We start from the raw sequence: 56449 nt of genomic DNA on the forward strand, positions 1-56449 counted from the left end.
AATTCAGCCATGCTGTTGGACGGCCACACGTGCACGTGCATGTGGTTGATCTCGTAACCGGCCACGATGAGTCCTGCCCGGGCTGCCCCGAATGTGTCCACCTGCACCGCGCCGATGCGCCGGGCCACTTCCATGACCCTTGCCAAAGTCTCGGGTGCAGCGTCCGTCCAGCGGTCCACTTCCTCGGTCGGGACCACCAGCGTGTGCCCGTCTGCAAGCGGCCCCATCGTCAGGAACGCCGAGACGTCCGGTTCGCGCCAGACAAACCGGCCAGGGATCTCCCCGTTGAGAATCTTGGTAAACAGCGTGCTCATGCGTCAGCCCTTTCCGACGGTTCCTGCAGAGTGGATGTATCCAGGACAAAACGGTACTTCACATCGCCTGCGACCATCCGGTCATAGGCGTCGTTAAGCTGCGCGGCACCAACCACTTCAATGTCCGAGACAACTCCGTGTTCGGCGCAGAAGTCGAGCATCTCCTGGGTTTCGGCGATGCCCCCGATCAGTGAACCGGAATAGGAAATACGCCTTCTGATCAGTGCCCCGGGGCTGACGGGCGGCATGGCTTCGGAGGGCAGCCCCAGCTGGAACAGGGCGCCGTCCCGGCGGAGGGTTCGGAAAAGCGGGTTGAGGTCGTGCGGGGCGGCGACGGTATCGATAATGACGTCGATGCTCCGGTTTTCAGCGGCCATCGCCTCCTCGTCGCGGGACAGCACTACAGCGTCTGCGCCCAGTTCCAGCGCCGCGGACACCTTGGATTCGGACGTCGTAAAGACCTTAACTTCGGCTCCCATCGCTTTGGCCAGTTTGACGGCCATGTGGCCCAGACCGCCAAGGCCGACGACGCCCACCACGTGGCCCTCCCGGACACCGAAGTGGCGCAGCGGTGAGAACGTGGTGACGCCCGCACAGAGCAGCGGGGCAGCCGCCGCCGGGTCCAGGCTTTCGGGCACGCGCAGGACATAGCGCCGGTCCACCACCACAGAGGAGGCGTAACCGCCCTGCGTTACTGCGTCCCCGTTCCTGGCATCCTTGGCACCGTACGTCCCGGTCAGGCCGCGTTCACAGTACTGTTCCAGCCCTTCGAGGCAGCTCTCGCATTCGCGACAGGAGTCCACCATGCAGCCCACCCCCACGCGGTCTCCCGGCTGAAAATCCAACACACCGGAACCGACGCGGCTGACCCTTCCCACGATCTCGTGACCCGGTACGAGCGGGTAGTTCTGCGAGCCCCACTCCCCCCGGGTGGCGTGAACGTCGGAGTGGCAGAGCCCGCAGAATTCGATCGCGATTTCGACGTCGTCGGCTTTGGGCGCCCGCCGGGCAACGGTCAGCTCAACCAGGCCGCTCGTGGCGGACGTTGCGCCGCGGGCGGCGGCAAGGCGTCCCGCGAGGGGTCCGACGGCGGTCTCCTCCAGCGGAATTCGCAGATTCAGGGGCGGGGGCACAGGACGTCCAGGAGTCATATGGCGACGCTACCGCGGCTCCCCGAGGAGTTCCAATCGCCAGGTTTCGACGCGCTCAACCACCGGGCGAGGCAGTCACTCTCCCGGATCGGCACCCGTGGTCACCGGGCGGGCGGCATCATTGGACCATTCGGAGAAGGAGCCGGGGAACAGCGCGGCGGTAAACCCTGCAATTTCCAGGGCCGCGATCTCGTGGGAGGCTGTCACGCCGCTGCCGCAGTAAACGGCAGTCGGCCTGGTTGCATCGACCCCAAGGCCGGCGAAGCGCTTCCGCAGCTCCTCCGCCGGCAGGAAGCGGCCGTCGTCGTCGAGGTTCGCCGTGGTGGGAGCGCTGATGGCACCGGGAATGTGGCCGGCCCGGGGATCGACCGGCTCCACTTCCCCGCGGTAGCGTTCTCCCGCCCGCGCATCCAGCAGCACGCCCGCGGCGGCCCAGCCGGCGGCCCCGTCGGCGTCGGTCACCGGCATGCCGCCGTCGGCGAACGTCACGTTGCCGGCGTCCGGCTCCACTGACCCGCCCTCCACGGGCAGCCCTGCCGCACGCCAGGCGGCCAGGCCGCCGTCGAGCAGGTAAACGGTGCGGACCCCTGCGTTCCGAAGCATCCACCACACCCGGGCAGCGGAGGTGTTCCCGGCGTCGTCGTAGGCCACCACAACGTCACCATCGCCAACGCCCCAGGACCGGGCCGCTTCCTGGAAACGGGCCCGCGAAGGCAGCGGGTGGCGGCCGCGGCCGGGATCTGCAGGGTCCGCCAGCTCGCTGGGGAGGTCCACGTACACAGCACCCGGGATGTGCTCTTTCAGGTAGTGGCTGCGGCCCTCCGGATCCCCAAGCGCCCAGCGGACATCCAGCACCACGGTGCGCTGGCCGGATGCCAGCCGGGCTTTCAGCCCGGCTACGTCAATGAGGGTGTCCATATGTCTCCTTGGGATCGTCTGAAGAGTGCCTGGGCCGCACGGGCGCAACTGCACCAACTCTAGCCGCGGGTGGCCGCGCCGGTAGGCTGATGCCGTGAGCAGGCGATTCAGTGAACGGGCATGGGCGGATGAGGCAGTCCGCAAGATCAACGCGGAAAACAACCGCTCGGCAGACACCCACCTGTATTCGGTGCCGCTCCCCGAGCACTGGGGCGTCCAGCTGTACCTCAAGGACGAGTCCACGCACCGCTCCGGAAGCCTGAAACACCGGCTGGCCCGCTCCCTGTTCCTTTTCGGGCTGGTTAACGGGTGGATCCGCGAGGGGACCACCATTGTGGAGGCATCAAGCGGCAGCACCGCGGTTTCCGAGGCGTACTTCGCGCAGCTCCTCGGCCTGCCCTTCATCGCCGTGATGACCCGCACCACCAGCCCCGAAAAAATCGCCCTGATCGAACAGTTCGGCGGTGCCTGCCTTTTGGTGGACCATGCGTCAGAGGTGTACGCCGCAGCCGCCGAGGTGGCCGCCACGAGCGGCGGCCACTACATGGACCAGTTCACCTACGCCGAGCGCGCCACGGACTGGCGGGGCAACAACAACATTGCCGAGTCCATTTTTGAGCAGCTGGCGCTCGAGGAGCACCCGGTCCCCCGCTGGATTGTGGTGGGGGCCGGGACGGGCGGGACCAGCGCAACGATCGGCCGCTACCTCCGCTACCACCGCCACGCCACGTCCCTGGCCGTGGTCGATCCGGAAAACTCCGCCTTCTACCCCGGCTGGCAAAGCGGCGCTGCGGACTTCAGCACCGGAATGCCTTCCCGGATCGAGGGGATCGGCCGCCCTCGCATGGAGCCGAGCTTCGTGCCCTCCGTCATCGACCACATGATCCAGGTTCCCGACGCCGCTTCGGTGGCAGCCATGCGGCACCTGCATTCGCTGGCGGGCCTCCACGCCGGGCCGTCCACGGGCACCAACCTCTGGGGAGTCTGGCAGCTCGTGGCGCAGATGTTAGCCGACGGCGAGCGGGGCAGCGTGGTGTCCCTGATGTGCGACGGCGGCGACCGGTACGCAGGCAGCTATTACAGCGCTGAATGGCTGACGGCCCAGGGACTGGATCCGCAGCCGTACGAGGACACGCTGAACGAGTTCTTCGAGACGGGTACCTGGCAGCCTTAAAGTTCGACGGACTCCCTGGCGGACAGGTGGGCGTACTCCGTTCCGTACTTCGCCCCGATCCGCTTGACGTGGCCCTCTATGAGTCCCAGGCCGGTCTCGTTCAGGAGGCCATCGTGGATGGGGAAAGCCCGCTCGGCCCGGACACCAATGACGAAATCCACGACTTCGCTGATCTTGTTCCACGGGGCGTGGACGGGGACCAGGAGCGTGCGCACGCTGATGCCGTCCGGGATGATGAACGAGTCACCCGGGTGGTACACGTTCTCGTCCACGAGGTACCCGACGTTGGCGACCACCGGAATCTGGGGATGGATCAGGGCGTGCTGGCCGCCGAAGCTGCGGACCGCAAACCCGGCCGCGTCAAAGGCCTTTCCCGGCTCCACGGCGTGCACCCGCCCAGCGGCGTCCGGCGCCTCCTTGCGCACATTCTCCGCCACACCTGCCGGCGCAAACAGCTCAAGCCCGCCGTTGTCTTTAAGAGCGGCGGTGACGGCGGGAACGTCGATGTGGTCGGCGTGCTCGTGCGTGATGAGGACAGCGTGTGCGCCTGCCAGCGCCTCGGCGGATTCGGAGAAGGTCCCCGGATCAAGGACCAGCACCTGGCCGTCCTTTTCGAGCCGGACACAGGCGTGCGTGAATTTAGTCAGCTTCATGGAGCCAGCCTAGGGACGGGCCCGATCAGTGTCCACGCGGCTCCGGCTGGTAACGTTAAAGCTTGCTGTTACCCGAAAGAAAAGCGAGTTTATCCAATGCCACAACGCGCCAGCGCTGACGGCAGGCCACAGGCGCCTTCGACGCCGGCCGGCGGGAAAGAGCAGCGCGTCACCAAGCAGCGGATCGCTGTCAGCGCCGCCCTGGATGAGCTCAATGACTTCGTGAGCACCCAGGAGCTCTACCGGATACTGCAGAACAAGGGTGTTTCGGTTTCCCTGGCCACCGCCTACCGGATCCTGCAGTCGCTGGCCGACGAGGAACTCGTGGATGTGCTGCGCAACGGTGACGGCGAGGCGGTCTACCGCCGCTGCGCCGTGACGGTGCACCACCACCACCTGCTGTGCCGCAACTGCGGCAAGGCGGTTGAGGTGGAGGCGCCCGCCGTCGAAACCTGGGCCGCGCGGACCGCCCAGGAGCACGGCTTCACGGAAGTGGCCCACACGGTGGAAATCTACGGCCTTTGCCCCGACTGCTCCGCCCGCAAGGCCGCCGCGCAGTAGTTTCTGGCACGCAGTAGTTTCCGGCACAGCGCAGTAGGCGAGCTTACGCGGTCCGCATGACCCGGCCGTTGAGTCCTCGCTTGGCGCGGACGCTGCCGATGACCCGGCACACCACATAGATCAGGAACGACAGCGTGGTGACGTAGGGGCTGATGGGGATGCGGCCGCCGAGGGCCAGCAGTATTCCCCCCACCGTTGCCGAAACGGCGAACACCACGCTGAGCAGGACCACGAGGCGCGGCGAGGACGTCACCCGCAGGGCCGCAGCCGCCGGAGTGATCAGCAGGGCAAGAACCAGCAGGGCGCCCACGATCTGGATGGACAGCGCCACGCTGATGCCCAGAAGCACCATGAAAACGAGGGCCAGCGACCGGACGGGAACGCCGCGGGCCTCGGCCAGCTCAGGGTCGACGCTGGCGAAGCTCAGCGGGCGCCAGATGATGCACAGCGCCGCCATCACCGCCACTGCAGTCCCTGCCAGGACCTGGAGCTGGACGGTATCCACGGACACAATCTGCCCGGTGAGCAGGCCGAACTTGTTGGCCGCCCTGCCTTCGTAGAGCGACAGGAAAAGAATGCCGAGGCCCAGGCCAAACGGCATGATCACACCGATGATGGAGTTCTTGTCCCGGGCCCGGACACCCATGAGCCCGAGCAGCAGCGCAGCCGCCACCGAACCCACCAGGGATCCGAACACCACGTCGGTTCCAATGAGGAGCGCAAAGGCGGCGCCGGCAAACGAGAGCTCGGAAATTCCGTGGACGGCAAACGCCAGGTCCCGCTTCATGACGAAGGTCCCGATCAGGCCGCCGAGGAGTCCAAGCACCGCGCCAGCCCATAACGAGTTCTGCACCAGCACCAGCAGCTCGCCATAGTTCTCGAAGTTGAACACCGTTTGCAGGAAGGATGCCAGATCCATCAGGAACCCTCCCCCGCAGCGGCGTGCGCGTCGTCATGGTGGTGCGTCGTGGCGTCGGGCAGACCGACGACGACGATCCGGCCGTTGGCATGGATCACTTCCACGTTGCTGTCGTAAAGGTCGGAAAGGACTTCGGTGGTCATAACCTCGTGCGGCGTTCCCACGCTGAACCGGCCGCCGGCCAGGTACAGGATCCGGTCCACATAGTCGATGATCGGATTGATCTCGTGGGTCACGAACACCACGGCACTCTTCCGGTCATGGCACTGTTTGTTGATGAGCGCACTGACGGCCTGCTGGTGGTGCAGGTCCAGCGACAGGAGCGGCTCGTCGCAGAGCAGCACCTTCGGGTCAGTGGCAAGTGCCTGGGCCACGCGGAGGCGCTGCTGCTCGCCGCCGGACAGCTGCCCGACGGGAACTTTGGCGTAGTCGCTGGCACCGACGAGGTCCAGCAGTTCGTCAATTTTGCGGTTTGCCTTGGCGGTACCCAGCCGGATTCCCCAGCGGTGCCCGTCGACGCCGAGGCCCACCAGGTCGCGGGCCCGCATGGGGGTGTCGGGCAGGAAGGGCTTCTGCTGCGGGATGTAGCCGATCATCCGGCTCCCCCGCTCCACGGGGTGCCCGCCGAGGCTCGCGTGGCCGGAGTGCAGCTCCTGCAGCCCCAGCAGGACCTTCAGGAAGCTTGTTTTTCCGCTGCCGTTGGGCCCCAGCACCGCGAAGAACTCCCCCGGATTGATGTCCAGGTTCAGGTCTTCCCAGAGCGCGCGCCGGCCGAACTTCAGCGACGCCTGCTTCAGGCTGATGACTGGGTTCAACGCTGCGCCTTCAGTGCGTTGCTGATGTTTTCCACGTTGTCCGCCATCCACTGCAGGTAGTTCTTGCCGTCAGGAAGAGTCTCAGTGAAGTTCACCACCGGCGTCCCGGCGGCACTGGCCGCATTCTTGACGGCCTGGGTCTGCGGGCCTTGGGTCTGCTCGTTGTAGGCGAGGAAACTGGTCTCCTTGGCGGCGACCGTCGCGGTGGCTGCCTTCAGGACTGCCGGCGGAACGTCGGCGCCTTCCTCGACGGCCGCGGTGTACTCGGCCGGGGTGCGGTTCTGCAGTCCGGCCGCTTCCAGCAGGTAGAGGGGGACCGGTTCGGTCACGGCAACGCCGGCGCCGCCGTGCGAGGTCTTCATTGCGGAAATCTTACTCTCAAGCTTCGCGATACCGGACTTGAACTCAGCGGCGTTGGCGGTGAACTGGGCGGCCGAGGCGGAGTCGAGCGCGCCGAGGCGGGCGGCCACGGCATCGGCGAGGTGCGTCATGGCATCAAGGCTGTACCAGACGTGCTCGTTGAAATCGCCATGGTCGTGGGAGTGCCCGTCCGAAGCATGGGCCGAGGCCGTGCCCGCTGCCTCGGGGGCAAGACCGGAAACCTCCACGGCACTGATGATGTTCTCGTGCGGCACATTGCTGTCGTCCGCCAATGTGTGGATGAAGTCGTCGTAACCGCCGCCGTTTTCCACCACCAGCTTGGCCTTCGACACCGCCAGCCGGTCCTGGGCATTGGCTTCGTAGGAGTGCGGGTCCTGGCTCGGACGGGAGATGATGGCAGAGACGTTGACTTTGTCCCCGCCGACGGCTTCAACGATGTCCCCGTACACGTTGGTGGACGTGACGACGGCGATGCGCCCGTTGCCCCCTGCGCCTGCGGTCCCTGCCGGGGCACCACAGCCGGTGAGAAGCAGACCGAAGCCGGCCACGGCGGCAGTCAGGAAAGTGCGGACGTTGCTGGGCACGGAAAGACCTCGGTTCTGGACGGATTGGGCTGCGGGGAGGAGCAACCTGCAGCCAGTGTATCGCTAAATAGGAATGATTCCTATTTAGGATCCTATTCGCCGTCGGGCGTTCCCAGCCTGCGGATGCCCTTTGCCTGGGTTGCGTCCCTGATCTCGCCCACGAGCTGCTCGATCACATCCTCCAGGAACAGCACGCCTTCGGTCTGCCCGTCCGGGCCGATGACGCGTGCCAGGTGCGAGCCGGACCGCTGCATCACGGACATGGCCTGTTCAATCTCATCGTCCCGCGAGAGATTGGCCAGGGAACGGATGCGGTTTTCCGCGATGGGCTGCCCGTAGCCGGCTTCCGGAATGGCAAGCACGTCCTTGATATGGAGGTAGCCGGCCAGCAGGCCGTCATCGTCCAGCATCGGGAACCGGGAAAAGCCGGTGCGGCTGACGGCCTTCTCAAATTCCAAGGGCGACGTTGAGGACTTCAGCATGACCAGCCGCTCCAGCGGAACCATGACACTTCCCGCCGTATACTCCGAAAATTCGAGGGCGCCGGTGATGAGTCCCGCGTCGTCATCCACCAGGCCATGCCGTGTGGACTCCTGCACGATGGACTGCACCTCTTCCAGCGTGAACGTGGAAGTGACCTCATCCTTGGGCTCAATCCGCATCACCTTCAGGATGTGGTTCGCGGACCAGTTCAGCGCGGCAATGACCGGGTTGACGATCCGTGCCACGAACATCAGCGGCGGAGCCAGGAGGAGTGCTGCCTTGTCCGCAACGGACACCGAAATGTTCTTGGGCACCATCTCCCCGAACGTCACGTGCAGGAACGTCACCAGCATCAGGGCGACAGCGAACGCTGAAACATCGGCAACTTCCGTCGGCACCCCCAGTCCGGCAAGGGGCGCCGCCAGCAGGTGGTGTATCGCCGGCTCCGCCACCAGCAGGATCAGCAGCGAGCACACCGTGATGCCGAGTTGGGCGCACGCCAGCATCAGCGAAACATTCTCCATGGCCCGAAGGGTTGTCTGCGCGCGCACGACGCCTTCGTCCGCGAGGGGCTCAATCTGGCTCCGGCGCGCGGACATGACGGCAAACTCCGCCGCCACGAAGAAGGCGTTGCCCAGGAGCAGCAGCACCAGCCAGAGCAGTCCCGCCCAATCGCTCATGACCGGCCGCCGTTCATTGTCTTGCCATTCCCGGCCTTGCCGTTCCCGGACCTGCCATGGTTGGCCGTCCCGCGCTTCGACGGGCCGTGGCCCCCGGACTGCTGTCCCGGAGCGGAAATGTCTGGCCGGCCAAGGCCGGGTTCGCGGTGGGGCCGGAAGCAGATCCGGTCGATCCGCCTGCCATCCATCCGGGTGACGCTGAGCGTCCCGCCGCCCACCTCCACCGTGTCCCCAACCTCGGGTATCCGTCCAAGCTCGCTCATGACATACCCGCCCACCGTCTCGTAGGCCGCCTCGTCGGGGACGGTGAGGCCGGGGATCTGTTCCGAGAGCTCGTCCGGCCGCATCAGGCCCGGAAAGTACCAGTCACCCGAAGCGCTCTGCAGCAGCCCGGGCCTGACCTTGTCGTGCTCGTCGGCCACTTCGCCCACGATCTCCTCGACCAGGTCCTCCAGCGTGGCGATACCGGCAGTTCCGCCATACTCATCCAGCACCACGGCCAGTTGCAGGTTGCCCTCCCTCAGCTCGGCAAGCAGGGCGTCGAGGTGGATGGTTTCGGGCACCCGGAGGACATCCGTCATGATGGCTCCTGCCTCGAGCTTTCGCCTGCGGTCGGGAGGAACGGCGATGGCTTTCTTGACGTGCACCAGCCCGCGGATGTCGTCCGCTGATTCACCGATGACGGGAAAGCGCGAATATCCGCTGCGGCGGGCCGCGTCGATGATGTCCGAGACCGGCTGGTCGGCGTCGATGGTTTCGACCCGGATGCGCGGGGTCATTACGTCAGCTGCGCTGCGGCCGGAGAAGTTCAGCGTGCGGGCAATGAAGTTCGCCGTCCCGGGATCGAGCGTGCCCATGGCCGCGGACCTGCGCACCAGGGAGGCCAGCTCCGCCGGCGTACGGGCGCCGGAAATCTCTTCCTTGGCCTCCAGCCCGAAGATATTCAGGACCTTGTTCGAGAAACCGTTCAGCACCACGATGGCGGGCTTGAAAATGGCGGTGAAGACCAGCTGGGGCGGCGCCAGGGAGCGGCCGATGCGGAATGCGAGGGCAATGGCCATGTTCTTGGGAACCAGCTCGCCCAGGAGCATTGACAGTCCCGTGGCTATCACCATCGCCACCACCAGGGACACGGAACCGGCCACCGGCTCCGGGATGCCGACGGCGGCTATGGGCACCTCGAGCAGCGCTCCGACGGACGGCTCCATGACATAGCCCGTCAGGAGTGTGGTCATGGTGATGCCCAGCTGGCAGCTGGACAGCTGCGTGGACAGGGATTTCAGGCACTTCAGCAGCGGCACTGCGGCAGCGTCGCCGTCGTCAACGGCACGCTGCACCGTGGGCTGGTCCAGTGCAATAAGGGAAAATTCGACGGCGACGAAGAAGCCGGTTCCCAGGATGAGCAGCAGGCCGGCGGCAACAAGGAGCCACTCCATCATGGGCCCCCGGGCCGGCACCCGGATTTACCGTCCATGGCACCTATATTCACTGTCCATAAGGATTGCAGTCTACAGGAGCAGCGTTCCGCCACAGAGGGCCGAAGCTGCTCATCCGGCCCGTCTGGAAGCAGCGTCGCCGGATGGCAAAAAGGTCACCGTTCCGGGCTCGTTTGGAGGGGCGTTTCGCCATAATCCGGATGGTGCATGATTTGGGTCACGGTTATTGGCAGTTAAGCCGGAACGGTCACTAGACTGGCAAAGGTCTGGGTTCATAGGACACAGAAACTGGTTCGATAGTTGTGCCGTGGCACCTTAGGCGACCAGAGGGAAATCAAACTCATGGAAGAGGCGTATTTCAAGTGCCAGAGCAGCCTAGCCACCGTCTGCCAGAGGAATTTGGTGGGAACGAGTGGCTCGTCGACGAACTGTACGAGCGTTACCAGCAGGACAAGAATACGGTCGATGCCAAGTGGTGGCCCCTGTTCGAATCATTCGACAGCGGCAGCGGTCCATCTTCCAACGGCACGCCGGCCGTGACGGCACCGGCGGCCAATCCGTCTACCCGCGAACTGCCCGTCGTCACTCCCCCGGCGCCCGCGCAGGCACCGGCATCCGCTACCCCCGCGGCACAGGCGCCTGCGGCAACTCCGGCACCGGCGCCGGCAGCAGCCCCCGCCCAGCCCGCACCCGCCAAGAAGGCTCCCGCTACGGTGGCCCGCGACGGCGCGAAGAAGACCGAGGCGGGCACCGGCGCCCAGCCCATCCCGGCCCAGCTGCCCAAGAACGTCAAGGCTCCGACCGCCCCCGAGGAAGACGTCGTTTCCGTCCTCCGCGGACCGGCCAAGGCCATTGCGTCGAACATGGTCACCAGCCTTGAGGTGCCGACGGCCACCAGCGTCCGCGCGGTTCCGGCCAAGCTCCTGATCGACAACCGCGTTGTCATCAACTCCAACCTGGCCCGCGCCCGCGGCGGCAAGGTCTCCTTCACCCACCTCATCGGCTACGCCGTGGTCCGGGCCCTCTCCCAGTTCCCGTCCATGAATGTGTACTACGACGAGATCGACGGCAAGCCCGTAGCGGTCCAGCCGGCGCATGTGAACTTCGGCATCGCCATCGACATGCCCAAGCCCGACGGCACCCGCCTCCTGATGGTTCCCAACATCAAGAAGGCCGAGACCATGAACTTCGCGGAGTTCTGGCACACCTATGAAGACCTGATCAAGCGCGCCCGCAACGGCAAGCTGACGGCAGACGACCACGCCGGCACCACCGTGTCGCTGACCAACCCGGGCGGCATCGGCACCGTACACTCCGTGCCCCGCCTCTCGAAGGGCCAGGCCGCCATCATCGGCGTCGGCGCCCTCGATTACCCGGCCGAGTGGCAGGGCGCGAGCGAGAAGATCATCGCCCAGAACGCCATCAGCAAGATCCTCACCCTGACCTCCACCTACGACCACCGCGTCATCCAGGGTGCAGGCAGCGGCGAATTCCTCAAGCTCGTCCACTCACTGCTCCTCGGCGCGCAGAACTTCTACGACGAGATCTTCGAAGCCCTCCGCATTCCTTACGAGCCCGTCCGCTGGAGCCCCGACCTGCAGGTCGACCCCGCCGACGAGATCAACAAGGTTGCCCGGATCCAGCAGCTGATCCACTCCTACCGCGTCCGCGGCCACCTCATGGCGGACACCGATCCGCTTGAGTACGTCCAGCGCAAGCACCCGGACCTCGACGTCCTGACCTACGGCCTGACCCTGTGGGACCTGGACCGCGAGTGGCCCACGGGCGGCTTCGGCGGCAAGCCGATGCTCAAGTTCCGCGACATCCTGGGCGTGCTCCGTGACGCCTACTGCCGCACCACCGGCATCGAGTACATGCACATTCAGGATCCGGCCGAGCGCAAGTGGTTCCAGGACCAGCTGGAGCACCCGTACTCCAAGCCCAGCCGCGACGAGCAGCTGCGCATCGTCTCCAAGCTGAACGCCGCAGAGGCCTTCGAGACCTTCCTGCAGACCAAGTTCGTGGGCCAGAAGCGGTTCTCGCTTGAGGGCGGCGAATCGCTGATTCCGCTGCTGGATGCGATCATCTCCGACGCTGCCGACGACGCACTGGACGAGGTTGCGATCGGCATGGCCCACCGCGGCCGCCTGAACGTGCTGACCAACATCGCCGGCAAGACCTACGCCCAGGTGTTCCGCGAATTCGAAGGGACCCAGGACCCGCGCTCCGTGCAGGGCTCCGGCGACGTCAAGTACCACCTCGGCACCGAGGGCACGTTCACGTCGGACAACGGCAAGGAGACCAAGGTCTACCTCGCCGCCAACCCGTCCCACCTCGAGGCCGTTGACTCGGTCCTGGAGGGCATCGTCCGCGCCAAGCAGGACCGCCTGGACCAGGGCCAGTCGTTCCCCGTGCTGCCCATCATGGTCCACGGTGACGCTGCCTTCGCCGGCCAGGGTGTTGTGGCGGAAACGCTCAACCTGTCCCAGCTGCGCGGCTACCGCACCGGCGGAACCATCCACATCGTGGTCAACAACCAGGTCGGCTTCACCACTGCGCCTTCGTCCTCGCGTTCGTCCACGTACTCCACGGACGTCGCCAAGATGATCCAGGCTCCGGTGTTCCATGTGAACGGCGACGACCCCGAGGCAGTTGTCCGCATCGGCCAGCTCGCCTACGAGTTCCGCCAGCGGTTCCACAAGGACGTTGTCATCGACATGGTCTGCTACCGCCGCCGTGGCCACAACGAGGGCGACGACCCCTCGATGACGCAGCCGCTGATGTACAACCTCATCGAGGCCAAGCGCTCCGTCCGCAAGCTCTACACCGAGTCCCTGATCGGCCGCGGTGACATCACCGAGGAAGAAGCCGAGCAGCTGCTCCGCGACTACCAGGAGCGCCTCGAGCGCGTCTTCGCCGAGACGCACGCGGCCCAGACCTCGCCCATTCCGATCATCACTGCCGACTCGGCAGCGGTATCGGACATCGAGCGTCCCCAGGCCCAGCAGTCGGACATCGGAACGAACGCCCCGGCGTCGACGGCCATCTCGGCCGACACCCTGGCCCGCATCGGCAAGGCGCACGTGGAGATCCCCGAGGGCTTCACCGTCCACGCCAAGCTCAAGCAGCTGCTGGAGAAGCGTGAACAGATGTCCCGTGAAGGCGGCATTGACTGGGGCTTCGGCGAAATCGCGGCCTTCGGTTCGCTGATCATGGAAGGCGTCCCGGTCCGCCTCGCCGGCCAGGACTCCCGGCGCGGCACGTTCGTGCAGCGCCACGCCGTGTTCCACGACCGCGCCAACGGCAACGAGTGGCTGCCGCTGGGCAACCTGTCGGACAACCAGGCCAAGCTCTGGATCTACGACTCCCTGCTGTCCGAGTACGCGGCCATGGGCTTCGAATACGGCTACTCCGTGGAGCGGCCCGACGCCCTGGTCCTGTGGGAGGCGCAGTTCGGTGACTTCGTCAACGGCGCGCAGACCATCATCGATGAGTTCATCTCGTCCGCCGAGCAGAAGTGGGGCCAGCGCTCGTCGCTCGTGCTGATGCTTCCGCACGGCTACGAAGGACAGGGCCCGGACCACTCCTCGGCCCGGATCGAACGCTTCCTGCAGCTGTGTGCCGAGGAAAACATCATCGTCGCCAACCCGACGACGGCGGCCTCGCACTTCCACCTGCTGCGCCGCCAGGCCTACAGCCGGCCCCGCAAGCCGCTCATCATCTTCACGCCGAAGCAGCTGCTGCGCCTCAAGGCCGCCGCTTCGTCCGTGGAGGACTTCACCACCGGCGGTTTCCGCCCGGTGATCGCCGAGCACGAGCTGCTGAGGGCGGAGGACGTCGAGCGCGTACTCCTGGTCTCCGGCCGCCTGTACTACGATCTGCTGTCCACGCGGCAGAAGACAGGCGACAAGTCGACGGCGATCATCCGCGTCGAGCAGCTGTACCCGCTGCCGCAGGAGGAGATCGAAGCCGAACTGGCCAAGTACCCGAACGCGGAAGTTGTGTGGGCGCAGGATGAGCCCGCCAACCAGGGTCCGTGGCCCTTCATGGGTCTGCACCTGCCCACCGCACTGGACCGGAAGGTGCGCCTGGTTTCCCGCCCGGCTTCGGCTTCCACCGCGGCCGGCTCCATGAAGCGCCACGCTGCGGAGCAGGACGCGCTCCTGAAGCAGGCTTTCGCCCGTAAGTAGCAGAACAGCTGCCCGGCCGGACGGTGACATACCGTTCCAGCCGGGCAGTTCTGTTTAATCGGCGTGAGTTAATAGACCTTTAGCGTTGGCACGTAAACGGTCCGTGTCCGGGACACGCCCTCCCAACAAGTGAAGAGGTAGTAGTGGAAGACAGGAAGCTGCGAATTGCAGCTGTTGGAGATGAACTGCTCGCCGGGCTCGGCGATCCCCGGGCGCTGGGGTGGCTGGGCCGGGTGCTCGCCCGCACTCCGCAGGACGGCATGACGGTGGAGAGCTTTTCCCTTCCGTGCCCGCAGGAAGGCACCGAGGGCCTGTCAGCCCGCTGGCTGGAGGAGGCCGGCCGCAGGTTCAGCGATCTGCACGAGAACCGCCTGGTCATCGGGCTTTCCGGCCGGGACATAGAGTTTGGGCTGTCCACCGCCCGGAGCAGGCTCAATCTCGCCAACATCCTGGATTCAGCCACCCAGAAGCGGCTTGAGGTCTTCGTCGTCGGCCCGCCGCCAACACTCGATCCCGTGCAGAACCGCCGCCTCGGAGAGCTGAACACCGCCTTCGCCGACGTGACCACCCGGCGCAAGCACCTCTACGTGGACACCTTTTCGCCGCTCCTGAATCATGAGCAGTGGCGCCAGGACCTTGCAGCCAACGGAGGCACCCCCGGCCAGGCCGGCTACGGCCTGATGGCGTGGCTGGTCCTGCACCGGGGCTGGTTCCAGTGGCTCGGCATGGAGGCGCCGGAGTAGGAAGGCCATTCACGATATATCTTGATCTTCGCGCGCCCTCGGCGTAGCGTGTCTTCCACAGTCACGATATATCGCAAGTGGAGGAACCATGGAAGAGAATTCCTGGACCGTCACCGGTCCGCAGACCATAGAGGTCGACGGCGTTTCGCACCTCAAGGTGGGCATCGTCCGGGGCAGGTTTGACGTCGTCACCCACGACGAGCCTGCCGTCCGGATCGAGGTGTCGGAGGTCCACGGCGACCCCCTGGCGGTCTCAGTCACCGGCGGCCGCCTGGAAGTGCGCCACCAGCTGCACGGACCCCAGGGCTGGTTCAAGAACCTGATGGGTTCAGTCAACAACAGCAGCAACAACTCCGCGCTCATCAGCATCGCCGTTCCTGCCGGCGTCGAGGTCGAGGCCGGCACCGTCAGCGGCGACGGACTGGTCTCCGGCATCCACGGCCGGACCCGGCTGAGCACCGTGACCGGTTCGCTCCTGGCCGACGGGACCTCCGGCGACCTGCATGTGAACACCGTCAGCGGCGAAGTGATCGCCCGCAACCACAGCGGCGTCCTCACGGCCAAGAGCGTCTCGGGCGAGGTCACGGCCTCCGGCCAGTTCAGCAACATCCGGGCCAATACCGTCAGCGGCGACATGAGCTTCGACCTGCACGGCTTCACCCACGACTTCGGCGCGAACTCGGTGTCCGGCGACCTCACAGTCCGCGTCCCGCATGACGTTGGCGTGGACATCGTGGCCCAGTCCGCCAGCGGGCCGGTGGTCATCGACGACCGGAAATACGGCCACCCCGGCGGCAAGGTTCAGACCATCTCGGGCCCGGACGCCAAACTCATGCTGGTCCGCACCAACTCGGTTTCCGGGAAGACGTCCATCTTCCACGGCCAGGCGCCGGCGGCCACGGAACCGACGCTCTGATGCCTCCCGTCTTTGCCCACGGCGCCCTGCGGCTGTATCTGCTGGCGCTGCTCGAATCGGGCCCCAAGCATGGATATGAACTCATCAAGGCCCTCAGCGACCGGTTCGGCGGCACCTACTCCCCCAGCGCCGGCACCATCTATCCGCGTCTGGGCAAGCTGGAGGAGGAAGGCCTGGTGGCCACGGAATCCCAGGGCCGCCGCACCAACTACCGCATTACCGCCGCGGGCCTGGCTGAACTGAACAGCCGGCGCGGGGAGGTGGAGACCGTGGAGAACGACATTGCGGCATCCGTCCGCCGGCTCGCCGACGACCTCCGCGCCGACATCCGCAGCAACATGCGCGGGCTGCGCGCGGACCTGGCGGCCACGGCGGAAGCGGCCCGCACGGCCGCCAGGTCGGCGGACGCGGCGGCCCAGGGCCGCTTCACGGCGGAGGGGCAGCGCATGCTCAAGGAGGCGGAGATGCTGCTGCAGGGGTTCCGTGACGACATGCGCGCGGAGCTGCGCCTGCAATCCAGTGCCCGGCCCATGACTCCAGTGGCCCTCGAAACGGTACGGACAGTCCTGGACCAGGCCCGAGTCGCGATCCGTAACTCGTTGTAGGCAGACCATCGCTGCCGCCAGTTCGCGGCCTGTCCGCCGATATGGGAGACTGGAGGGCAACTCTTTTGGGTAACGAGATTAAGGAGGCCAGCTATGAGCAAGCGTGCACGTAAGCGTCGTGACCGTAAGCGTGGCGGCGCGAACCACGGGAAGCGCCCCAACACCTAAGCCACGGCTTGAACCGAAGCTTAAACACGATGCCCCCGCTACCGGCAAGGTAGCGGGGGCATCGCGTTTAAGAGCGGCAATCCCGTCAGGCGTCCACCGGCCGAATCGCGTGGATCCGCTGGAGGATGGCGTTCTTCAGGTTTTCCGGAGCAGCCTCGGTACAGGAGCGCTTCACCACTTTCCGAATGACGCACTCCAGGTCGTACTGCTGGCTGCATTCGGGGCACTCGTCCAGGTGCTGCTTGATCTCCGCAAGGTCACTGCGGGTCAAGGCCCCGTCCAGATACTCGTAGATGCGCTGCATCCTGGTGTCATCGCAGTCGCCCAATCCCTGGCAGTCGCTCATTTCCCGCTCTCCTGATTGTTGCCTTCGGCTGCCGTCGAGACGTCCGCAGCAGCTTTGAATCCCCGGTCGGCGGCGTAGTCCGCCAGCATGTCCCGCAGCATCTTCCGGCCCCGGTGGAGCCGGGACATCACAGTGCCGATGGGGGTGTTCATGATGTCTGATATTTCCTTGTAAGCGAAACCCTCGACGTCCGCGAAGTACACGGCAAGCCGGAACTCCTCCGGAATGGCCTGCAGGGCCCGCTTGACGTCCGAGTCGGGCAGGTGGTCCAACGCCTCGGCCTCGGCAGACCGCAGACCGCTGGAGGTATGGGATTCGGCACGGGCAAGCTGCCAGTCCTCGATGGTGTCCGAATTGGACTGCAGGGGCTCCCGCTGGCGCTTCCTGTACAGGTTGATGTAGGTGTTCGTCAGGATCCTGTACAGCCAGGCCTTCAGGTTGGTGCCGGGCTTGTACTGATGGAACGCCGAGAACGCCTTGGTGTACGCCTCCTGCACGAGGTCCTCGGCATCGGCCGGGTTCCGCGCCATGCGCATGGCCGCCGAATACAGCTGGTCCACGTACTGCATGGCGTCACGCTCGAACCGGGCCCGGCGCGCTTCGGCGCTCTCCGAGCCGACGTCGATATCCTCTGCCGCTTCAGCGGCGGGTGACGTGCCATTCTCCGGGATGCCGTTGGCGGCGTCCTCCTGTGCGGCCTGTACGGCCGGATCCACGGTGCTCATTGCCTTCAAGTCTACTTTGATCGGCACCGGCCGCCCTTGACGGCGTGCCGTGCCATAGTCCTGCCCAACGAAGCCGTCCGGCCCGGGGAAGGAACGACCCGCCTCCAGTGCCTCGGCTTCGGGCACCACGAAAGGCCCCATTCTGGCGGGACTTCGCACCCCCACAGCTTCCTTCACCAAAGTCAATGCTCCATCTCCACTCCGCTTGCTAAGACCCTCTTGAAAACCCGCTGGAAGACCCGCGTCCGTACGGCGGTCCGCGCTCCTGCCGGTTCCGGCCATGCCCCAGCCGCCGCTGAACACCGGAAACCTCACACGTACGGTGTTTCCGGCCAAAGAGCACAACGACGCGCGGTGGGCAAATATTCCGCAAAGGTGCAAGACTAGAACCGACTCCGCCGCGGCCACCGCGGCTCGGCCATCCAGGAGGAAATTCATGTCCTTTGTCCGCTTTTTTGCCCGGCCGATGCTGGCCTCAAGTTTCATCCTCGCCGGCACGGACAAGCTCAGGAATGCGGACGACACCGCGCAGCAACTGTCGCCCCTCCTGCGCCGTGCCGCTCAAGCCCTGCCTTTCCAGACCGACGAGAAAGTCCTTGCCCGGATCATCGGAGGCACTCAGATCGGCGCCGGCGTCCTCTTCGCACTCGGCAAATCAGCCCGGCTGGCCGCCTCGGTCCTGGCGGTGATCTCCGCATTGAACGCCTTCGTTGAATGGCGCAGCGCCGACATCAGCAGCAAGGAGGGCCGGGAAGCACGCCGGAACCAGCTGCTCAAGAACATCACCCTCACCGGCGGAGTGCTGCTGGCCTCCGTGGACACGGCCGGCAAGCCCAGCCTGGCGTGGCGCGCCGAGCACCTGGCCGCCGACGCGCGGAAGACCGCCGGCCACCTCGCCGCCGACGCACGCAAGAGCACCGGCAAGACGCTCCACAGCGCCGACAAGGCAGTCCGCAAGGCCGACAAGGCAGTCCGCCGGGCCGTTGACCACGCGGTGGGGGCATAAGCGGGAATGACTGCATCACCCATGGGCACGTCCGCTGAAAACTCCGGCGCTGCTCCGCACTGGCCCGCGCCGTTCGCCGAGCAGCCGGTTGACGCCACCGTCCGCGTGCCGGGCTCAAAGTCGCTCACCAACAGGTACCTGGTGCTCGCCGCGCTGGCCGACGGCCCCTCCCGGCTCCGGGCACCGCTGCACTCCCGGGATTCCGCGCTCATGATCGCGGCACTGCGCCAGCTCGGCGCGGACATCCGGGAGGTCCCCGGCGACGGCGCCTTCGGCCCTGACTTGGAGGTGACGCCGATTCCGGCCAACACCGGCGGTGCGGACGTCGCCGTCGACTGTGGCCTGGCCGGGACCGTCATGCGGTTCGTGCCGCCGTTGGCGGCCCTGCGCAGCGGCGCCACTGTTTTCGACGGCGACCCCCATGCCCGGGAGCGGCCGATGGGGACCATCATCGACGCCCTCTCAGCCCTCGGGGTAGCCGTAACCGGCGACGACGGCGGGACGCCGGCCTCGCTGCCGTTCCGCGTCGAAGGTTCGGGCCAGGTCCGCGGCGGGCACCTGGTCATTGACGCCAGCGCATCCTCCCAGTTCGTCTCCGCCCTGCTGCTGGTGGGGGCACGGTTCGCGGACGGCCTCCACCTGGAGCATTCGGGCAGCACGGTTCCGAGCCTGGACCACATCAACATGACCATCGCGGTACTGCGCGGAGCGGGCGTGGCGGTGGATGACTCCACGCCCAACCACTGGATTGTCAGCCCCGGCCCCATCCGTGCCTTTGACCAGCGCATCGAACAGGACCTGTCCAATGCCGGTCCGTTCCTGGCTGCGGCGCTTGCCACCGGCGGTACCGTACGCATCCCGGACTGGCCCGAGCACACCACGCAGGTGGGCGACATGTGGCGCAGCATCCTTACCGACATGGGGGCCACGGTCACCCTGGCAGACGGCACCCTGACGGTGACCGGCGGCAGTGAGATCAAGGGCGCGGACTTCGCCGAAACCAGCGAGCTGGCGCCGACGGTCGCCGCGCTCTGCGCCCTGGCCTCCGGCCCTTCGCGGCTGAGCGGCATCGCCCACCTCCGCGGACATGAAACGGACCGGCTGGCCGCGCTCGTCACGGAGATCACCCGCCTCGGCGGTGATGCCGAGGAAACCGCCGACGGGCTCATCATCCGGCCCGCGGAACTGCACGCCGGCACCGTGCACAGCTACGCGGACCACCGGATGGCCACCGCCGGAGCCATCCTCGGGCTGGCGGTCAGGGGCGTGGAAGTGCAGGACATCGCCACTACGTCCAAAACCATGCCCGACTTCCCCAAACTGTGGACGGACATGCTCGGCCAGCGGAGCAGTGCCGTTACCAACACCGCGGGGACCACCGGTGGCACGCAGCACTGACTCCTGGGACGAATCCGACGTCCGGATCCGGCCGAACAAAAAGGGTTCCCGGCCCCGGACGAAGGACCGACCCAGCCACGAGGATGCCGTCACCGGACGGATCATCACCGTTGACCGCGGCCGCTACACGGCCGTCGTCGGCGAGGACTCCGGGCACGAGCGGACGGTCATTGCCGCCCGCGCCCGGGAGCTGCGACGTTCCCCCGTGGTGGCCGGCGACTTCGTCTCCCTGGTGGGCGATGTGTCCGGAGCCCCGGACACCCTCGCCCGGCTCGTGAAAATCCAGGACCGCAAGACACTGCTGCGCCGCAGCGCCGACGACACCGATCCCGTGGAACGCGCCGTGGTGGCCAACGCGGACCAGCTCGTGGTGGTTGTCGCCGCCGCCAACCCGGAACCCCGCACCGGCTTCATCGACCGCGCGCTGGTGGCCGCCTACGACGCCGGGATCGAGCCGATCCTGCTCGTCACCAAGGCGGACGTCAAGGACCCTACGGAGCTGCTGGGCAACTACCGCCACCTCGACTTTCCGGTGATCATCAGCCGCACCGCAGATTCCGAGGCGTCCGGCATCGACGCCCGGTCCGACGACGGCCTCTCCGCCCGGCTCGACGTTGCCGCCGTCTCCGACCTCCGGGCCCACCTGGACGGGAAGGTGACGGTGATGCTGGGCCATTCCGGCGTCGGAAAATCCACCATGGTCAATGCACTGACCGGCGCCGAACGAGCTACCGGCGGCGTGAACGCGGTGACGGGCCGCGGGCGGCACACGTCGTCGTCGGCCCTTGCCCTCAAGCTGGCCGACGCCCCGGTGGGGAGCTGGATCATCGACACTCCGGGCATCCGCTCGTTCGGGCTGGCGCACGTCGACCCCGACCGCATCCTGCACTCCTTCCCCGACCTTGAGCCGGGCACCGAGGCCTGCGAACGCGGCTGCAAACACGATTCCACCGCCGTTAACTGCGGCGTGGATGCCTGGGTCGAGGCCGGCCACGCCGGCCCTTCGGGAGCAGCCAGGCTCGCGTCCCTGCGCCGCCTGCTGGGCACTGACCCGCGCGCGGAGGCCCAGGAAACCAAGGAACTCGGCACCGTAGGCTAGCCTCCCCGGCGCCGCCCGGCCGTTGCCTCCCCGCCCCGCCGGGCCTTTGAGGGTAGTTTGGAACCATGACCCAACCCGCTTCAACGTACAACGATGACCTGCGTCTGGCCCATGTGCTGGCCGATTCCGTGGACGACCAGACCATGAGCCGGTTCAAGGCGCTGGACCTTCAGATCGAGACGAAGCCAGATCTGACGCCGGTCACCGATGCGGACAAGGCCGCCGAGGAGTCGATCCGCGGCCAGCTGTCCCGATCCCGTCCCCGCGACGCCGTCCTCGGTGAGGAGTTCGGCAGTTCCGGCCACGGTTCCCGCCGCTGGATCATCGACCCCATCGACGGCACCAAGAACTTTGTCCGCGGGGTGCCGGTGTGGGCCACGCTGATCGCCCTCGTCGACGAGGGCGAACCGGTGGTGGGCGTCGTCAGCGCCCCTGCGCTGGGCAAGCGCTGGTGGGCGGCCAAAGGCGCCGGCGCCTACTCGGGCCGCTCCCTCGCGGCCGCCACGCGGCTGAAGGTTTCCAATGTGTCCAGCCTTGCCGACGCCTCACTGTCCTACTCCAGCCTCGGCGGCTGGAAGGACCGCGGCAACCTTGACGAGTTCCTCCAGCTCACGGAGGATGTGTGGCGCACCCGCGCCTTCGGCGACTTCTGGTCCTACTGCATGGTGGCCGAAGGGGCAGTGGACATCGCCTGCGAACCGGAACTGAACCTGTACGACATGGCGGCGCTGGTGCCGATCGTGACGGAGGCAGGCGGGCGGTTCACCTCCCTCGAAGGCACCGACGGACCGTTCGGCGGCAACGCGCTGGCCACCAACTCGATCCTGCACTCGGAAGTCCTGAAGCGGCTGAACCCGCAGCTGGACGACCTGCTCTGACACTGAACATTACGACGGCGGCCGCCCACTTTAGGGGGCGGCCGCCGTCGTTTCTTCGGCAGAACGCCGAATATCCAGCCCGCGTAATAATCCGCTTAACATTTTGACCGGCTTTTTCATCGCCTGTCCGGATGTCCTAGTCTCGTAACAGGTCACGAGTGCCAGCGCTAAACCCCGGTTAGCTGGCCGGCAACCCTCCATTCGCGGTGGGGTGCCCCGGGTGACGACCAGGCCGATCCGGAACGGACCCGGCAAGCGCGGATCCCCGTCACACGGGGTCCTTTTCTCAGTGAGGTCCCATGACGACTGCCATCATTTCTTCCACCGACGCCGATGTGCTGGACGGCCGGTTTGTCGCCGCCGGCCGCCCCCTGGCCGCCGTCACGGGCGCAGAAATCCAGGCTCCGCTGATCCAGGGCGGCCACATCCGCTACGCCAACCTCGACTATGGCGCCTCCGCGCCTGCGCTGTCGGTCGTTTCCGCATACCTCAACGAGATCCTGCCGTACTACGCCAGCGTGCACCGCGGCGCCGGCTATGCCTCGCAGATCAGCACCTCCGTATACGAGAACTCACGGAACGTCGTGCGGGAGTTCGTGGGCGGCCGCGCCGATGACGCCGTCATCTTCACCCGGAACACCACCGACTCCCTGAACCTCCTGGCCGGCTGCCTGCCGGTGGAGGACCACCACCACACCGGCGAAGTGCTGTACCTGGACATAGAGCACCACGCCAACCTGCTGCCGTGGCAGGGCGTGCCGCACCGCAGCGTGGTGGCATCGGAAACGCTGGAGGCCACCATCGGCAGCCTGCGTGCCGAACTGCAGCACGGCGATATCAGCCTCCTCGCCGTCACCGGCGCCTCCAACGTCACCGGCGAAATCCTCCCGATCCGCCGCCTCGCCGCGCTGGCCCATGAATACGGCGCCCGGATCGTGGTGGACGCCGCCCAGCTCGCACCGCACCGCCGTGTTAACATCGCCGCGGACGACGTCGACTACCTCGCCTTCTCCGGCCACAAGCTCTACGCCCCCTTCGGGGCCGGCGTCCTCGTTGGCCGCCCCGACTGGCTCGACGCCGGCACCCCCCACCTCGCGGGCGGCGGCGCCGTGAGCGAGGCCAGGCTCGACGGCGTCAGCTGGGCCACCGGCCCCGCCCGCCACGAGGGGGGCTCACCGAACGTCCTCGGCGCAGCCACCCTTGCCCGCGCGACCCAGGTCATCGCTGCCCTCGACCCGCAGAGCTGGCACGCCCACGAAGCCGCCATCCGGTCCTTCCTCGTCGAGGGGCTGCGCCGGATCGACGGCGTCACCGTCCACCAGATCTTCGAGGACAGCAACCCGGATGACGCCATCGGCGTGGTCAACTTCTCCGTGGAGGGTTACGACGCCGGTTTGGTGGCCGCCTACCTGTCGGCCGAACACGGCGTGGGCCTGCGCGACGGCCGCTTCTGCGCGCACCCGCTGCTGAAGCGCCTCGGCCTGCCGTCCGGTTCGCTGCGCGCCAGCTTCGGCGTGGGATCACGGCTCGAGGACGCCCAGCGGCTGCTCGCCGGCATCGAGGAGCTCCGCCGCTCCGGCCTGGGCTGGGACTACGTGGTGGACGCCGGGCGCTGGGTTCCGGCGAACGACGCCCGCACCTACCCCGACTGGGCACCCAACACGCCCGGCACCGCCGGCGCCGCACCGTGTGTCCAGGACTGATCGGTACTCAGGACTAAGCACCTCTCGCTCTCCGTACGGTAAATTCGAAAGGTAATTTTCGACGTCGGCCTAAGGAGACTGTGCGTGGCACGGGGCGGTCCCAAACTTCATCACGGGCGGCGGCAGGAGCTGGGGCAAAGCTTCCAGGACGGCGGCGAGCACTACCACCGCGTCCGTCCCGGCTACCCGGACGACTCCGCGGACTGGCTCATTCCAGCCGGGGCCCGTACCGCGGCTGACGTCGGCGCGGGAACGGGCAAATTCACCGCCCTGCTGGTGGACCGGGGGCTCGCCGTCAGCGCCGTGGACCCTTCCCTGGACATGCTGGACCAGCTTAGCCGCATGTACCCCGGGGTCCATGCTCTGGCGGGCACCGCGGAGGAAACAGGACTTCCCGAGGCGGCGTTCGACGTCGTCAGCGTTGCCCAGGCGTGGCACTGGTGCGATCCGCTGCGGGCCAGCACCGAAATTTCCCGCATCCTCAAGCCCCATGGCGTGCTTGGCCTGATCTGGAACCAGTTGGACACATCCGTGCCCTGGGTGCACCGGCTGTCCCGCATCATGCATGCCGGGGACGTCCACAAACCGGACTTCCGCCCGAAGATCGGCCCGGAATTCACGTCGCTGGAAAGCCACCTGACACGGTGGGAGGATCCGGTCACCCCGGACGACATCCTCGAACTGGCAAAATCCCGCAGTTATTACCTCGCGGCCAACGACGCCACCCGGGCAAAGGTGACCGGCAACCTGGCCTGGTACCTGCACGAGCATCTCGGCCATGCCCAGGGCGAGGTCCTCCAGCTCCCCTACCTCACCCAGACGTGGCGGGCGGTCAAGGCCGAACGCCGGAGTGGCAGCAGGTAGGCTTGAAGCTGTGAAGACCAGTACGCCCTCCTCCTCGATCGAGGACTACGTTAAGGTCATCTATTCCTTCACGGAATGGCAGGACAAGCCCATCACCTCCACCCAGCTTGCACAGCGGCTCGGCGTGGCCAATTCCTCGGTCTCCGAGATGGTGCGCAAGCTCAAGGACCAGGGCCTCGTCCTCCACAAGCCCTACAGCGCCATCACGCTCACGCCGCAGGGTGTCCGGCTTGCCCTTTCCATGGTCCGGCGGCACCGGCTGATTGAAACGTACCTGGTCAAGGACCTCGGTTACAGCTGGGACGAAGTCCACGACGAGGCCGAACAGCTGGAGCATGCGGTCTCGGATACCTTCATTGAGCGGCTGGCGGCCCGGCTCGGCAACCCGTCCCGGGACCCGCACGGCGACCCCATCCCCGCGGCCGACGGAACAGTCCGGATGCCGTCGGCCCACCGGATGATCGAGCTCGACGACGGCCACACCGGCCGGATCACGCGGATCAGCGACGAGAACCCGGAACTGCTGCGCTACCTCGCCGCGGAACGGATCAGCCTCGACGCCGACGTCGAAGTGCGCGGCCGCAAGCCCTTCGGCGGCGCACTCGTGGTCCGCATCGGTTCCCCCGGAACCAGCCGCGACGTTGACCTCGCCGACGAAGTGGCCTCCGCGCTCTGGATCCACAGCGATTCCGCACATCCCGGCTGCCGCATGGCCGGCCTGTAGGCACAGGTGCGGGTTCCCCTGGCCGGCCGCACCGGCACCGCGCCCACGACCGGATCCGGCTATGGCTGGCGGGTCTGGACGGCCGTCGCCGTCGGCGGACTGCTGGGCACGGAACTCCGGTACGCACTGGGGGTGCTGTTCCCGGACCAGCCGGGAGACCTGCCGTGGGCCACACTGGGCATCAATATCGTGGGAAGCTTCGTGCTGGCAGCCCTCACCACCATCTGGATCGCGCGGCCCCACACCGCGTTCTGGCTCCGCGCCGCCATAGGGCCGGGCGTGCTGGGATCCTTCACCACCTTCTCCGCCGTCGTCTTTTCCACGGACCAGCTGACCCGCGCCGAATTCCCTGCCGTGGGGCTTCTCTACCTCGGACTGTCCGTGGTGCTGGGGCTGGCGGCGGCTGCCGCCGGCTGGCGGACCGGCAAGGCAATCGGCGCTGCCCGCGAGGCTGGACCGTGACGGCGCTGCTCGTGGGTCTCTTCGGCATCGCCGGAGCCCTGCTTCGATTCGCCGTGGATGGCTGGCTGGCCGGCTTCCCGTCGACCCGGCGCCACTGGCCATGGGCTACCCTGCTGGTGAATGTGGCGGGCTCGTTCGTGATTGGGCTGTCCGTGGGCGTCCCTGCAGTCTTCGGCCCCGAATGGCACTCCGCCCTGGCCACCGGGTTCGCCGGCGGGCTGACCACCTTCAGTTCCTGGACCACTGCCACGGTGCGGTTGGCAAGCGAACGGCGCTACCTGGCCGCCGCCGTTAACGTGCTGGCCAATCTGCTGCTGGGGCTGGCGGCGGCCGCGGCGGGAATCGCGGTCATCGGCGGTTAGCCGGCACGGTCAGCCGGCACGGGGTTCCGGATCCCGACGGCGGAGCAGGCCCCACCCAGCAACAGCAGCGCGGCTGTGGCCACCAGCGCACGGTGCAGGCCCGCCGTCGTCAGTTCTGGCCCAACGATAAGGCCGGCAAATGCGATGCACACCAGCCCCGCGATCCTCGAGACCGCGTTGTTCACGGCGGACCCCACACCGGCCTGTTTCTCCGGCACGGATCCCAGGATGGCCGCCGTCAGGGGTGCCACGGTGGCGGCAAGACCGAGGCCGAAGACCAGCTGCCCGGGCAGGATCTGGGTCCAGTAGTTGAGGGTGCCGCCAACGGACAGCGTGAGCAGGAAGCCGGTGGCGCACAGCACGGGCCCGGCGGTCATGAACCAGCGCGGCCCGTACTTGCCGGCGAGCTTCCCAAAGGACGAGGCCAGCAGCATCAGGATCAGCGTCGAGGGCAGCAGCGCAAGGCCTGCGGTGGTCGCCTTCATGCCGCCCACCTGCTGGATATAGATGCCCAGCGCAAAAAAACCGAAGGAAAAACCGCCATAGATGGCGGCCGTGGCGATGTTGCCCCAGCCGAAGTTCCGCACCGTGAACATGCCCAGAGGCAGGAGCGGCGCGGCCGTGCGGGACTCATGGACGAGGAACAGCACCGTGGCCAGGAGGCCGGCGGCCAGCGGCAGCCAGACCTGCGGACTTCCCCAGCCCGCCGTGCCCTGCTCGATCAGCGCGTAGACGGGACCGCCGAGCGCGACGACGGCCAGGAGCGCGCCCGCAATGTCGATCCTGCCGGCAGCATCAGGGACGGCGTCGGCCTTCCGCAGCCTGGCCAGCACGGGCCAGATGACAGCCGCCGGCAGGACATTGACCAAGAAGATGGCCCGCCAGGACAGCAGGTCCACGGACACGCCGCCGATCAGGGGGGCCACGATGGCGGCGCCGCTTGTCCACGCCGACCATTTGCCGATGGCCGCTCCCTGGGCGCCGCTGTCAAAGTGGCTGACGATGAGCGCGAGCGAACTGGGAACGAGCAGCGCTCCGGCCACCCCCTGCAGCCCCCGGCTGACTACCAGCACTTCGCCCGTCCACGCCGCCCCGCAGAGAACCGAGGTCAGGGCGAACCCTGCCAGGCCCCACTGCAGCACACGCACGCGCCCGAAATGGTCCGACAGCGAGCCGGCCGCCAGGATGAGTGCGCCGAGCGTCAGAAGGTAAGCGTCCACCACCCACTGCTGGATGCGGAGACCACCGCCGAGTTCCCTGCCGATGGCGGGCAGCGCCAGGCTGACGACGAAGCTGTCGAGGATCGCCATGAAGGACGCCACGATCGCGACCGTCAATACCTGCCGCTGGAGGCGCGTGGGGGCAGTGGTCTGGCTGGCATCGCTCATGACTTACCGTATCGTGGACTGGATGATCAGCAGACGTGATGCCGCAATTGCCCTGGATGTACCACTGGAAATGGCCCAGCGCCACGGCATTCCCAAGCACCTGACCGAAGCCGAGTTGGGTGACCTGCTGGACAATCCCCCGGCCTGGCTGGTCCAGTCCCGGGCCAATCGGACAGGAAAAAGGCCGGTGTGGGTGCATCTCACCTGCGCGGTCTGCGGGTACGCCGAGGCGGCCAGGCCCAAAAAGTGGTGGCCCGAATTCACGTATGTCGTGTGCGCGCATCACCGCCCCTCCGAAGTCCCTCCGACCGTGCCCGGTTTCGTGCGGAGCGAGTTCGACGGCGTGGGCACCAGGTTCGTGGGCATCGCCGACGTCGCGGGGTAACGGCGGTCCGGGCGGTTACATTTCGGCTGCAACAGGCGTAATTTACGTAGGGAGGGGCACCCTCCTGCCCCTCGGACGAGGGAGCACGCCATGCCGGACAAGTCGCCGCACCAGCAACAGCAGAAAAAAGCGGGCAAGACCATCAAGCAGAAACGCGCGGACAAAAAGGCCAAGCACCCAATTGAGGGAGCCCCGGACCCCGTGGCGCATCTGAAGAAACGCTGATTGCCGGACCGTACCGAACGGGGTGGCCAGGAATTCCCTGGCCACCCCGTCGTTTGTGCTCGGGCTGTGCTCTTATCCCCAGTCCGCCATCTCGCCGGGAACTGCCGGGATATCCATTACGTGTCCGTCGCGCAGGACGGCTATGTTCATCGGTACGCCGATGGCCTCGGCGAACAGGAGTTTCTGCAGGCTCTCGGCATTGCTGACCGCCCGGGAACCCACCCGCAGCAGTACGTCGCCGGTCCGAAGACCTGCCTGCTCCGCCGGGGAACCGGACAGCACCTCCACCACGCGCAGTCCCTCCCGCTGGCCGGTGCGGACCACCTCGCTTGTGCCCAAGCGGATCGGGGTGCTGACCACACCGAGATAGGCGCGCCGGACCCTTCCGTCCGACAGGAGCGCGGAGATGATCCGGCGTGATGTGCTGTTGATGGGAACGGCCAGCCCCAGCCCGGCACCGGCCACCGCGGTGTTGATTCCCACGATCCGGCTTCGGGAATCGGCCAGTGCACCGCCGGAACTGCCGGCGTTCAAGGCAGCATCGGTCTGGATGACATCCTCGATCACCCGGCGGTTGCGGCCGGCCCAGACAGGAATTGCCCTTCCGAGTCCGCTCACCACACCCGCCGTGACCGAGCCCGAAAGCCCCAGCGGGTTTCCGACGGCAATAACGAGCTGCCCCACCTGCAGGGATTCGGCGTCGCCGAACTCGGCAGGGGCTACATGCGGGGCACGGCCCCGCACCACAGCCAGGTCGGACAACGGATCCGCGCCCACCACCTCAAGGTCCGTACCGGAGCCGTCGGCGAAGACGGCGCGGCCTTTCTGGGTGCCGGCCACCACGTGGGCGTTGGTCAGCAGGTAGCCGTCCTCCGTGAACAGGACCGCGGATCCGGCGCCCACCCGGAACCGGCCGCTGCGCCGGTTTCCCGTCATCTCGATGGCAGCCACATGGGGCGTGACGGTCCTCGCCACCCTGATGACCGTCTCGGAGTATGAGTCAAGGGCCGCGCCGTCGTCGACGGGACCCGGTTCGTTAGCAGCCGCCGTGGACATGGCATGCCTCCCTGCCGCAGGTATCGAATCGGATGATTCGTGATACCTGTCACAACCCCGCCGGCAGGGCGGGTAGTCCCGTGCCGGCTACGCCGTGGGTGAACGGGAACGGCCAGCCCATTTCCAGGCAGCAAATCCGGGCCTGTGGCAACAGCAAAAAAAGCCCCTGAATCTCGCGATCCAGGGGCTTTCTTATGTGGAGATGGGGGGAATTGAACCCCCGTCCGATGTCGTGTTGTCAGGGCTTCTCCGGGCGCAGTTTGCGTCGGAATTTCTCGGCCCCAGCCGTCCTGCAAACAGGCGGCTGATCCGGGCCCAGTCATCTAAGAGTCCCGTTTACTCCGATGACGGGAGCAAACAGCAGTGGCTATCTAAATGACGCCAGGATCCGGGGCGATAGCAACCCCGGGCTGACGGACTGAACTACTGCTTAAGCAGCGAGTTCGAAGTCAGTGCGCTTAGATTCGGCACTTATTGGTTTGCAGACAGCGTTTACGAGATAATTCTGCATCCTCGGCCCGCTTCACCTGTCGCGACTAACATCGTCGAAACCGATCATCCCCGTATTTTGTTACCAAACCGGCGGAGAACAGGCTTAGTATCTGATCCCTGCCGGACTATCAAGCATAACGCATGCGCACGGTGAATAATTCCAGCCGATGCACAGCGCGCCGGGCGTGGCGCCGCTAGCGCCGGTTGCGTTCGCGCATGACGCGCAGGGCCTCTCGCTTGTCCTGCTGCTCGCGAAGGGTCTGGCGCTTGTCGTAGTCCTTCTTACCGCGGGCAATTCCGATTTCCACCTTTGCGCGGCCGTCCAGGAAGTAGAGCTGCAGCGGAACAATGGTGAAGCCCGATTCGCGGATCTTGTGCGAGATCTTGATGAGCTCCTCGCGGTGCAGCAGGAGTTTCCGGCGGCGCCGGGCCGCATGGTTGGTCCAGCTTCCCTGGTTGTATTCGGGGATGTGGATGCCTTCCATCCAGAGCTCGTCGTTGTAGAACGTGCAGAACCCGTCGACCATGGATGCGTGGCCTTCGCGGAGGGACTTCACCTCCGTCCCCATCAATGCGATGCCGGCCTCGTAGGTGTCCAGGACATGGTAGTCGTGCCGGGCCTTCCGGTTGGTGGCCACGACTTTACGGCCACTTTCTTTGGGCACGGTTCAACTCCTCGGTTCTCGGTACTGGCTGTTCCGGCGGCAGCGGAACAAAGTCTTACCATTCTACGGCAGGTGCTGTGTCTTCCCCCGTCAGAGCAGGCGCATCGGGTCAACCGCCTCGCCGTTCAGCCAGGTCTCAAAGTGCGAGTGGCAGCCCGTGGAGTTTCCGGTGGTACCCGAGTAGGCGATGAGCTGGCCTTGGCTGACCTGCTGCCCCACGGAGACCACCACGCTCGTGTTGTGGTAGTAGATCGTGGTCAGCGAGTTGCCCTGGACCACGCCGTGCGAGATCTTGACGTTGTTTCCACCGCCGTCGTCCGCCCAGCCGGCCGAAAACACGGTGCCGGCCGCCGCGGCGTACACCGGTGTGCCGCAGGCGGCACCGAAGTCGATGCCCGTGTGCATGTAGCCGCCGGCACCGTAGAAGTCGATGGTGCCGGGCGGCGTCGCACGCCACCCAAAACCGGAGGTGATCGGTATGCTGTCGGGGAACGGGTGGCGGAGGCCAAAGGCCGACGGCGGGCCGATCACGGGCGGCACATAAGGCGGCGGTTGTTCGCCCTTGGCCTTCGCCGCGGCGGCGGCAGCAGCGGCGATCCGCCGCTGCTCGGCGAGCCACGCCTCGCGCAGCTTGCGGTCGCGCTCCTTGATTTCGGCGGCGACGGCGGCCTGGCGCGCCTGGACGCCAGCCAGCTTCTTCTGGATTCCGGGCTTGGCGGCCTCGAGTTGCTTGTTCAGGCGCGCGGTATCGGCAATGAGCTTGTCCACCTTGGCCTTCTTGGCGGCAGCCTCGTCGCGGGCCGCCTTCTCCTTGGCAAGGGCGGCGTCGGCCTTGGCCTTGAGGTCCTTGATCTCTGCTTCGACTGCCTGCAGGCGGGCCTGCGAGTTCACGTTGGTGGCATTCTGCTGCGTGAGCTTGTCCATCGCCGAGTTTTGGCTGCGCAGGGCCTGGTCGGCCAGGTCCATCGTCTCAGTGAGGCTGCCGGTGTTGTTGGAACCGAAGAACAGCGTGAGGTCGGACGGCACACCGCCCGACTTGTAGGCCTGCGTGGCGATCTGGCCGATCAGCTTTTTGGTGCTGGCGATCTTCTGCTTGTCCGCGTCGAGTTGCTGGGTGATTTTGGCCTTGTTCTGCTGCGCGAGATCCACCCTGGCGGCGAGGGCCTCCACTTCCTTGACGGCACTGGCCACCCGGCCCTGGGCCTCGAGCAGCGCCTGCTGTGCTGCCGGAAGCTGTCCCCGGTAGATCACCAGGTCTGCGGCCGCCTTTGAAATTTTGGCGTCGACGAACTCGAGGGACTGCTGGACCCGGGCGGCTTCGTCCTTCAGGGCGGCCTGCTGGTCTTCAAGGTCGTCCGCGAAGGCAGGAGCGGACGCGCCCAGGCTCGCGGCCAGCACCAGTGCCACTGCGGCACTGAGAACCCTGCGGTGGCGACCCGCGGGGTTCTTGCGCTGGGGGCTCCTTTGCAGCGGGGTCCTTCCCGCCGGTGTCTTTCGAACCGGCCCGTCCGAACTGGTCATGGGCATTCCTTCAATGAGCATGGCCTACACCCTCAAGTATCGGCGGAGCGTGAGCAGAGATGAAGTGCCCGCCAGAACCACGCCCAGTCCGACAAGTGCCGGGGCAAGGAGCAGGGTCTGGGCCGGGGAGATGAACGCTGTGTCCGGATACTGCTTGGACAGGTATTCGCCCAGGAAGAAGTGGGCCACCGCCCACAGCGTTCCTGAGGCGAGGGCCGCGCCGATGACGGCGGCGATCACGCCCTCGAGGATGAAGGGCAGTTGGATCACCGTCTTGGAGGCGCCAACGAGCCGCATGATGCCCGTCTCACGCCGCCGGCTGAACGCCGAGAGCCGGATTGTGGTGGCAATGAGGAGGATCGCGCACACCGTCATCACCCCGGCGATGATGACTGCCACGAGGGACGCGGCGTTCATCACGGAGAAGAGCCGTTCCAGGACCTGCCGCTGGTCGATGACAGTTTCCACGCCCGGCTGCGAGGAGAAGGTCTCGCTGATGATCTGGTACTTTTCCGGGTCTTTCATGTTGATCCGGAACGAGGCGGGAAGCTGGTCCGCCGTGACCGAATCGACGATGGGAGAGTTCGAGAACTGCTCCTTGAAGTGCTTGTAGGCGTCGCCCTTCGACTCGAACTGGAAATCGTTGATGTACTGGGCCACCGCGGGTGAGGCCAGCAGGGTCCGCAGGTTGTCCTGCTGTTCGGCCGTCACCGGCCCAGAGGCGCAGCCGGCCGCCGTCGAGCCTTCACCGCAAAGGAAAATGGCCACCTGGACCTTGTCGTACCAGTAGCCCTTCATCTGGTTGATCTGCAGCTGGAGCATGCCGGCGGCGCCCACGAAGGTCAGGGACACGAACGTCACCAGGATGACGGAAACAACCATCGACAGGTTGCGCCGCAGGCCGCCGCCGATCTCGCCGAGAATGAACTGGAGCCTCACAGCCGCCCCTCCCCTGCCTGGTCGCCGCCTGAGTGGCCGCGGGCGTCCCCGTCGTCGTCGAGACCGCTGGCGTCCTTGAGCCTTCGGGACTGGCCGACCACAGGCATCATCGATGTGTAGAGGGCCCGGGCTTCGTCGCGGATGACTTTGCCGTTCTTTAGCTCCACAACGCGCTTGCGCATCTCGTTGACGATGTCGTCGTCGTGCGTGGCCATGACCACGGTGGTGCCGTTCTGGTTGATCTTGTCCAGGACACCCATGATGCCCATGGACGTGGTGGGGTCCAGGTTGCCGGTGGGCTCGTCGGCCAGCAGGATGCCGGGGCGGTTCACCACCGCGCGGGCGATGGCCACACGCTGCTGCTCACCGCCGGAGAGCTCGTGGGGCATGCGTTTCTCTTTACCCTCCAGGCCTACGGTCTTGAGGACCTCCGGCACAGTGTCGCGGATGACGCTGCGGCTCTTGCCGATGACCTGCATGGCAAAGGCGACGTTGGCGAACACGTTTTTCTGCGGCAGCAGCCGGAAGTCCTGGAACACCACGCCGATTCCGCGGCGCAGGCGGGGCACGCGCCAGCTGGAGATGTTGGCCACGTTCTGGCCGGCGACGTAGACGGTCCCCGAGGTGGCGCGGTCCTCCTTAAGGACCAGGCGCAGGAACGTGGACTTGCCGGATCCCGACGCGCCCACGAGAAAGGCGAATTCACCACGGTCAATTTCAAGGCTGACAGAATCCAGGGCGGGCCTGGCTTTCTGGTCGTAGACCTTGGTGACATTTTCGAAACGGATCATGACCCTAAAACCCTGCAGGACGCGGCTTTATGGGCATAGCCTGCAACCGGTGCGGGGGCTGTCGCTAGGGGAAGTAGGGCTCCGGCCTCTCGACTATACGCACGGGCTGGCCTGCTCAGGCGGGAGTCAGGGGGGCGTGTCGCGGGATTCGGGATTTCGAGGCCCGGGCGTGTCTACCGCTCGGCGTTGCGGTTATCAGTGCGCCAGCGGATCCCGGCTTCGATGAAGTCGTCGATGGCACCGTCCAGCACTGCGGAGGTGTTGCCCACTTCGTGTTCGGTGCGGAGATCCTTGACCATCTGGTACGGGTTCAGGACGTAGGAGCGCATCTGGTCGCCCCAGGACGCCTTGACGTCGCCAGCGAAAGCCTTCTTCTCCGCATCTTCCTGCTCCTTCTTGAGCAGCAGGAGCCTCGACTGGAGCACCCTCATGGCGGCGGCGCGGTTCTGCAGCTGCGACTTCTCGTTCTGCATGGATACCACGGTGCCGGTGGGGATGTGGGTCAGGCGGACGGCGGAGTCGGTGGTGTTGACCGACTGGCCGCCGGGGCCGGACGAGCGGAAGACGTCGACGCGGATTTCGTTGTCCGGGATGTCGATGGAGTCTGTCTGTTCGATGAGGGGAATGACTTCCACGGCGGCGAAGGAGGTCTGCCGGCGTCCCTGGTTGTCGAAGGGGCTGATCCTGACCAGCCGGTGCGTTCCAGCCTCGACGCTCAGGGTGCCGAACGCATACGGCGCGTTGACCTCGAAGGTGGCGGACTTGAGGCCTGCCTCTTCCGCGTAGGAGGTGTCCATGACGGTGGTCGGGTAGCCATGGCGCTCGGCCCACCGCAGGTACATGCGCAGCAGCATTTCGGCGAAGTCCGCGGCATCGACGCCGCCGGCGCCTGAGCGGATGGTGACCACGGCCTCGCGCTCGTCGTACTCGCCGGAGAGCAGAGTGACGACCTCAAGGTCCTTCAGCGATTTGCGGATGGACTCGAGCTCCGCCTCGGCCTCCCCCATGGAGTCGGCGTCGTCCTCGTCCTGACCGAGTTCCACCAGCACCTCGAGGTCATCGATGCGGGACACCAAAGTATTCAGCCGCTCCAGCTCGGACTGGCGGTGCGAAAGCCTCGAGGTGATGACCTGGGCGGCCGCGGGGTCGTCCCAGAGGTCCGGCTCGCCGGCACGTTCGCTCAGTTCTGCGATCTCTTCCTTGAGCGCCTCGACATCGGTGACCTTTTCGATGGAGGTATAGGTGCCGCGCAGCGCGCGGATTTCTGCAGCAAAATCAATTTGAGCCATGGTTGTTTAAGCGTACGCTATCCGCCCTCAACGCCGGCGCCGGCAGCACAACCGGCGCCAGCGCCCGGAGTGGCCTACCGGGTCAGCCGCGGGTCTACCGGGTCAGCCGCGAACGGGCGGTGGACGAGGCTGCGATGGTGATGCCGTCCGGTACGAGGAAGTTGACCACTGGCGGGTGCACGGTGGCGCTGAGAACCACGACGGCGGTAGAACCGTCGGGTGTCCCCGTTCCGGCGGCGACGGCCAGGCCGTCGACGCGACCGAAAGCACCGTTGCGGCTGAGGTAGTCCGCAGCGACGTTCCGGACCCTGTCGCCGTTCAGCAGCGCCGAAGGGGTGCCGCCGGCTGTTTCTACCTGGCCAAGCGTGTAGGAGTCGGCGGCGGCCACCGAGGCGCCGTCCGCGAGCGAGAGAAGTTTCTTGTGCTCGATGTAGAGGCTGGAGGCTGCCATGACCACGGTGCTGACCAGCAGGGCGAGCATGACGAATCCGATGATGAGGACTGTCATTTGCCCGTCCTCATCAATGTTGGTTCCTGGAGATCCATCGGGGGCGGGGCCGGCCGCGGGAGCCGTCAACGGAACCTGCCCACGACCTGGGTGGCCGAAGCACTCAGCTGGCTGGCGTTGAGCCGAAGCGCTTCCCCAAAGGGCACGAAGGGCAGTGGCACGGCGAGCCGTACCGTGACCGTGACCGCGGAGCCTGCCGCCATGCAATCGCCGCCGGAGTCACAGTGGATTTCCACGCCTGCGTTCCCGGCGGGCTGGCCATAATCAGCAAGGGCCACCATGGCTGCCTGCTCTGCTGCCGCACGGCCGGACGACGCATCCGGCTGGGCCACGAAAACCTTGGCCGCCTGGTCCGCCGCGCCAACTACGCCAAACGAGCCGCCCTGAATCTGGCCCACCGTGATGATGAAGTAGACCACGGGAACCATGAGCAGCAGTCCCAGAAAGGTGAACTCCACGACGGCGCTCCCCCGCTGAGCGCCGTCGCCGGATCCCTGCCCGGTGCCACCTGCGGCACCGGCGCCGAGGCACAGGGCCTCCCGGAATCGGACAGCGACGCAGTTGGCGAGGGGCGGCCACATCCGGTCAGCCGGTGATCGCGGCATGGCCCGAGACCTCCAAAGCTTCGCGCGGACCGATGAGACCGATGACCGGCAACGGGGCCCTGACGGTCACCTCCAGCGTCCGCAGCCCCTGGAAGACGACTTCACGCGTTTGGATGTCCCGGGCAAAGTCCGCATTGAGTGCCGTGCCTATGAGCTCCCCGGTGCGGCGCCGGGCGTCGTCGGCGCTGCGGTCGGCCAGGGTCCCGTACCTGGCGCCGGACGCCGCCGCGTCGATGAGGGTATTCCGCACGTGCAGGATCAGCGCGAGCTGGATGATGGAGACAAAAAACAGAGTCAGCAGGGCGCCCACGAGCACAAAGTCGACCACGGCGGCACCGCGATCGCGTCCGCAGGTGTCAGCGCCGGTCCCGTTCACGGACTATTTTCCGACCGTGTCCATTGCCTGGTTGAACATGGCCTCCAGAGCGGGACCGGCCAGGGCCAGCAACGCGGCAACGAGGACCGCGGACATCAGGGTGATCATGACCCAACCGGGCACATCGCCGCGCTCGGGATGGTCCACGGATATCGTTGACTTCCCGGGCCGCGGGGCCGCACCCAGGGGGTGGCCAATCAGCGCCGCCACTGCGGCGACAAGTGCGAGTCCGTGCCTGGCCATGAACGTCATGTGCTTCCCTTTTCTGCGAGTTGTATTTGTTTTGCTGTCGTCAAAAATTCAAGCTGAGTGCCGCTATTCCGGGGAAGACGGCGAACACTACTGTCAGGGGCAACACGCCGAAGACAAGCGGCACCATCATCGCGATTTCCTTCTTGCCGGCAGACTCCATCAGCTCGCGCTTGGCCGTATCCCGGACGTCCTGGGCCTGGGCCCTCAGAACCTCGGCCAGTGGCGTGCCGCGCTCCACGGCCACGATGATGCCGTCGACGAAGCGGATGAGCGGCCCGAGATCCGTGCGGGCGGAAAATTCCTGCAATGCTTCCACCAAGGGTCTTCCCGCCCGCGTTTCGGCCAGGACCCTGCTGAATTCCTTGGAGAGCTCGCCCCGGGCTGTCCTGCACACGCGGTCGAGGGCGCCGGTGGCACTTTCCCCGGCACCGACCGCGAGCGCAATCATTTCCGCCAGGCTCGGGAACTCGGCCAGCATCCGTTCCTCCCGCCGCCTGATCTGCACGCCCAGCCAGTAATCGCGGAAGAGGAATCCGCCAATCCCGCTGCCGGCTGATACCGCCACGGCCAGGACGGGACTGAACCTCCCGGCCAGCGCTGCCATGACAATGACACTGACAGCAGCAATGAACGCGCACAGCGCCCAGAAGAGCTGCTGGGCGCGGAAGTCCAGGGGAGACTTGTCGATGCGCGCCTGGGCGAGCCTGCGGCTGAGGGCTGCGGAGCCGAGGTTGAACCGCGCCAGTTTGGCAGTGGCTTCCCTGATCAGCGGGCGGAGTATGCGTTCGATTGGACCAAAGGGAGTAAGCACCCGCTCTTCAGCCCGCAGGAGCCTGGATTCCAGGTTTTGGGACCTGAGCTGCGGTTCGATGCGTTCCACGAAACTGACAGAGCGCATGAACGGGAGCCTGACAAGGAGGAGCCACAGCCCGGCACCCAGGAGCGCTCCGCAGAGGATCGCGGCCGCCGGCACGGTGGTCATCGCAATACCCTCTCTTCGTCAGGAAGGGCGCCGATCTTCAGCATGACCGAATAGCACACCAGCGAAACCACCAGGCCGCCCACCAGCACAGCTGCCCCCATGGGGGTGTTGTATGCAGCCACGGCCTCCGGGCGGCTGACGAGCAGCAGCATGACGATCCACGGGGCCGCAACAGCCAGCCGGGCAGCGTTTACAGTCCAGGACTGCCTCGCCTCAAGCTCACTGCGGGTCCGCGCGCTTTCGCGAAGGAACTCGGCGAGAGTCCCGAGCAGCTTGCCGAGATCGGAGCCGCCCACCTCCCTGGTAAGCCTGAGTGCCTCGATGATGCGGTCCGCCACAGGGTCCGCCAGCCGTTCCTTGAGCCTGTTGAGGGACGCGTCGAACTGGCCGCCCGAGCGGTAGTCCGAGCCGAAGTCGCGAAACACGTGCCGGAGCTCCTCGGGCCCCTTCTCGCCCAGCTGTATGAGCGCTTCCGGAAGGGACAGCCCGGCCCGGATGGCTGACCGCAGGTGATCAACGACGTCGGGCCATACGCGGCGCAGGACGGCGCTGCGGCGCTTGGCCCGCCATTTCACCACAGCCATCGGAAGCCAGCCCCCGAAAAGGCCGAAGCACATGGAAATGGGCCAGGACCTGCTTACGGCGAAGAAGACCAGTGTGGCAAAGGCGCCCAGGCCCAGGCCGGTGCCGATGAGACCCGCGCCGGTGACCTTTTCAATGCCCGCGGACAGCAGGAGGTCATGGAGGCGGCTGGTCCGCGGTCCGCGCTTGGGGCGCGCGGGCTGGTCCCAGGCCGACCACCAGATGAGGAACAGCCCGGCACCTGTCAGGACCCCCAGCAACGCAGCCATTAGCGCGGGTCCAGAAGTGCCGCGACTTCGTAGCCGGCCCTCGCAAATTTATCCTCCGCCGGCATGGTGTTGGCCGTCGGCTCCAGCAGGCCGCCGATCATCGAAAAGACCATGGAGGACTCGATGATTCCGTTCTCGACCCGCCTGCCCAGGGACAGGATTTCCGTCACCTGCCTGCGCCCGTTCGCAAGACGGGTGCAGTGGACCACCAGATCGATGCAGGAGGCCACCGTCGGAACGACGAAGGCGCTGGAAATGTTGTCCCCGGCGAGCAAGGGCAGCGTGCACAACTTGGTCACGGCGTCGTGTGCTGAATTGGCGTGGACGGTGCACATCCCCGGCAGGCCGCTGTTAAGGGCGATCAGCATGTCGAGGCTTTCTGCTTCCCGGACTTCGCCAACCACCAGGCGGTCGGGCCGCATCCTGAGTGCTTCCTTGACCAGCCGGCGAAGCGGGATCTCCCCTTCGCCTTCCAGATTTGGTTGCCGGCATTGCAGCCCGACAACGTCGCGAAGCGGAAACTGCAGTTCGAAGATCTCCTCAACCGTGATGACACGCTCCCGGCTGCCGATGCTGGCCGCGAGGCAGTTCAGCAGTGTGGTCTTTCCCGCTTGAGTCGCTCCGGAGACCAGGATGTTGAGTCCACTCGCGACGGCGGCGCCGAGGAAGCGCGCGGAATGCGGGGTCAGGGTGCCCAGCTCCACGAGATGGTCCAGCCGGCTTGCCTTCACAACGAATTTGCGAATGTTGACGGCCCAGTGGCGCCGCGTGACGTCGGGAATGACCACATGCAGGCGGGACCCGTCAGGCAACGCGGCGTCCACGAACGGAGATGAGATGTCCAGCCGCCGGCCGGAGCTCTTCAGCATTCGCTCGACCAGGTCCCTGACCTGCTGATCCGTAAGGCTCAGTGATGTGAGTTCGGATTCGCCATTCCGTGCAACATAGATTTCCGTGGGCGCGTTGATCCAGATCTCCTCGATCCACGGATCGTCCAGCAATGGCTGGAGGGCACCGAAGCCGGCCACCGCGTCAAAGACAAACCGCCGTGCCGGCTCCAGCGGCCCAAGCGGTGGAAGCGGACCCATGAGGGCGCGCTCGTCATAGTCGGTCACGGCCGCTTCCACGAGCCGCCTGACCTCGGCAGTCTGGTGCAACGGATCGAGACCCCGCCGACGAATCAGCTCCCGGACTTCATCCTCGACAATGCGTACTGCATCCATGAATTCCCCCGAACGACTGCCGCCCCCAGCGGAAGCAGTACATCTGGGTTAAAGCTAAGTGATTGCTTCCGGCGAATACAGAGAAAAGGCGCAATTGTGGATAACACTTTGGGTCGCGATAAAATTATTCGTTGTGCCTGCCATCCGAACTCCCGAGACGTCCAGGAATCACCCATCAGCGGTCCGCGGGACCCCGGCAACAAGCCAGTTCCAGCCAGAGATCCAAGGCCTCCGGGCTGTCGCCGTCCTCATGGTGGTGCTTTTCCATCTCTGGCCCCAGCGCCTCACCGGCGGCTACGTGGGTGTCGATGTTTTTTTCGTCATCTCAGGCTTTCTCATCACTTCCCACATGTACCGTGACGTCCGTGATGGCTCCGTTCTCGCGCTGACACGCTTCTGGGCAAGGAGAATCCGCAGGCTGCTTCCGGCGTCGCTGCTTGTCCTTCTGGTATCGCTGCTGGCGGTGTTCCTCTGGATCCCGTCGACGCTCTGGGAAGTTGCAGCACGGCAGATCGGCGCGAGCGCCCTGTACGTTCAAAACTGGGTTCTGGCCTCTGACTCGGTCGACTACTCAGCCCAGCACAACGATGCCTCCGCGGTTCAGCACTACTGGTCGCTGTCGGTCGAGGAACAGTTCTACTTCGTGTGGCCCCTGCTGGTGGCGCTGCTGCTGTACATCGCCCGACGGCCAGCCATAGCCTCCAAACTGGGTCCGCTGTCGTCCCCAAGGGGCATGATGATTGCCGGCATAGCGTTCGTCGGTGCAGCATCGCTGATCTACTCGGTCTTTCTGACGGCGCACAGCCCGTCAGTCGCCTATTTTGTGACCCCGACCCGGGTCTGGGAATTCGCCGCCGGCGGCCTCGCGGCGCTTATTTTCAACGGACGGCAATACTCCGGGCGCCTGGCGACGGTTCTCGCCTGGGCCGGAGTTGCCCTGATCGCGTACGCTGCACTGGCGTTCGACGGCGCCACGCCCTTCCCTGGCTGGACGGCCATGCTTCCGGTGCTGGGCACAGTCCTGGTGTTTATTTGCAGCGGAAATACCGCCCGGATGACAGCCCGCTGGTGGCTTTCGCGTCGCCCCGCGATCTTTATAGGCGACGTGTCCTATGGTATCTATCTCTGGCACTGGCCGCTGCTCGTCGTTCTGCCGTTCGTCCTACGCCATGAACTGGGGGCCTTGGAGAAGCTGCTCATATTGCTGGCTTCAACCGTGCTGGCATGGATCACCAAATTGTCCGTTGAGGATCCCTTGCGGCGTGGCCGGTTGCTGAAGAAATCCCTGCGGGCTTATCTGTTCGCCTCAGTCGGCATGGTGATCACTGTCGCAATGTGTTTCGGCCTGACAGCGGCCGCCTATTCTGAATCGAGCCCGGACCGCTCATCAGAACTTGGCGCCTGCTACGGCCCCGGCGCGCTCGAACCAGCCAACGGCTGCGGTCCAGTGATCGGGAAGGAAGCGCCCAGTCCTGCGCCTGCCCTGATCGCCAAGGAGAACACGCGTCCGCCGCACCCTGGATGTGAGGCTGGAGCGGTTGGCACTGACTTGGTGAGCTGCGACCTGGGCGTGGACGCTTCGAAGGCACGCGAAACCGTGGCGATTGTCGGCGACTCGCACGCTACCGCCTGGGTGCCTGCCCTTGAGGCTCTGGCAAAAGACCGCGGCTGGCACATCCGGACTTACACTAAGAGTTCCTGCCCCGTTACTTCGGCCGTCCGCGTGCTGCCCTCCGAGAAGACCGATTCAAACCAGCGCGATTGCCTGGCATGGGGTCAGAAGGTAGCCCGCGACTTGGCCCGGGACGATACCGTGACCACGGTCTTCGCTGCGTCCTATTCGACTGCCTACTCATTCGAATCCCCGAACGCAAGGTCGTTCAGTGATCCCGCTACTGACGGCTTTGTCGCGGTGTGGCACCAATGGCTCGCGGCGGGAAAGCAGGTCGTGGCTTTCGACGACGTCCCGCGGACAACCGGGGAATATGTTCCCACCTGCCTGGCGCGCCAGCAAGATGCTCTCGCCTGTGCCGTTCCAGTGGACAAGGCGATACCGGCGAACACGGCCATCACGAATGCGGCGAAAGCCGCATCCTCTGAAGGGGTCAAGCGCATATCGCTTCGGAATCAGTTCTGCGACGACAAGCTCTGCTACCCCGTCGTTGGAGAGACGATTGTGTACCGGGACTATTCACACCTCAGTGCTGAATACGCACGTGCCTTGGCACCATACATCGCCAAACAGCTTCCGTAAGGCCGAACCGCACGCACAGTCCCGGAGTTGGAAAGACCCCTCGCCGCCTGTCGATGAGGCAGCGAGGGGTCAGATGCGTTCGATCCAACGCGCGGTGGGGATGCTGCGGCGGACGAGCCGCCGCAGCCGGTTCAGGCGTTCCCGGCGTAGCCGTAGGGGTTTGCACTCTGCCAGCGCCAGTGGTCAGCGCACATCTGCGCCAGGTCACGATGGGCGGACCATCCCAGATCGGCCAGGGCCGCCGAGGCGTCCGCGTAGCTCACGGCCGCGTCCCCCGGCCGGCGGGGTGCGAACTCATAGGGAACCGGATGGCCTGCAGCAGCACCGAAGGCCTCGATGACCTCCAGGACGGACGAACCGCGGCCGGTCCCAAGGTTCCACCGGAACGAGCCGGTCTTCGTCTGCAGGTAGTTCAGAGCTGCCAGGTGCCCGGCCGCCAGGTCCATAACGTGGATGTAGTCACGGACCCCGGTTCCGTCCGGCGTCGGGTAGTCGTTGCCGAACACCATGACCTTCTCGCGGCGTCCCACCGCAACCTGCGCGACGAAAGGCAGCAGGTTGTTGGGGATACCGTGGGGGTCTTCGCCGATGCGCCCTGATTCGTGCGCGCCGACGGGATTGAAGTAGCGCAGCAGCGCGATGCTCCACCGCGGGTCCGCTGCGCTCAGGTCGGACAGGATGTCCTCGATCTGCTCTTTCGTCCGGCCGTAGGGATTAGTTGCGTCCAGCGGGGACTTCTCGATGAGGGGAACGTGTTCCGAGGCGCCGTAGACGGTGGCCGATGAACTGAAGACCAACCGCCGGACGCCTGCCTTCTCCATGCTCTCGAGGAGGTTGAGTGTGCCTGCCACGTTGTTCTTGTAGTACCAGAGCGGTTTCGCCACCGACTCACCGACGGCCTTCAGGCCCGCGAAGTGGATGACGGCGCCGAAGCCCCCCTCGGCGAAGACCTGGTCGACAGCCTCGGCGTCGAGCAGGTCGGCCTCGCGAAACTCCACCTCCCTGCCGGCGAGTTGTTCAACACGGTGGACTGCCTCGATGTTCGAGTTCATGAGGTTGTCCAGTACGACGACCTCATGTCCTTCCTCAAGCAGGCACAGAGCCGTGTGTGATCCGATGTAGCCGGCGCCGCCGGTGACCAAAACCTTCATGGCCCTCATTTTATGCGGGGCGGGGCAGTGTCGTTAACCAAGCCGCGCGTCCCGCCCCACGCCTGACAAGAGGTTCCGGCCGGCGGGCCTCGGTAACAGGCATCACACAAGCATCATTAGAAACATCAGCATCTTCAGTGTTAGGATGGCCGCCTACATCGCCGCCGGCGTGGTGGGACTCAAGACGGCGAAGACGTCAGCCACGAGCCGGCTCTCTGCCCGGAATTTGAAGGCTACGGAGTATTAGATGCAGTGTTCCCTTAACAACAAAATCTCCGCGTCTCTCGCCATAAAGGTGAAGCGGCTTGGACTCGTCGGCGGCACGGGGCTCCTTTCCGCGATGCTCTGTCTCGGCAGCGGGCTTCCCACCCAGGCAGCCCAGTCCCCGGCGGACCCGGCCACACCCCCTGTGCCGACAGCCTCTTCGTTGCCCTCACCCACCCCGTCAAGCACCCCCGCTGCCTTTCCCTCCCAGACAGCCCCGGCAGAGAGCGCGCCGAGCCCGGTCCAGGCGAACCAGCCTGATCCGGCACAGGTCGATATGACGGCCCTTCGGGCGGAAATCGGTAAGAACGGCGCCTACATGGGCCAGGGCCTAAAACGGCGCGCCGCGACGTTCGCGCAGAAGTCCACCGCGTCGTCCCTGAACGCGATCTCCACCGAGGCAGCAAACACCTGGATGGCACCTGGCGTGCAGGGCCTGGACGTCAGCAGCCATCAGGCCACCGTCAACTGGGCGGCGCAATACAGCATGGGTGCGCGCTTTGCATACGTCAAGGCTACGGAGGGGACGACGTACACGAACGAGTCCTTCGGTTCCCAGTACGGCGGAGCACTGGCGTCCGGAATGATCCGCGGCGCCTACCATTTCGCCCTGCCTGGTGTTTCAACGGCATCGGCACAGGCCGACTTCTTCGTCAATAACGGCGGTGGCTGGAGCGGTGATGGCAAGACCATGCCCCCGCTTCTCGATATCGAGTACAACCCCTACACCTCGCTGGGAAACACCTGCTACAACATGAGCCAGGGCGCGATGGTCAACTGGATCGCCGCCTTCTCCAACAGGGTCCTTGCCCGGACCGGGCGGCTTCCCATGATCTACACGACCACCGACTGGTGGACCCAGTGCACCGGCAATTCCGGCGCCTTCAGCAACCAACCTCTCCATCTGGCTTCCTATTCGCGGTACGTGGGATCGATGCCCAATGGCTGGGGCACCTACAGCGTTTGGCAGTACAGTTCCACCGGGCCTTTCGCAGGCGACTCCAACGCCTGGAACGGGGATCTTGCCAGCCTCCAGAAGTTCGCTTCCACGGCAGACGGCACCGTCCCAACACCGTCCATCACCTCTCTGGGCGACGTGGTGGCGGCGGACTCCGCCGGTGTCCTGTGGGACTATCCGGCAACGGGAAGCGGGACATTTCGCGCCCGGAGGCAGATCGGCGTTGAATGGACCGGGCTGCGGTCCATCAACGCCATCGACTGGAACGCCGACGGTGTCCTGGACCTGGTGGCACAATGGAAAACGGGGCGGGTCAACGTCTATCTGGGGATCGCCAGCGGCGGGTTTGCGACGGGACCGGTCCTCGCTGCCTCCGGCTGGGGCAACTACCAGCTGACCATCGGCTATTGGTTCAACAGCAGCTATTATCCCCAGATCATCAGCCGAGACGATTCCGGTGTCCTGCGGCTGTGGAACAACACATCCGGCGCTGGTGTCAGCGGAGGAACGGCAGTCGGCCAGGGCTGGGGCGGCCTTAACCTGACCATGATCGATTTCGACGGCGACGGCAGCCAGGACATCCTGGCCCAGAACCCTGCCGGGGCGATGCTGCTGTACCGGACGAACGGCGCCGGCTCATTCATTTCCGAACCCCGCAAAACCATTGGCAGCGGCTGGAACGGCATGACGAGCGTCACTGTTACAACGAATTTCAAGGGGACCGGAACCAACGGCCTGATGGCCCGCACCACCGCCGGACAGCTTTACTACTACCCGGTGCCCGGCACCTCGACATGGGGCCCGGTCACGTCCATAGGTACTGGCTGGGCCGGCTACCTTATTGCCGGCGGCGAAGCGATCAACGCCGCTCCGGCCCCGACTCCCCCCGCAGCAGCTACGCCTTCGATCACCTCGGCCTCCGACGTCGTCACCGTTGATGCCGCAGGCAACCTCTACCGGCGAAGCTCGGGAGCCGGAACGCTGGGTACCGCCAGCAAACTCGGCGCCGGATTTACCGGGCTGACGTCCATTCACGTCGTTGACTGGAACGGTGACGGCATACAGGACCTGGCAACGTTGAACACAGCCGGGCAGTTGGGCGTACAGCTTGGACTGGCGGCCGGAGGATTTGCCGCAAGGACTGTCCTGGCGTCCGGACTTGGCGGAGCAGATCTCACGTTCGGGCCATGGCTCAGGGCCTCAAAGTATCCGGGCCTTGTCATCCGCACCGCCGACGGCACGCTCCAGTTCCGCGCGAACCCCTCGGGAGGCGCCCTCGCAGCTGCAACCACCCTCGGCTCAGGTTTCGCACGAACGGATGTCTCCATGGCAGACGCGGACGGTGATGGCAACCAGGACGTTGTGGCAGTCGACTACCTGGGCCGGATGACGCTGTACCGTTCCGGCGGGACGGGCACATTGATCGCCGAAGCCCGCCAGCTCCTGGCGACGGGATGGAACACGAAAAACAGCATCAGCCCCATCAAGGGCTTTGCCTCCGCCGGTTCCAATGGCCTGCTTGCACGGGACCGGACGGGTGAACTGGGCTACTACCCGCTGGCTGCGGGCACCCTGGGCGCCAAGTCAGTGCTGCCGTCCGGCTGGAACGGGCTGCTCATCGCGGGAAGCGGGCTCCTCACCCCCGAACTGGCGATCACCAGCCGCGCAGATGTACTGACAGTCGACGGCGCGGGTGGACTCTGGAACCGTCCGGCCCGCAACTCATCCTTCGGGAACCCTTACCAGGTTGGCGTTGGCTGGTCCGGCATGAAGTCGCTGAATGTCGTGGACTGGAACGGCGATGGAGTGACCGATGTCCTCGCGCAAAGGTCCAGCGGCGCACTGACCCTTTTCCCGGGCTCAGCATCCGGTGGCTTCGGTGCCGCCGTCACGGTCGCGCCGTCGGGCTTTGGCCAGACTACCTTGGTGGCCGGCAAATGGGTTTCCGGGTCCCGGTACCCGGGACTGGTCGGGTACGGCGCTGACGGGGCGCTGAATTACTGGGCGAACCCGGCGGGAGGAACCGTTGCCGCCCCTGTCCGTATCGGGGCCGGCTGGTCCGGCCTCAAACTGGCCATGATCGACTTTGATTCGGACGGAAAGCAGGACCTGCTCGCCGTCAACTCCGCCGGCGCCATGAAGCTTTACCGCTCAACGGGCGCCACCAGGTTCATCACGGAGACCAGGCCGACTGTCGGAACTGGTTGGCAGGCGTTCCGACAGTTCTCGGCGGCCCAGGGATTTGCTGGTTCGGCCAGCAAGGGCATGATGGCGCTACAGTCCACCGGGCAGTTGCGCTATTACCCCGTGGTGGCCGGAAGCCGGTGGGGCGCCGCCTTCAACGCCGGATCTTTGGGGACCGCACCGACCGTCTCGTACTCGTCGGCTGCAGGTTAGAATCCTCTGCGCCAAAGGAAGGCGGCCCCTCGGTGATCATCCGGGAGGCCGCCTTCCTTTGTTTTTCGCCTAGGCTGGGCCGCTCCCCGGTCAGGCCCTTGCGGTCTGGGTCGTCACGATGTCCTCCACGGCCTGCTGCCATGCCAGCACCTGGGATTCGGCCGAGAGCGGACGGGCCGCTGCGTCTGCCGCCTTCTTCCACTCCGCAATCGTCTCAGCCGTCAGGCCGTGCAGCGTTTCGCGCAGCGACGCGGCGGAAAAATCAGGTGTCACCGCACCAAGGCCATGCTGCTCCACGAGTGCGACCATGGCCGGTGACGGGCCCACGATGAGTCCGATGCGCGCTTGCACTGCTTCGAAGAACTTGTTCGGCAGGGCGTTCTTGAGGTTGAAGTTCGTGGGCGGCAGGAACACCAGGGAAACGTCGTACTCGCTGAGGGTGGAGACGAGCTGGTTGTAGGGCACCGGTTCACGGAACCGAATGGCCGGCACCGCGGCCGCCTTGTCCTTCAGCTCAGCCACGTAGTCGGGTTCGTTGGGCATAACGATCATGTCCAGCGTCAGCCAGTCCGGAGCGTCGCGCATGGCTTCAATGAAGTTTTCGAGCTTGCGGTAACGCTGGCCCGCAGCGCTGTGGATGAGGCGGACCGGGGTGCCCACAGGACGGACTTCACGTTCGGAGTATGGTGCCGCATTGGTCACCACGCCCGCTGCCACACCGTAGTCCTTCGTGTATTCGTCCGCTATGCCCTGGGAGACGGTGGTGACCGACTTGGCCAAAGGCAGGTAGCGCCGGCAGAGCCAGCGCATGAACGGTGCAACGAAGAGCCGCCATTTGAGGTCGTCCTCTTTTTCGCGGGGTGCGAATTCGTGCAGGTCTGCATGGACGCCCAGCCGGGGCTGAAGTTCCAGCGCCAGCGGGAGCGTGTTCAGGTCGTTGGCCAGAATTACGTCGAATTCTCCGCGCGGAAGAATACGGCGGGCAGCTGCAACGGCGCTCAGCCCGTTGTAGACGCGCGGATAGCGGCGCGTGACCAGGCCCAGCTTGTCGGACGGCCAGCCGCGGGAATCGGCGGGCAGCGCGAAATGGCTGTCCGCGCCGTCCGGAGCATCGCCGTAGCCGCACGTTGACACGCGGTACTTCCCCTTGAACAGCTCAACCTGCTTGAGGACCCTGGGATCCGAACGAATGGGTGAAAAGGTCAGGATCAACAGTGAGGGCAGCTCAGTCATATGGTTCATTATCCCAGACACCTGTGGTGGAAAGTGGCCGGAGGGACATGCCTGCAGCACGGGCGGCACAGGAAACACCCCACCGGTTGGCCTAGAAAATGCTGCGCAGCAGGGGAACCTGGCGGGCAGCGGCCGAGACAGCGAAGCTTCCCACGAGTGTGGCCGCGTAGGCGAGCACCATGGCCTTAATTGACATTCCGGCGGCCACCGCGGGGAATTGCAGTCGGATGGCTTCGAAAATGACCAGATGCACCAGGAAGACGCCGAAGGTTGCGTTCGACAGTACGGTCAGCGGTTTACCGGCCCGCTTTACCGTTAGGCGGGAAGCCAGCGACAGAGTCACGACAAATACGCCCAGCGCCGCCAGTGCGACGCCGATCCCGAGATAGGAGACGGAAACGACCGCATCCAGAAGGCGGATTTCTCCCTTGTTGCCGTAGTGCCAGACCGTTCCGGCGATGATAACGGCAGTTCCGATGGCGGTCACTGTCAGCTTCGTCCCGGTGAGGCGGACGTTCCGCAGCGCGTATCCAGCCAGGAAGTAGCCCACGTAGGGCATCCAGTGCGTCAGGAAGTTGAGTCGGACGGGACTCGCGACGCCGAAAAGGCCAAGTACACCGGGAAGCATGTAGAAGAGCAGCGACGCGCCGAGAAAAGCCGCGGCCGCCTTCACGGCCCGGGACTGGCCGCCTCCGCGCAGGAACCCGGCGAGCACCGGGGCCACCGCGTACAGCCCGGCGATAAGCCAGAGAAAGTACAGCTGCGTGAACACCGAGCCGTCGACCAGCAGCTGGAGTGTCCGCTGCGGGGTCAGGTCCTCGCCCCGCATCCACAACCGTACTCCGACGAGATAAATAAGATTCCAGGCGACGACGGCGGGAACCAGCCGCATTGCCCGGCGCCGGTAGAACAAGCCCGGCTGTTCCGCCGCCATCCTTGAGCCTAGGATGAGCGCCCCCGAGATCATGACGAAGACGGGAACAACCCAGATCCAGCTCACGTCCAGCACTACGGCGATCCACCATGGCCGGCTCTCGCGTGGTGCCCGGCCAAGCACGTAGCCGAAGACGTGGATCGCGACCACTCCGCAGATGCTCCCGATCCGGAGAGTGTCCAGGCCATATTCGCGCGTGCGCGCGGTTTCCGGAGCCGGAGCCGCAGTCCGGGGCGCGCCGGACACAATGGGCATTACTGCCCTCCGTGCGCCGGCGGGGTCAGGCGCCGGGCGGGCTCCGCTTCCTTGCTCTCCAGGCTATCGTCACGGCCGGGTGGCGGCGTTTCGTCAAGTGCGATCCGGCGGGAGAGCTTGGTCAGGGTGGATTCCATGTGGCGGAACCGCTGGTAGGTCGTGGCCATGAAGACCAGGAAACTCACGATGAGGCCATACAGCACCAGGTCGGTTCCGCGGCCAATGCCGAGCAGCCGGGCCACGCGGGTCAGCAGCTCCGGGAAGAAGATGGACAGGGCTGCAACGCAGGCGAAAAGAACCAGCATGATGCGCCGGATGGCGAGATGCCTGGCATTGGAGCCGCCGCGCATCAGGGCCAGCGACACTATGACGACGGCAAGGACGAGAGCTACCTGGACAATGATCTGCACAATTTCACCTAAAGAAGAGGTCGGCGACGATATTGACCGAGTTCAGCAACGACTGGCCTTTGGATTTGGAGTAGTCCGTGTAGATGATCTCCACCGGGTGCTCCACCCAGCGCGGGTTCATCTCCGCAAGCTGATGGACCAGTTCGGAGGCGTGGGCCATCCGGTTCTGCTGCAGGTGAATGTTCCGGGCGACGTTGGGGCTGAAAGCCCGAAGGCCGTTGTGGGCATCCGTCAGGGCCATACCCGTGGACATTCGGGACTGAACCGCAGCCGTGCGCAGTACGAGGCGCTTCAGGGGTGAGAGCTTCGTGCGGTCATCCAGGAACCGGGATCCCAGGACGACGTCGGCCTCGCCCGAGCGGATTCGGTCCGCCATGGCCATCGCGTCAACAACGCGGTGCTGGCCGTCGGCGTCGAAAGTAACAATGCAGTCCAATTGCGGGTCCTGCAGCGAATACTCGATTCCGGTCTGCAGAGCCGCGCCCTGGCCGAGGTTCACCGGGTGCTGGACAACGACCGCCCCGGCCTGGCGCGCCACGTCCTGCGAGCCGTCGCTGCTGCCGTCATCAACACAAACAACATGCGGAAATTCTTCCCGCAGCCCCTCGATGACAGTGCCGACGACGGACGCCTCGTTGTACATGGGTATGACTATCCAGGTTCGACTCACCCGTCAAGTATTCCACAGGCGGCATGGCCGCGGTTCATCACGGGATCGGCCGGCAGGTCACTGCCGGACGGTCTCCCTGAGCGCGTGCAACATGGCGATGGGGCCATGCGCCAGGCCTGCCGCGGTCCGGTTCCTGAGCTGCCATACGGAACGGTCTGCGGTGAGGTCTGCAGCCACGACGACGTCCGAATCCCGGAATGCCTGCTGCAAATCGGCCCGTCGCGCCAAGGCCCTGGCAAGGCGTCGGGATTCGACGTTGTCGCGCATGAGCCGGCCGGCGATGCCAACGGGACCTGGCTTGACGGCAGCGGCTGCCAGCAGCGCATCGAGCCTGCTGACGCCCTGCTTGAGCAGCGGCACGACGCGGAGGCGATCGTCCGGCACTGAGACGGCAAAACCGCCGTCGGACACGAAGACAGCTGTGCCGGTGACCTGTACGGCCTGGTGGCCAATGGCCCCAACGGCCCGCTTCCACAAGTCATCGATGACCGCCTGCGGGTGGCCGCTGCGGCCGACGATGATGCTGACGTGCAGCCGCTTGGCGGAAGTCATGCCTGGGTCCTTTCCTCTGCGGCAGGTCGCCGTATGGCATCCTGCCCCGCAATGTCCCGAAGCTCGGCGATGACCGGCTCCAGAATGGTGCTGCGGAGGAACTGCTGGCCGTAAATCCAGGCAGCCTCCCAGCGTTCCGGGTCCGGGTCCTGCAAAGCGGCGGCGCAGTCACGCAGGGCATTGGCTATACCCTCGGGCGTCAGCTCCTTCGCCGGGAACCAGAGCGGGTAGTCGCGAAGGAGGTCTGTCGCTGCGTTCTCCATGTCGTGGACGGAAACGATAGGCAGTCCGGTGGCCAAATACTCGGCCGTCTTGCCGCCGGTAACGTACTTTCCGTTCGAAAGCAGGAGAATAAGGGCATCCACGCTTCCATAGAAGTCAGCAACCTCACGTTTGGAGATGGGCCCGTCGTAGCGCAGGCCAGCTACACCGTTTCCACCGAAAATCTGGAGAACTTCCGCGCTGGCGGCTCCTGATGCGCTGAGTTTTCCGCGGAAATGCACTTCGGCCTGCGGACTGTCCGGCCCGAAGGCTGAGCCCCAGCCGTCCAGGAATTCCTGCAGCGGCATGTTCACGTATTGGAGCGTGCCAAGGTAGCCAAAGGTCGGACGTTCCGTTGAGCGGACCGCTGGCCTGGCGTGGCCGGGCTGAGGGTCGAAGCCGTTGGCCACGACGCGCATCAGGTGCGCTGACCCAGGATAGCGGCGTGCGTATTCGTCCCGGATTTGGCTGTTGACGAACCAGACCTGCGCGGCATCGCGCAGATATTCGGCTTCACGCTTCCCCACGGCACTGTCCGGAGTAAAGTCTTCGGCCCCGGAGATGGTATTGAAGGCCCATGCGTCGCGGTAATCCATCACGTAGGGAACACCCTCAAGGGCCCGGGCAACGCCGAATGCAACGTACGGGCTGGCAGACGCCATGACCATGTCGACAGGCTTCTCCGCATGAATGCTCCGGGCGGCCTCGCTGGCGGGCTTCAGCCATGCTCCGTGGAAATCCTCAGGGAAGTCCCGGCGGCTGCGGCGGCGCAGGGCATCCTTCCACAGGTAGGGAGCCTCGATTCTGAACCTCGAGTACCGGCGCAAGTCTCCCTTCGCGGGTTCCTCTGCGCCGCCGTCGTTCACCGGGACAATGCGGATGGCCGGGTGGACGGATTCCGCTAGTTTTTCGTCCACGCCGGAAATCTGGGACCAGACCTTGGGGTCCACTGTGACAACGGTGACATCCCACCCGTCCTGGGCAAACGCATTGGCTACCGCGGTGCAGCGGTAAACGGATGATGCGGTACTGGGGGGAAAGGCGAACGCGATATAGAGCAGGTGTGGCCGGGTCATACTCCGACACCCAGCACTTTGGCGTAGCCGGCGTCCAGCCTGGGGAGGAGGGCGGCGGCACCGTGGAACTTCGACACATAGGTGCGGCCGTCCAGCTTGCGGGATAGCGCTTCGGGATCCGCCAGGCTATCGCACACGGCCGGCCCTATGTCGGACCTGGCAACGTTGACCGCTGCCTGTTCATCCGGATACCCGGCAACAGAGTCAGCAAAAACCAAGGGAACTCCAATCCCCATTGCCTGCAGCTCGCTCAGGCCGAGGACGCCGGTCATCTGTCCCACCGCAATGTGGGCCGTTGCAAGCTCCGCGAGGAAGAGGGACTTGGACATCTTTGGCAGGAGCCTGATGCCCAGGGCGGCAGCCTCCGGAGCGCGGTCACCCCAGTCCAGCCCGACGACGTCCACGTCACCCGCAGCGCCGACCGATGACATCACGTCGGAGGCCGCCTGCAGCAGGGCGTCGCCACCCTTGGACTCGTCCCACCGCGACGGAAAAAAGACCCTTGGCTTGGCTGCAGGAGCCCAGGCGGGAAGTTCTTCCATATCCACTGGTGCCGGCAGGTACTCGGCATCCGGCCGCGCCTGCTCAGCCTTCTCCCGCAGGTCAGGAGTCGTGTACCAGACCTGGGAGGCACGGTCGATGTCCTCTTTGATCACCTTATGATGCTGTTCCTGCCAGTAATTTTCGCGAATATCAGTACCGTGAAGAGTCAGGGCATAGGGCCTGGCAAAAGTGCCCCGTGCCCACTTGGCGCGCCCGCCCATATTTACATGCCACACCTCGGTGCGGGGAAAGGCCACAGCCTGTTCCAGGCGGAACCGGTAATAGGCGGCCTTAGTGCCACCGCGAGCCCATGGGCCCTGGATGATCCGCCAGGGTTTGTTTTGGCGCCGGGCCTCATTCACAAAAGTTTGACCAACGTCGGCGCAGTCAAACAGCTGGGTCACACGGATTTGGTTGGTCATGTCCTTATCCTCTCATTGACGCCAGTAGTGAACGATTCCGTCCCCGCGCTCCCGGCATAGTGCGGCGCGTAGTATGGGGAGGGACTCTGCCCCTTCCGTTCTGGAGTAATTCTTGAGACAACTGCGCCGCACCATGCGCGAACTGCTGCCACTTTTGCCGATGAATGCGCGGAGGTTCCTCCTGCTTTTCGGCGTCCTCTCGGCTGTTCTGGCATTGCTCGACGCAGCGGCACTAGGTGTCTTCGCCCTCGTGCTGAACCAGATCCTCAAGGGCGGCGACATGGTCCTGCCGGTATTGGGGTCCATGAGCCAGGAGTTCGGGCTTCTGTTGCTTGTCTGTTCAGCCGCGGTGATGATTCTGAAGTCGGTGCTGAACATCTGGCTGCAATGGGTCTCCACACGGAGATTCGCGGACTATGAACTTGAGATCGGTACAACGCTTTTCCAGAGTTATATCCGTGCACCGTGGACAGAACGCATGAAGCGGTCCACCGCTGAACTGGTGCGAATGATCGATGTTGGCATCGCCAACACGGTTTCCGGAGTGCTCCTCCCGGCAGTCACCCTGCCGGCAATGGCACTGACCTTCGTCTCCGTACTGGTCGTCCTCATCGGTGCCTCGTGGCAGACCGCCGTGGCAACCCTCATCTACCTGGGCGCCATTGCCGCATTTCTCTACCTTTGGCTGTCCAAAAAGTCCTATGAAGCCGGCAAGGTGAACCGGGACGCTGCCATGCGCATGTCCACTCTTGTTTCCGAGATGCTGGCCGCATTGAAGGAGATCACTCTTCGGGACAAGGCGGAGGAGGTAGGCGGCATCGTCATGCAAAGCCGCGAGCGGGCGGCACGCTCCCGCTCAAATATTCGTTTCATGGGATCTGTGCCCAAGTTCGTGATTGATATGGCGCTTATCGGCGGTTTTCTTCTCATCGGCACCGTCGGCTACCTCATCGGTGGTATCGAGACCGCGATGTCATCTGTGGCCATCTTCGGCCTCGCCGGCTTCAAGATGGTCCCGGCACTCACGGCCATGCAGTCCCAGCTGACGGTGGTGCAGTCCACGCTTCCCTACACCGAAACGGTCATGGGGGACATCAAGGATGCGGCCGAATACCGCAAGCACGCGGAAAAGCTGGGCAGGACGCCCATCCGGCACGAGCCGAAGGTTCTGGAACTCAGGAACGTGGAGTTCACCTATCCGGGGGCCGGGCAGCCCGCCGTACGGAACATCAACCTGCAGCTGCCCATGGGCTCTTCCATTGGCGTGGTCGGGCAGTCGGGTGCCGGCAAGTCCACCCTGATCGATATCTTCCTGGGCCTGTTGACTCCCTCAGCCGGAACCATGACCCTTGACGGCGTCCCGCTCGAGGACGTGCTGGCCGACTGGCGCAAACGCGTGGGCTATGTGCCGCAGGAAGTCGCCATCTTCGATGGCACCGTGGCCCAGAACGTCGCCCTCACCTGGGGCACCGACATCGACGAAGATCGCGTACGCACCGCATTGCAGCGCGCCCAACTCCTGGAAACCATCGAATCCCGCAAGGACGGAATCCACGGCCGGGTGGGTGAACGCGGCCTGGCGCTCTCCGGGGGCCAGCGTCAGCGCCTCGGAATCGCCCGCGCCCTGTACATGGATCCGCTCGTCCTTGTGTTGGATGAGGCTACAAGTGCACTGGACACTGCCACTGAAGCGGCTGTGGCCAAAGCGATCAACGAACTGCATGGCGAAATCACCGTCATCTCCGTCGCGCACCGTCTGTCGACCATCCGAAACAACGATCAGGTGTGCTTCATGAAGGAGGGGACGATTCTTTCCCAGGGAACCTTCGACGAGGTTGTCCGGGCCAACCCTGACTTTGCCCAGCAGGCCGCTCTTGCGGGGCTGCACACCGAGGCGACCATTCCGACGCCCCGCTAAAGTGAGGGCTGTCCTCGTCTCATCGGCCCGAAATACGTTTGTACAGCGTGTCCAGCTTTGGGACATACGGTGCAGCATCGTAGCGAGGCACAGCCCAGGCCCGTCCGCCGAGCCTGGCAGACACCGCATGGGGGTCGTCCAGCGCGGCAACAATCTGTTCCACAGTCTCGCTGACGCTCCCTTCCATGACCGGGGGCACCGTACCGTCGTCGGGCCGTGGCAGCCGGGTTCCGACTGCTGCCACTGGCAGGCCGATGCACAAGGCTTCGAACTCGCTCGTCGAAAAGTAATTCGAGGCCTGGCCCACTCCGACCCACGCGCGGCTTAGCCGCTCGTAGTACTGCTCCCGGGGAAGCTTTTCCAGCATCCTGACCCCAAGCCGCTCAGCTTCCGCCGCTCCAGGTCCCCAATCCAGCCCTACGACGTCGGCTTTACCTTTGGTGGCCCGGCACAGTTCTTCCACCAGCTTGAGTTGGCGGTTTACGCCCTTGTCGTCGTCCCACCGCGAGATGAACAGCACCGTCGGTGGCCCCACAGGCGCCCAGGACGGCAACGCGGCAACATCAACCAACGACGGCAGGAACTCCGCGTCGGACCGGGCTGCCCGGGCGTCCTGCTCATTGTCTGTGTTCGCGTAAAAGACGTGTTCTGCCCCGTCGATGGCCCGCTGTATTTCGTCGTGGAACTGCCGGTCCTTCCACTGTCGCCTGATGTCGGAGCCGTGAAGCGTGAGCACGTACGGGCGCCGCGGCATGCCGCGTTCCCTGATCAGCCTGACGCTCGTTCCGTAGTGGACGTGCACGACGTCGGCCGCGCTGAGCCTGAGCGCCCGGCGCGCAACGAAGGGAATGAACCGTGCCCGGGCAAGGAGCGGGTTCGCCGGCGCGGCGGTCATGGGCCGGACCTGCTCCGGCGGCAGGTATGCCCATTCAATGCCGGCCCTCGCCGCGGCCCGCACCATGTTGCGGGCCACGAAGGCACAGTCGTTGAACTGAAGAACCTTGGGTTCGGACCTCAAGAAATTCCCTTCGCCTGGTTAGGTGGTCGGTTTTCAGGCACGTGCCAAGGCCGCCGTATAGGCACGGTCGAACAGTTCGCCCACGGCCTCCGGTGAGAACCTCTCCCGGATGGGACGCGCGATGTCCTCTGCAGGCACGTCCTTGAACGCATCCCTGGCGTCCAGCACTGCCCGTCCCAGCGATTCCGGAGAGACGTCCTCCACCAGCCTGCTGTTGTTGGCATCCGCGTAATCGCTAAAGCCGCCCACCCGGGTGGCAACCACGGCGCGGCCGGCCGCGAGGGCCTCGGCCGCTGACGTGAAGAAATTTTCCTGGGCCGTGGGCAG

The 56449-nt window shown here is 65.5% G+C and carries 56 protein-coding genes, 1 other RNA gene and 1 riboswitch (2 of these 58 only partly in view); of the genes, 21 read left to right on the forward strand and 36 right to left on the reverse strand.

Features of this window, described 5'->3' with window-relative positions:
* The 3 genes from ACFRAH_RS05755 to ACFRAH_RS05765 form a co-directional block, all read right to left on the reverse strand.
* Positions 1-314, reverse strand: partial view of an HIT family protein gene (locus tag ACFRAH_RS05755; protein WP_377989941.1) — the 5' portion only. It extends 115 nt beyond the left edge of the window; 314 of the gene's 429 nt are visible here — the first part of the coding sequence; the start codon lies at positions 312-314; its stop codon lies beyond the left edge, outside the window.
* Positions 311-1465 carry an NAD(P)-dependent alcohol dehydrogenase gene (locus ACFRAH_RS05760; protein WP_377989942.1) on the reverse strand — a complete coding sequence of 385 codons (1155 nt, stop codon included), beginning with the start codon at positions 1463-1465 and terminating at the stop codon, positions 311-313. Before ACFRAH_RS05760 ends, ACFRAH_RS05755 begins: the two co-directional genes overlap by 4 nt.
* A gap of 75 nt (positions 1466-1540) precedes the next feature.
* On the reverse strand, positions 1541-2383 hold the full coding sequence (locus ACFRAH_RS05765; protein WP_377989943.1) for a sulfurtransferase: 843 nt from the start codon (positions 2381-2383) through the stop codon (positions 1541-1543).
* Between the two features lie 94 nt (positions 2384-2477).
* Between ACFRAH_RS05765 and ACFRAH_RS05770 the strand changes: the two genes are divergently transcribed.
* Positions 2478-3557, forward strand: coding sequence for a PLP-dependent cysteine synthase family protein (locus ACFRAH_RS05770; protein ID WP_377989944.1), 1080 nt, complete (start codon positions 2478-2480; stop codon positions 3555-3557).
* Here ACFRAH_RS05770 and ACFRAH_RS05775 read toward each other — a convergent pair.
* On the reverse strand, positions 3554-4210 hold the full coding sequence (locus tag ACFRAH_RS05775) for an MBL fold metallo-hydrolase (RefSeq protein WP_377989945.1): 657 nt from the start codon (positions 4208-4210) through the stop codon (positions 3554-3556). The genes ACFRAH_RS05770 and ACFRAH_RS05775 overlap by 4 nt on opposite strands.
* A 96-nt stretch (positions 4211-4306) precedes the next feature.
* Here ACFRAH_RS05775 and ACFRAH_RS05780 point away from each other — a divergent pair, with 96 nt between their 5' ends.
* Positions 4307-4771, forward strand: a complete 465-nt coding sequence (locus ACFRAH_RS05780) for a Fur family transcriptional regulator (protein WP_377989946.1) — start codon at positions 4307-4309, stop codon at positions 4769-4771.
* Between the two features lie 43 nt (positions 4772-4814).
* On the opposite strand, the gene ACFRAH_RS05785 is transcribed toward ACFRAH_RS05780, so the two are convergent.
* From ACFRAH_RS05785 to ACFRAH_RS05805, 5 genes are all read right to left on the reverse strand, one after another.
* A complete protein-coding gene (locus tag ACFRAH_RS05785; protein ID WP_377989947.1) occupies positions 4815-5690 on the reverse strand; it encodes a metal ABC transporter permease in 876 nt (291 codons plus the stop codon).
* Positions 5690-6505, reverse strand: coding sequence for a metal ABC transporter ATP-binding protein (locus ACFRAH_RS05790; protein ID WP_377989948.1), 816 nt, complete (start codon positions 6503-6505; stop codon positions 5690-5692). The genes ACFRAH_RS05785 and ACFRAH_RS05790 overlap by 1 nt, the downstream gene beginning before the upstream one ends.
* Positions 6502-7470 carry a metal ABC transporter solute-binding protein, Zn/Mn family gene (locus ACFRAH_RS05795; RefSeq protein WP_377989949.1) on the reverse strand — a complete coding sequence of 323 codons (969 nt, stop codon included), beginning with the start codon at positions 7468-7470 and terminating at the stop codon, positions 6502-6504. The genes ACFRAH_RS05790 and ACFRAH_RS05795 overlap by 4 nt, the downstream gene beginning before the upstream one ends.
* A 92-nt stretch (positions 7471-7562) precedes the next feature.
* Positions 7563-8633, reverse strand: a complete 1071-nt coding sequence (locus ACFRAH_RS05800; protein ID WP_377989950.1) for a hemolysin family protein — start codon at positions 8631-8633, stop codon at positions 7563-7565.
* The gene (locus tag ACFRAH_RS05805) at positions 8630-10069 is read right to left on the reverse strand and encodes a hemolysin family protein (RefSeq protein WP_377990052.1); all 1440 of its coding nucleotides are present in this window, start codon (positions 10067-10069) and stop codon (positions 8630-8632) included. The genes ACFRAH_RS05800 and ACFRAH_RS05805 overlap by 4 nt, the downstream gene beginning before the upstream one ends.
* A gap of 362 nt (positions 10070-10431) precedes the next feature.
* Here ACFRAH_RS05805 and ACFRAH_RS05810 point away from each other — a divergent pair, with 362 nt between their 5' ends.
* From ACFRAH_RS05810 to ACFRAH_RS05830, 5 genes are all read left to right on the forward strand, one after another.
* Positions 10432-14259, forward strand: a complete 3828-nt coding sequence (locus ACFRAH_RS05810) for a multifunctional oxoglutarate decarboxylase/oxoglutarate dehydrogenase thiamine pyrophosphate-binding subunit/dihydrolipoyllysine-residue succinyltransferase subunit (protein WP_377989951.1) — start codon at positions 10432-10434, stop codon at positions 14257-14259.
* Positions 14260-14402: 143 nt separating this feature from the next.
* Entirely contained in the window at positions 14403-15002 is a 600-nt protein-coding gene (locus ACFRAH_RS05815) for a GDSL-type esterase/lipase family protein (protein WP_377989952.1), read from the forward strand.
* Positions 15003-15090: 88 nt separating this feature from the next.
* Positions 15091-15918 (forward strand): DUF4097 domain-containing protein, encoded by an 828-nt coding sequence (locus tag ACFRAH_RS05820; protein ID WP_377989953.1) that lies wholly within the window; start codon positions 15091-15093, stop codon positions 15916-15918.
* On the forward strand, positions 15918-16523 hold the full coding sequence (locus tag ACFRAH_RS05825; RefSeq protein WP_377989954.1) for a PadR family transcriptional regulator: 606 nt from the start codon (positions 15918-15920) through the stop codon (positions 16521-16523). The genes ACFRAH_RS05820 and ACFRAH_RS05825 overlap by 1 nt, the downstream gene beginning before the upstream one ends.
* A gap of 93 nt (positions 16524-16616) precedes the next feature.
* The gene (locus ACFRAH_RS05830; protein ID WP_369299106.1) at positions 16617-16691 is read left to right on the forward strand and encodes a 50S ribosomal protein bL37; all 75 of its coding nucleotides are present in this window, start codon (positions 16617-16619) and stop codon (positions 16689-16691) included.
* A gap of 85 nt (positions 16692-16776) precedes the next feature.
* Here the strand turns inward: ACFRAH_RS05830 and rsrA are convergent, their stop codons facing one another.
* A complete protein-coding gene (rsrA, locus tag ACFRAH_RS05835) occupies positions 16777-17037 on the reverse strand; it encodes a mycothiol system anti-sigma-R factor (RefSeq protein WP_377989955.1) in 261 nt (86 codons plus the stop codon).
* Positions 17034-17762 (reverse strand): sigma-70 family RNA polymerase sigma factor, encoded by a 729-nt coding sequence (locus tag ACFRAH_RS05840; protein WP_377989956.1) that lies wholly within the window; start codon positions 17760-17762, stop codon positions 17034-17036. Before ACFRAH_RS05840 ends, rsrA begins: the two co-directional genes overlap by 4 nt.
* Before the next feature lie 436 nt (positions 17763-18198).
* Between ACFRAH_RS05840 and ACFRAH_RS05845 the strand changes: the two genes are divergently transcribed.
* The 9 genes from ACFRAH_RS05845 (at position 18199) to ACFRAH_RS05885 (ending at position 26258) form a co-directional block, all read left to right on the forward strand.
* Positions 18199-18768, forward strand: a complete 570-nt coding sequence (locus tag ACFRAH_RS05845) for a DoxX family protein (RefSeq protein WP_377989957.1) — start codon at positions 18199-18201, stop codon at positions 18766-18768.
* 6 nt (positions 18769-18774) lie between these two features.
* Complete coding sequence (gene aroA / locus ACFRAH_RS05850) at positions 18775-20166, forward strand: 3-phosphoshikimate 1-carboxyvinyltransferase (protein ID WP_377989958.1); 1392 nt, start codon at positions 18775-18777, stop codon at positions 20164-20166.
* Positions 20150-21265 (forward strand): ribosome small subunit-dependent GTPase A, encoded by a 1116-nt coding sequence (locus ACFRAH_RS05855; protein ID WP_377989959.1) that lies wholly within the window; start codon positions 20150-20152, stop codon positions 21263-21265. Before aroA ends, ACFRAH_RS05855 begins: the two co-directional genes overlap by 17 nt.
* Before the next feature lie 65 nt (positions 21266-21330).
* Complete coding sequence (hisN, locus tag ACFRAH_RS05860) at positions 21331-22143, forward strand: histidinol-phosphatase (RefSeq protein WP_003804863.1); 813 nt, start codon at positions 21331-21333, stop codon at positions 22141-22143.
* A 150-nt stretch (positions 22144-22293) separates the two neighbouring features.
* Positions 22294-22407: riboswitch (SAM riboswitch) on the forward strand.
* Positions 22408-22442: 35 nt separating this feature from the next.
* The gene (locus ACFRAH_RS05865) at positions 22443-23846 is read left to right on the forward strand and encodes an aminotransferase class V-fold PLP-dependent enzyme (protein ID WP_377989960.1); all 1404 of its coding nucleotides are present in this window, start codon (positions 22443-22445) and stop codon (positions 23844-23846) included.
* An 84-nt stretch (positions 23847-23930) separates the two neighbouring features.
* Positions 23931-24710 (forward strand): class I SAM-dependent methyltransferase, encoded by a 780-nt coding sequence (locus ACFRAH_RS05870; protein WP_377989961.1) that lies wholly within the window; start codon positions 23931-23933, stop codon positions 24708-24710.
* A 10-nt stretch (positions 24711-24720) separates the two neighbouring features.
* The gene (locus ACFRAH_RS05875) at positions 24721-25434 is read left to right on the forward strand and encodes a metal-dependent transcriptional regulator (RefSeq protein WP_377989962.1); all 714 of its coding nucleotides are present in this window, start codon (positions 24721-24723) and stop codon (positions 25432-25434) included.
* A gap of 6 nt (positions 25435-25440) precedes the next feature.
* Complete coding sequence (locus ACFRAH_RS05880; protein WP_377989963.1) at positions 25441-25896, forward strand: fluoride efflux transporter FluC; 456 nt, start codon at positions 25441-25443, stop codon at positions 25894-25896.
* Positions 25893-26258, forward strand: a complete 366-nt coding sequence (locus ACFRAH_RS05885; protein ID WP_377989964.1) for a fluoride efflux transporter FluC — start codon at positions 25893-25895, stop codon at positions 26256-26258. The genes ACFRAH_RS05880 and ACFRAH_RS05885 overlap by 4 nt, the downstream gene beginning before the upstream one ends.
* Here the strand turns inward: ACFRAH_RS05885 and ACFRAH_RS05890 are convergent.
* Entirely contained in the window at positions 26255-27646 is a 1392-nt protein-coding gene (locus tag ACFRAH_RS05890) for an MFS transporter (protein WP_377989965.1), read from the reverse strand. The two genes, ACFRAH_RS05885 and ACFRAH_RS05890, sit on opposite strands and share 4 nt — an antisense overlap.
* A 22-nt stretch (positions 27647-27668) precedes the next feature.
* On the opposite strand from ACFRAH_RS05890, the gene ACFRAH_RS05895 reads away from it, so the two are divergent.
* Positions 27669-28031 carry a hypothetical protein gene (locus ACFRAH_RS05895; protein ID WP_377990053.1) on the forward strand — a complete coding sequence of 121 codons (363 nt, stop codon included), beginning with the start codon at positions 27669-27671 and terminating at the stop codon, positions 28029-28031.
* Positions 28032-28121: 90 nt separating this feature from the next.
* Positions 28122-28256: a hypothetical protein gene (locus ACFRAH_RS05900; protein ID WP_377989966.1), complete on the forward strand. Its 135-nt coding sequence runs from the start codon at positions 28122-28124 to the stop codon at positions 28254-28256.
* A 72-nt stretch (positions 28257-28328) separates the two neighbouring features.
* Here the strand turns inward: ACFRAH_RS05900 and ACFRAH_RS05905 are convergent, their stop codons facing one another.
* From ACFRAH_RS05905 to ACFRAH_RS05970, 14 genes are all read right to left on the reverse strand, one after another.
* The gene (locus ACFRAH_RS05905; protein WP_377989967.1) at positions 28329-29312 is read right to left on the reverse strand and encodes a S1C family serine protease; all 984 of its coding nucleotides are present in this window, start codon (positions 29310-29312) and stop codon (positions 28329-28331) included.
* Between the two features lie 194 nt (positions 29313-29506).
* Positions 29507-29875, reverse strand: a transfer-messenger RNA (tmRNA) gene (gene ssrA, locus ACFRAH_RS05910).
* 123 nt (positions 29876-29998) lie between these two features.
* Positions 29999-30469 carry an SsrA-binding protein SmpB gene (gene smpB, locus ACFRAH_RS05915; RefSeq protein ID WP_104136293.1) on the reverse strand — a complete coding sequence of 157 codons (471 nt, stop codon included), beginning with the start codon at positions 30467-30469 and terminating at the stop codon, positions 29999-30001.
* Between the two features lie 90 nt (positions 30470-30559).
* On the reverse strand, positions 30560-31990 hold the full coding sequence (locus tag ACFRAH_RS05920; RefSeq protein ID WP_377989968.1) for a peptidoglycan DD-metalloendopeptidase family protein: 1431 nt from the start codon (positions 31988-31990) through the stop codon (positions 30560-30562).
* A 24-nt stretch (positions 31991-32014) separates the two neighbouring features.
* On the reverse strand, positions 32015-32929 hold the full coding sequence (gene ftsX / locus ACFRAH_RS05925) for a permease-like cell division protein FtsX (protein ID WP_377989969.1): 915 nt from the start codon (positions 32927-32929) through the stop codon (positions 32015-32017).
* On the reverse strand, positions 32926-33720 hold the full coding sequence (gene ftsE / locus ACFRAH_RS05930; protein WP_377989970.1) for a cell division ATP-binding protein FtsE: 795 nt from the start codon (positions 33718-33720) through the stop codon (positions 32926-32928). The genes ftsX and ftsE overlap by 4 nt, the downstream gene beginning before the upstream one ends.
* A gap of 173 nt (positions 33721-33893) precedes the next feature.
* Entirely contained in the window at positions 33894-35009 is a 1116-nt protein-coding gene (prfB, locus tag ACFRAH_RS05935; protein WP_377989971.1) for a peptide chain release factor 2, read from the reverse strand.
* Between the two features lie 94 nt (positions 35010-35103).
* Positions 35104-35517, reverse strand: a complete 414-nt coding sequence (locus ACFRAH_RS05940; RefSeq protein WP_377989972.1) for a pilus assembly protein TadG-related protein — start codon at positions 35515-35517, stop codon at positions 35104-35106.
* Between the two features lie 65 nt (positions 35518-35582).
* Positions 35583-36122: a hypothetical protein gene (locus tag ACFRAH_RS05945; protein ID WP_377989973.1), complete on the reverse strand. Its 540-nt coding sequence runs from the start codon at positions 36120-36122 to the stop codon at positions 35583-35585.
* Complete coding sequence (locus ACFRAH_RS05950) at positions 36103-36498, reverse strand: TadE family protein (RefSeq protein ID WP_377989974.1); 396 nt, start codon at positions 36496-36498, stop codon at positions 36103-36105. Before ACFRAH_RS05950 ends, ACFRAH_RS05945 begins: the two co-directional genes overlap by 20 nt.
* A gap of 3 nt (positions 36499-36501) precedes the next feature.
* Complete coding sequence (locus ACFRAH_RS05955; protein ID WP_377990054.1) at positions 36502-36741, reverse strand: hypothetical protein; 240 nt, start codon at positions 36739-36741, stop codon at positions 36502-36504.
* A 49-nt stretch (positions 36742-36790) separates the two neighbouring features.
* Positions 36791-37732, reverse strand: a complete 942-nt coding sequence (locus ACFRAH_RS05960) for a type II secretion system F family protein (RefSeq protein WP_377989975.1) — start codon at positions 37730-37732, stop codon at positions 36791-36793.
* Positions 37729-38583: a type II secretion system F family protein gene (locus ACFRAH_RS05965; protein ID WP_377989976.1), complete on the reverse strand. Its 855-nt coding sequence runs from the start codon at positions 38581-38583 to the stop codon at positions 37729-37731. The genes ACFRAH_RS05960 and ACFRAH_RS05965 overlap by 4 nt, the downstream gene beginning before the upstream one ends.
* Entirely contained in the window at positions 38583-39806 is a 1224-nt protein-coding gene (locus ACFRAH_RS05970) for a CpaF family protein (RefSeq protein ID WP_377989977.1), read from the reverse strand. The genes ACFRAH_RS05965 and ACFRAH_RS05970 overlap by 1 nt, the downstream gene beginning before the upstream one ends.
* Before the next feature lie 58 nt (positions 39807-39864).
* On the opposite strand from ACFRAH_RS05970, the gene ACFRAH_RS05975 reads away from it, so the two are divergent.
* Positions 39865-42060 carry an acyltransferase family protein gene (locus ACFRAH_RS05975; RefSeq protein WP_377989978.1) on the forward strand — a complete coding sequence of 732 codons (2196 nt, stop codon included), beginning with the start codon at positions 39865-39867 and terminating at the stop codon, positions 42058-42060.
* A 131-nt stretch (positions 42061-42191) separates the two neighbouring features.
* Here the strand turns inward: ACFRAH_RS05975 and galE are convergent, their stop codons facing one another.
* On the reverse strand, positions 42192-43211 hold the full coding sequence (galE, locus tag ACFRAH_RS05980) for a UDP-glucose 4-epimerase GalE (RefSeq protein ID WP_377989979.1): 1020 nt from the start codon (positions 43209-43211) through the stop codon (positions 42192-42194).
* 247 nt (positions 43212-43458) lie between these two features.
* Here galE and ACFRAH_RS05985 point away from each other — a divergent pair, with 247 nt between their 5' ends.
* Positions 43459-46830: a GH25 family lysozyme gene (locus tag ACFRAH_RS05985; RefSeq protein WP_377989980.1), complete on the forward strand. Its 3372-nt coding sequence runs from the start codon at positions 43459-43461 to the stop codon at positions 46828-46830.
* 90 nt (positions 46831-46920) lie between these two features.
* Here the strand turns inward: ACFRAH_RS05985 and ACFRAH_RS05990 are convergent, their stop codons facing one another.
* The 7 genes from ACFRAH_RS05990 to ACFRAH_RS06020 form a co-directional block, all read right to left on the reverse strand.
* Entirely contained in the window at positions 46921-48063 is a 1143-nt protein-coding gene (locus ACFRAH_RS05990; protein ID WP_377989981.1) for a glycosyltransferase, read from the reverse strand.
* 91 nt (positions 48064-48154) lie between these two features.
* Positions 48155-49252 carry an acyltransferase gene (locus ACFRAH_RS05995; protein WP_377989982.1) on the reverse strand — a complete coding sequence of 366 codons (1098 nt, stop codon included), beginning with the start codon at positions 49250-49252 and terminating at the stop codon, positions 48155-48157.
* A complete protein-coding gene (locus tag ACFRAH_RS06000; protein WP_377989983.1) occupies positions 49252-49662 on the reverse strand; it encodes a DUF2304 domain-containing protein in 411 nt (136 codons plus the stop codon). The genes ACFRAH_RS05995 and ACFRAH_RS06000 overlap by 1 nt, the downstream gene beginning before the upstream one ends.
* A 4-nt stretch (positions 49663-49666) precedes the next feature.
* Positions 49667-50332, reverse strand: a complete 666-nt coding sequence (locus ACFRAH_RS06005) for a glycosyltransferase family 2 protein (RefSeq protein WP_377989984.1) — start codon at positions 50330-50332, stop codon at positions 49667-49669.
* A 57-nt stretch (positions 50333-50389) separates the two neighbouring features.
* Positions 50390-50884 (reverse strand): hypothetical protein, encoded by a 495-nt coding sequence (locus ACFRAH_RS06010; protein WP_377989985.1) that lies wholly within the window; start codon positions 50882-50884, stop codon positions 50390-50392.
* Entirely contained in the window at positions 50881-52221 is a 1341-nt protein-coding gene (locus tag ACFRAH_RS06015) for a glycosyltransferase (RefSeq protein ID WP_377989986.1), read from the reverse strand. The genes ACFRAH_RS06010 and ACFRAH_RS06015 overlap by 4 nt, the downstream gene beginning before the upstream one ends.
* Complete coding sequence (locus ACFRAH_RS06020; protein ID WP_377989987.1) at positions 52218-52877, reverse strand: hypothetical protein; 660 nt, start codon at positions 52875-52877, stop codon at positions 52218-52220. The genes ACFRAH_RS06015 and ACFRAH_RS06020 overlap by 4 nt, the downstream gene beginning before the upstream one ends.
* Positions 52878-53298: 421 nt before the next feature.
* On the opposite strand from ACFRAH_RS06020, the gene ACFRAH_RS06025 reads away from it, so the two are divergent.
* Positions 53299-55104: an ABC transporter ATP-binding protein gene (locus ACFRAH_RS06025; RefSeq protein ID WP_377989988.1), complete on the forward strand. Its 1806-nt coding sequence runs from the start codon at positions 53299-53301 to the stop codon at positions 55102-55104.
* A 19-nt stretch (positions 55105-55123) separates the two neighbouring features.
* On the opposite strand, the gene ACFRAH_RS06030 is transcribed toward ACFRAH_RS06025, so the two are convergent.
* Positions 55124-56122, reverse strand: coding sequence for a glycosyltransferase (locus ACFRAH_RS06030; RefSeq protein WP_377989989.1), 999 nt, complete (start codon positions 56120-56122; stop codon positions 55124-55126).
* 33 nt (positions 56123-56155) lie between these two features.
* On the reverse strand, positions 56156-56449 hold the 3' end of the coding sequence (locus ACFRAH_RS06035) for a glycosyltransferase (RefSeq protein WP_377989990.1). 828 nt of this gene lie beyond the right edge of the window; the window shows 294 of its 1122 coding nt (coding positions 829-1122); its start codon lies off the right edge, out of view; the stop codon is at positions 56156-56158.

It is taken from the genome of Arthrobacter sp. NPDC056727 (genome assembly GCF_042790555.1).
Classification (GTDB): domain Bacteria; phylum Actinomycetota; class Actinomycetes; order Actinomycetales; family Micrococcaceae; genus Arthrobacter.

Bases quoted from the DNA above. Each gene is read 5' to 3' on its own strand.
- ACFRAH_RS05760 (WP_377989942.1), bottom strand. From the start codon at position 1,465: ATGACTCCTGGACGTCCTGTGCCCCCGCCCCTGAATCTGCGAATTCCG.
- ACFRAH_RS05765 (WP_377989943.1), bottom strand. From the start codon at position 2,383: ATGGACACCCTCATTGACGTAGCCGGGCTGAAAGCCCGGCTGGCATCC.
- ACFRAH_RS05775 (WP_377989945.1), bottom strand. From the start codon at position 4,210: ATGAAGCTGACTAAATTCACGCACGCCTGTGTCCGGCTCGAAAAGGAC.
- ACFRAH_RS05780 (WP_377989946.1), top strand. From the start codon at position 4,307: ATGCCACAACGCGCCAGCGCTGACGGCAGGCCACAGGCGCCTTCGACG.
- ACFRAH_RS05785 (WP_377989947.1), bottom strand. From the start codon at position 5,690: ATGGATCTGGCATCCTTCCTGCAAACGGTGTTCAACTTCGAGAACTAT.
- ACFRAH_RS05800 (WP_377989950.1), bottom strand. From the start codon at position 8,633: ATGAGCGATTGGGCGGGACTGCTCTGGCTGGTGCTGCTGCTCCTGGGC.
- ACFRAH_RS05805 (WP_377990052.1), bottom strand. From the start codon at position 10,069: ATGGAGTGGCTCCTTGTTGCCGCCGGCCTGCTGCTCATCCTGGGAACC.
- ACFRAH_RS05820 (WP_377989953.1), top strand. From the start codon at position 15,091: ATGGAAGAGAATTCCTGGACCGTCACCGGTCCGCAGACCATAGAGGTC.
- ACFRAH_RS05825 (WP_377989954.1), top strand. From the start codon at position 15,918: ATGCCTCCCGTCTTTGCCCACGGCGCCCTGCGGCTGTATCTGCTGGCG.
- rsrA (WP_377989955.1), bottom strand. From the start codon at position 17,037: ATGAGCGACTGCCAGGGATTGGGCGACTGCGATGACACCAGGATGCAG.
- ACFRAH_RS05840 (WP_377989956.1), bottom strand. From the start codon at position 17,762: ATGAGCACCGTGGATCCGGCCGTACAGGCCGCACAGGAGGACGCCGCC.
- ACFRAH_RS05845 (WP_377989957.1), top strand. From the start codon at position 18,199: ATGTCCTTTGTCCGCTTTTTTGCCCGGCCGATGCTGGCCTCAAGTTTC.
- aroA (WP_377989958.1), top strand. From the start codon at position 18,775: ATGACTGCATCACCCATGGGCACGTCCGCTGAAAACTCCGGCGCTGCT.
- hisN (WP_003804863.1), top strand. From the start codon at position 21,331: ATGACCCAACCCGCTTCAACGTACAACGATGACCTGCGTCTGGCCCAT.
- ACFRAH_RS05865 (WP_377989960.1), top strand. From the start codon at position 22,443: ATGACGACTGCCATCATTTCTTCCACCGACGCCGATGTGCTGGACGGC.
- ACFRAH_RS05890 (WP_377989965.1), bottom strand. From the start codon at position 27,646: ATGAGCGATGCCAGCCAGACCACTGCCCCCACGCGCCTCCAGCGGCAG.
- ACFRAH_RS05895 (WP_377990053.1), top strand. From the start codon at position 27,669: ATGATCAGCAGACGTGATGCCGCAATTGCCCTGGATGTACCACTGGAA.
- ACFRAH_RS05900 (WP_377989966.1), top strand. From the start codon at position 28,122: ATGCCGGACAAGTCGCCGCACCAGCAACAGCAGAAAAAAGCGGGCAAG.
- ACFRAH_RS05905 (WP_377989967.1), bottom strand. From the start codon at position 29,312: ATGTCCACGGCGGCTGCTAACGAACCGGGTCCCGTCGACGACGGCGCG.
- ACFRAH_RS05920 (WP_377989968.1), bottom strand. From the start codon at position 31,990: ATGACCAGTTCGGACGGGCCGGTTCGAAAGACACCGGCGGGAAGGACC.
- ftsE (WP_377989970.1), bottom strand. From the start codon at position 33,720: ATGATCCGTTTCGAAAATGTCACCAAGGTCTACGACCAGAAAGCCAGG.
- prfB (WP_377989971.1), bottom strand. From the start codon at position 35,009: ATGGCTCAAATTGATTTTGCTGCAGAAATCCGCGCGCTGCGCGGCACC.
- ACFRAH_RS05940 (WP_377989972.1), bottom strand. From the start codon at position 35,517: ATGACAGTCCTCATCATCGGATTCGTCATGCTCGCCCTGCTGGTCAGC.
- ACFRAH_RS05945 (WP_377989973.1), bottom strand. From the start codon at position 36,122: ATGCCGCGATCACCGGCTGACCGGATGTGGCCGCCCCTCGCCAACTGC.
- ACFRAH_RS05955 (WP_377990054.1), bottom strand. From the start codon at position 36,741: ATGGCCAGGCACGGACTCGCACTTGTCGCCGCAGTGGCGGCGCTGATT.
- ACFRAH_RS05960 (WP_377989975.1), bottom strand. From the start codon at position 37,732: ATGACCACCGTGCCGGCGGCCGCGATCCTCTGCGGAGCGCTCCTGGGT.
- ACFRAH_RS05965 (WP_377989976.1), bottom strand. From the start codon at position 38,583: ATGGCTGCGTTGCTGGGGGTCCTGACAGGTGCCGGGCTGTTCCTCATC.
- ACFRAH_RS05970 (WP_377989977.1), bottom strand. From the start codon at position 39,806: ATGGATGCAGTACGCATTGTCGAGGATGAAGTCCGGGAGCTGATTCGT.
- galE (WP_377989979.1), bottom strand. From the start codon at position 43,211: ATGAAGGTTTTGGTCACCGGCGGCGCCGGCTACATCGGATCACACACG.
- ACFRAH_RS05985 (WP_377989980.1), top strand. From the start codon at position 43,459: ATGCAGTGTTCCCTTAACAACAAAATCTCCGCGTCTCTCGCCATAAAG.
- ACFRAH_RS05990 (WP_377989981.1), bottom strand. From the start codon at position 48,063: ATGACTGAGCTGCCCTCACTGTTGATCCTGACCTTTTCACCCATTCGT.
- ACFRAH_RS05995 (WP_377989982.1), bottom strand. From the start codon at position 49,252: ATGCCCATTGTGTCCGGCGCGCCCCGGACTGCGGCTCCGGCTCCGGAA.
- ACFRAH_RS06010 (WP_377989985.1), bottom strand. From the start codon at position 50,884: ATGACTTCCGCCAAGCGGCTGCACGTCAGCATCATCGTCGGCCGCAGC.
- ACFRAH_RS06015 (WP_377989986.1), bottom strand. From the start codon at position 52,221: ATGACCCGGCCACACCTGCTCTATATCGCGTTCGCCTTTCCCCCCAGT.